The sequence below is a fragment of the Arthrobacter sp. BE255 genome (assembly GCF_031457335.1).
In the GTDB taxonomy this organism is placed as follows: Bacteria; Actinomycetota; Actinomycetes; order Actinomycetales; family Micrococcaceae; genus Arthrobacter.
The window spans coordinates 56,183-113,853 of sequence record NZ_JAVDWK010000010.1 but is presented as its reverse complement, the minus strand read 5'-3'; the positions used below and the strand labels follow the sequence as shown (position 1 = coordinate 113,853).

The 57,671-nt window shown below is 66.0% G+C and carries 51 protein-coding genes (2 of these 51 running past the window's edge); 33 read left to right on the top strand and 18 right to left on the bottom strand.

From position 1 onward, the window contains the following. From J2X42_RS16700 to J2X42_RS16640, 13 genes are all read left to right on the top strand, one after another. Positions 1–516: the end of a CoA-acylating methylmalonate-semialdehyde dehydrogenase gene (locus J2X42_RS16700; protein WP_310166941.1), read on the top strand. Its footprint begins 999 nt before the window's first position; 516 of the gene's 1,515 nt are visible here — the last part of the coding sequence; the start codon falls outside the window, past its left edge; its stop codon occupies positions 514–516. Positions 517–552: 36 nt separating this feature from the next. After that, positions 553–1,464, top strand: a complete 912-nt coding sequence (locus J2X42_RS16695; RefSeq protein WP_310166940.1) for a sugar phosphate isomerase/epimerase — start codon at positions 553–555, stop codon at positions 1,462–1,464. 37 nt (positions 1,465–1,501) lie between these two features. Next, positions 1,502–2,515: a Gfo/Idh/MocA family oxidoreductase gene (locus tag J2X42_RS16690; RefSeq protein ID WP_310166939.1), complete on the top strand. Its 1,014-nt coding sequence runs from the start codon at positions 1,502–1,504 to the stop codon at positions 2,513–2,515. Between the two features lie 85 nt (positions 2,516–2,600). Then, positions 2,601–3,476, top strand: a complete 876-nt coding sequence (locus J2X42_RS16685; protein ID WP_310166938.1) for a sugar phosphate isomerase/epimerase — start codon at positions 2,601–2,603, stop codon at positions 3,474–3,476. Beyond that, complete coding sequence (locus J2X42_RS16680) at positions 3,473–4,912, top strand: sugar porter family MFS transporter (RefSeq protein ID WP_310166937.1); 1,440 nt, start codon at positions 3,473–3,475, stop codon at positions 4,910–4,912. The genes J2X42_RS16685 and J2X42_RS16680 overlap by 4 nt, the downstream gene beginning before the upstream one ends. A 301-nt stretch (positions 4,913–5,213) precedes the next feature. Continuing rightward, a complete protein-coding gene (locus tag J2X42_RS16675; RefSeq protein WP_310166936.1) occupies positions 5,214–6,215 on the top strand; it encodes a substrate-binding domain-containing protein in 1,002 nt (333 codons plus the stop codon). Positions 6,216–6,279: 64 nt separating this feature from the next. Continuing rightward, positions 6,280–7,329, top strand: a complete 1,050-nt coding sequence (locus tag J2X42_RS16670) for an ABC transporter permease (RefSeq protein ID WP_310166935.1) — start codon at positions 6,280–6,282, stop codon at positions 7,327–7,329. Between the two features lie 12 nt (positions 7,330–7,341). Further along, positions 7,342–8,268 carry an ATP-binding cassette domain-containing protein gene (locus tag J2X42_RS16665; RefSeq protein ID WP_310166934.1) on the top strand — a complete coding sequence of 309 codons (927 nt, stop codon included), beginning with the start codon at positions 7,342–7,344 and terminating at the stop codon, positions 8,266–8,268. Between the two features lie 108 nt (positions 8,269–8,376). Further along, positions 8,377–9,375 (top strand): Gfo/Idh/MocA family oxidoreductase, encoded by a 999-nt coding sequence (locus tag J2X42_RS16660; RefSeq protein WP_310166932.1) that lies wholly within the window; start codon positions 8,377–8,379, stop codon positions 9,373–9,375. Beyond that, a complete protein-coding gene (locus J2X42_RS16655) occupies positions 9,372–10,433 on the top strand; it encodes a Gfo/Idh/MocA family oxidoreductase (RefSeq protein WP_310166930.1) in 1,062 nt (353 codons plus the stop codon). Before J2X42_RS16660 ends, J2X42_RS16655 begins: the two co-directional genes overlap by 4 nt. Before the next feature lie 34 nt (positions 10,434–10,467). After that, the gene (locus J2X42_RS16650) at positions 10,468–11,556 is read left to right on the top strand and encodes a Gfo/Idh/MocA family oxidoreductase (RefSeq protein ID WP_310166928.1); all 1,089 of its coding nucleotides are present in this window, start codon (positions 10,468–10,470) and stop codon (positions 11,554–11,556) included. Further along, positions 11,556–12,341, top strand: coding sequence for a TIM barrel protein (locus J2X42_RS16645; protein WP_310166927.1), 786 nt, complete (start codon positions 11,556–11,558; stop codon positions 12,339–12,341). Before J2X42_RS16650 ends, J2X42_RS16645 begins: the two co-directional genes overlap by 1 nt. Further along, positions 12,338–13,372 carry a Gfo/Idh/MocA family oxidoreductase gene (locus tag J2X42_RS16640; RefSeq protein WP_310166926.1) on the top strand — a complete coding sequence of 345 codons (1,035 nt, stop codon included), beginning with the start codon at positions 12,338–12,340 and terminating at the stop codon, positions 13,370–13,372. The genes J2X42_RS16645 and J2X42_RS16640 overlap by 4 nt, the downstream gene beginning before the upstream one ends. Positions 13,373–13,442: 70 nt before the next feature. On the opposite strand, the gene iolB is transcribed toward J2X42_RS16640, so the two are convergent. Both iolB and J2X42_RS16630 read right to left on the bottom strand, forming a co-directional pair. After that, positions 13,443–14,348, bottom strand: a complete 906-nt coding sequence (gene iolB, locus J2X42_RS16635) for a 5-deoxy-glucuronate isomerase (protein ID WP_310166924.1) — start codon at positions 14,346–14,348, stop codon at positions 13,443–13,445. 94 nt (positions 14,349–14,442) lie between these two features. Continuing rightward, complete coding sequence (locus J2X42_RS16630; protein WP_310166922.1) at positions 14,443–15,183, bottom strand: GntR family transcriptional regulator; 741 nt, start codon at positions 15,181–15,183, stop codon at positions 14,443–14,445. 236 nt (positions 15,184–15,419) lie between these two features. On the opposite strand from J2X42_RS16630, the gene J2X42_RS16625 reads away from it, so the two are divergent. Beyond that, complete coding sequence (locus J2X42_RS16625) at positions 15,420–16,553, top strand: Rossmann fold nucleotide-binding protein (protein ID WP_310166920.1); 1,134 nt, start codon at positions 15,420–15,422, stop codon at positions 16,551–16,553. A 27-nt stretch (positions 16,554–16,580) separates the two neighbouring features. Here the strand turns inward: J2X42_RS16625 and J2X42_RS16620 are convergent, their stop codons facing one another. Together J2X42_RS16620 and J2X42_RS16615 are read right to left on the bottom strand one after the other, a co-directional pair. Continuing rightward, positions 16,581–17,477, bottom strand: coding sequence for a matrixin family metalloprotease (locus J2X42_RS16620; protein WP_310166919.1), 897 nt, complete (start codon positions 17,475–17,477; stop codon positions 16,581–16,583). Then, a complete protein-coding gene (locus J2X42_RS16615; RefSeq protein WP_310166918.1) occupies positions 17,477–18,634 on the bottom strand; it encodes a VIT1/CCC1 transporter family protein in 1,158 nt (385 codons plus the stop codon). Before J2X42_RS16615 ends, J2X42_RS16620 begins: the two co-directional genes overlap by 1 nt. Before the next feature lie 257 nt (positions 18,635–18,891). Between J2X42_RS16615 and J2X42_RS16610 the strand changes: the two genes are divergently transcribed. Beyond that, on the top strand, positions 18,892–19,116 hold the full coding sequence (locus tag J2X42_RS16610; RefSeq protein WP_310166916.1) for a hypothetical protein: 225 nt from the start codon (positions 18,892–18,894) through the stop codon (positions 19,114–19,116). A gap of 87 nt (positions 19,117–19,203) precedes the next feature. On the opposite strand, the gene J2X42_RS16605 is transcribed toward J2X42_RS16610, so the two are convergent. Beyond that, complete coding sequence (locus J2X42_RS16605; RefSeq protein ID WP_310166914.1) at positions 19,204–20,721, bottom strand: sodium:solute symporter; 1,518 nt, start codon at positions 20,719–20,721, stop codon at positions 19,204–19,206. A 296-nt stretch (positions 20,722–21,017) separates the two neighbouring features. On the opposite strand from J2X42_RS16605, the gene J2X42_RS16600 reads away from it, so the two are divergent. Then, entirely contained in the window at positions 21,018–21,593 is a 576-nt protein-coding gene (locus J2X42_RS16600; RefSeq protein ID WP_310166912.1) for a cupin domain-containing protein, read from the top strand. Between the two features lie 141 nt (positions 21,594–21,734). Here J2X42_RS16600 and J2X42_RS16595 read toward each other — a convergent pair whose 3' ends face one another. After that, positions 21,735–22,562, bottom strand: coding sequence for a type IV toxin-antitoxin system AbiEi family antitoxin domain-containing protein (locus tag J2X42_RS16595; protein WP_310166910.1), 828 nt, complete (start codon positions 22,560–22,562; stop codon positions 21,735–21,737). A 329-nt stretch (positions 22,563–22,891) separates the two neighbouring features. Here J2X42_RS16595 and speB point away from each other — a divergent pair, with 329 nt between their 5' ends. The 10 genes from speB to J2X42_RS16545 all read left to right on the top strand — a co-directional run bounded on the left by speB (position 22,892) and on the right by J2X42_RS16545 (position 36,843). Further along, on the top strand, positions 22,892–23,956 hold the full coding sequence (gene speB / locus J2X42_RS16590) for an agmatinase (protein WP_310166908.1): 1,065 nt from the start codon (positions 22,892–22,894) through the stop codon (positions 23,954–23,956). Between the two features lie 5 nt (positions 23,957–23,961). After that, the gene (locus tag J2X42_RS16585; RefSeq protein WP_310166907.1) at positions 23,962–25,653 is read left to right on the top strand and encodes a thiamine pyrophosphate-binding protein; all 1,692 of its coding nucleotides are present in this window, start codon (positions 23,962–23,964) and stop codon (positions 25,651–25,653) included. Positions 25,654–25,824: 171 nt separating this feature from the next. Then, positions 25,825–26,298, top strand: a complete 474-nt coding sequence (locus tag J2X42_RS16580) for a MarR family transcriptional regulator (RefSeq protein ID WP_310166906.1) — start codon at positions 25,825–25,827, stop codon at positions 26,296–26,298. Between the two features lie 118 nt (positions 26,299–26,416). Next, positions 26,417–28,366 (top strand): MDR family MFS transporter, encoded by a 1,950-nt coding sequence (locus J2X42_RS16575; RefSeq protein WP_310167044.1) that lies wholly within the window; start codon positions 26,417–26,419, stop codon positions 28,364–28,366. Positions 28,367–28,622: 256 nt separating this feature from the next. Further along, a complete protein-coding gene (locus tag J2X42_RS16570; protein WP_310166905.1) occupies positions 28,623–30,356 on the top strand; it encodes an ABC transporter ATP-binding protein in 1,734 nt (577 codons plus the stop codon). Beyond that, entirely contained in the window at positions 30,353–32,413 is a 2,061-nt protein-coding gene (locus J2X42_RS16565; protein ID WP_310166903.1) for an ABC transporter ATP-binding protein, read from the top strand. Before J2X42_RS16570 ends, J2X42_RS16565 begins: the two co-directional genes overlap by 4 nt. A 137-nt stretch (positions 32,414–32,550) precedes the next feature. Further along, positions 32,551–32,967 (top strand): thioesterase family protein, encoded by a 417-nt coding sequence (locus J2X42_RS16560; RefSeq protein ID WP_310167043.1) that lies wholly within the window; start codon positions 32,551–32,553, stop codon positions 32,965–32,967. Positions 32,968–33,043: 76 nt separating this feature from the next. Further along, complete coding sequence (locus J2X42_RS16555) at positions 33,044–33,283, top strand: PLD nuclease N-terminal domain-containing protein (RefSeq protein WP_310166902.1); 240 nt, start codon at positions 33,044–33,046, stop codon at positions 33,281–33,283. A 70-nt stretch (positions 33,284–33,353) separates the two neighbouring features. Then, the gene (locus J2X42_RS16550) at positions 33,354–35,579 is read left to right on the top strand and encodes an AAA family ATPase (protein WP_310166900.1); all 2,226 of its coding nucleotides are present in this window, start codon (positions 33,354–33,356) and stop codon (positions 35,577–35,579) included. A 67-nt stretch (positions 35,580–35,646) separates the two neighbouring features. Further along, complete coding sequence (locus J2X42_RS16545; RefSeq protein ID WP_310167042.1) at positions 35,647–36,843, top strand: 5-methylcytosine restriction system specificity protein McrC; 1,197 nt, start codon at positions 35,647–35,649, stop codon at positions 36,841–36,843. On the opposite strand, the gene J2X42_RS16540 is transcribed toward J2X42_RS16545, so the two are convergent. Beyond that, positions 36,840–38,495: an ATP-binding protein gene (locus J2X42_RS16540; protein ID WP_310166899.1), complete on the bottom strand. Its 1,656-nt coding sequence runs from the start codon at positions 38,493–38,495 to the stop codon at positions 36,840–36,842. The genes J2X42_RS16545 and J2X42_RS16540 overlap by 4 nt on opposite strands. Before the next feature lie 102 nt (positions 38,496–38,597). Here J2X42_RS16540 and J2X42_RS16535 point away from each other — a divergent pair, with 102 nt between their 5' ends. Next, complete coding sequence (locus J2X42_RS16535) at positions 38,598–39,371, top strand: response regulator transcription factor (protein WP_310166898.1); 774 nt, start codon at positions 38,598–38,600, stop codon at positions 39,369–39,371. Here J2X42_RS16535 and J2X42_RS16530 read toward each other — a convergent pair. Then, on the bottom strand, positions 39,344–39,754 hold the full coding sequence (locus J2X42_RS16530) for an Hpt domain-containing protein (RefSeq protein WP_310166896.1): 411 nt from the start codon (positions 39,752–39,754) through the stop codon (positions 39,344–39,346). The genes J2X42_RS16535 and J2X42_RS16530 overlap by 28 nt on opposite strands. A 223-nt stretch (positions 39,755–39,977) precedes the next feature. On the opposite strand from J2X42_RS16530, the gene J2X42_RS16525 reads away from it, so the two are divergent. After that, a complete protein-coding gene (locus J2X42_RS16525) occupies positions 39,978–41,207 on the top strand; it encodes a glycoside hydrolase family 26 protein (protein ID WP_396134095.1) in 1,230 nt (409 codons plus the stop codon). A gap of 160 nt (positions 41,208–41,367) precedes the next feature. On the opposite strand, the gene J2X42_RS16520 is transcribed toward J2X42_RS16525, so the two are convergent. Beyond that, positions 41,368–41,847 (bottom strand): very short patch repair endonuclease, encoded by a 480-nt coding sequence (locus J2X42_RS16520; RefSeq protein ID WP_310166892.1) that lies wholly within the window; start codon positions 41,845–41,847, stop codon positions 41,368–41,370. Positions 41,848–41,867: 20 nt separating this feature from the next. Beyond that, the gene (locus J2X42_RS16515) at positions 41,868–42,302 is read right to left on the bottom strand and encodes a pyridoxamine 5'-phosphate oxidase family protein (protein ID WP_310166890.1); all 435 of its coding nucleotides are present in this window, start codon (positions 42,300–42,302) and stop codon (positions 41,868–41,870) included. A gap of 180 nt (positions 42,303–42,482) precedes the next feature. On the opposite strand from J2X42_RS16515, the gene J2X42_RS16510 reads away from it, so the two are divergent. Then, positions 42,483–44,210, top strand: a complete 1,728-nt coding sequence (locus tag J2X42_RS16510; protein ID WP_310166887.1) for a hypothetical protein — start codon at positions 42,483–42,485, stop codon at positions 44,208–44,210. Here J2X42_RS16510 and J2X42_RS16505 read toward each other — a convergent pair. Continuing rightward, positions 44,207–45,520, bottom strand: a complete 1,314-nt coding sequence (locus J2X42_RS16505; protein WP_310166885.1) for an aspartate aminotransferase family protein — start codon at positions 45,518–45,520, stop codon at positions 44,207–44,209. The genes J2X42_RS16510 and J2X42_RS16505 overlap by 4 nt on opposite strands. Before the next feature lie 210 nt (positions 45,521–45,730). Here J2X42_RS16505 and J2X42_RS16500 point away from each other — a divergent pair, with 210 nt between their 5' ends. Next, complete coding sequence (locus J2X42_RS16500) at positions 45,731–46,801, top strand: alkene reductase (protein WP_310166883.1); 1,071 nt, start codon at positions 45,731–45,733, stop codon at positions 46,799–46,801. A 251-nt stretch (positions 46,802–47,052) separates the two neighbouring features. Further along, a complete protein-coding gene (locus J2X42_RS16495) occupies positions 47,053–47,487 on the top strand; it encodes a nucleoside deaminase (protein ID WP_310166881.1) in 435 nt (144 codons plus the stop codon). Between the two features lie 4 nt (positions 47,488–47,491). On the opposite strand, the gene J2X42_RS16490 is transcribed toward J2X42_RS16495, so the two are convergent. Further along, entirely contained in the window at positions 47,492–47,809 is a 318-nt protein-coding gene (locus J2X42_RS16490) for a hypothetical protein (protein WP_310167041.1), read from the bottom strand. A gap of 119 nt (positions 47,810–47,928) precedes the next feature. Here J2X42_RS16490 and J2X42_RS16485 point away from each other — a divergent pair, with 119 nt between their 5' ends. Next, positions 47,929–50,451: a Tex family protein gene (locus J2X42_RS16485; RefSeq protein ID WP_310166879.1), complete on the top strand. Its 2,523-nt coding sequence runs from the start codon at positions 47,929–47,931 to the stop codon at positions 50,449–50,451. A gap of 68 nt (positions 50,452–50,519) precedes the next feature. Here the strand turns inward: J2X42_RS16485 and J2X42_RS16480 are convergent, their stop codons facing one another. The 4 genes from J2X42_RS16480 to J2X42_RS16465 form a co-directional block, all read right to left on the bottom strand. Next, positions 50,520–52,178 carry a DUF222 domain-containing protein gene (locus J2X42_RS16480; RefSeq protein WP_310166877.1) on the bottom strand — a complete coding sequence of 553 codons (1,659 nt, stop codon included), beginning with the start codon at positions 52,176–52,178 and terminating at the stop codon, positions 50,520–50,522. A gap of 108 nt (positions 52,179–52,286) precedes the next feature. Further along, complete coding sequence (locus tag J2X42_RS16475; RefSeq protein ID WP_310166876.1) at positions 52,287–52,694, bottom strand: DUF1622 domain-containing protein; 408 nt, start codon at positions 52,692–52,694, stop codon at positions 52,287–52,289. 170 nt (positions 52,695–52,864) lie between these two features. Next, positions 52,865–53,725, bottom strand: a complete 861-nt coding sequence (locus J2X42_RS16470) for an NAD-dependent epimerase/dehydratase family protein (protein WP_310166875.1) — start codon at positions 53,723–53,725, stop codon at positions 52,865–52,867. Between the two features lie 4 nt (positions 53,726–53,729). Then, a complete protein-coding gene (locus J2X42_RS16465) occupies positions 53,730–54,635 on the bottom strand; it encodes an MSMEG_6728 family protein (RefSeq protein ID WP_310166874.1) in 906 nt (301 codons plus the stop codon). 156 nt (positions 54,636–54,791) lie between these two features. On the opposite strand from J2X42_RS16465, the gene J2X42_RS16460 reads away from it, so the two are divergent. Next, positions 54,792–55,382, top strand: coding sequence for a hypothetical protein (locus tag J2X42_RS16460; protein ID WP_310166869.1), 591 nt, complete (start codon positions 54,792–54,794; stop codon positions 55,380–55,382). Between the two features lie 98 nt (positions 55,383–55,480). Here the strand turns inward: J2X42_RS16460 and J2X42_RS16455 are convergent, their stop codons facing one another. Then, positions 55,481–56,146, bottom strand: a complete 666-nt coding sequence (locus J2X42_RS16455; RefSeq protein ID WP_310166867.1) for a transglycosylase family protein — start codon at positions 56,144–56,146, stop codon at positions 55,481–55,483. A gap of 191 nt (positions 56,147–56,337) precedes the next feature. Then, positions 56,338–57,671, bottom strand: the 3' portion of a protein-coding gene (locus tag J2X42_RS16450) for an excinuclease ABC subunit UvrA (RefSeq protein WP_310166865.1). Its footprint extends 1,243 nt past the window's final position; only the last 1,334 of its 2,577 coding nucleotides appear in the window; its start codon lies off the right edge, out of view; it ends in the stop codon at positions 56,338–56,340.

Below are 57,671 nucleotides of genomic sequence, written 5' to 3'. Positions count from 1 at the left end.
GCGTCCAAGGAACGCATCGTCAGGATCGTCACCGAAGCCGAAACCGCCGGCGCGGCCATGGTGGTGGATGGCCGCGACCTCGTGGTCCCCGGCCACGAGGACGGCTTCTGGGTGGGCCCCACGGTCATCGACCACGTCAAGACCGAAATGACCGCCTACACGGAGGAAATCTTCGGACCGGTCCTCGTCGTGGTCCGTGTTGAGGACCTGGACGCCGGGATCAGCCTGATCAACGCCAACCCTTACGGCAACGGCACCGCGATCTTCACCTCCTCCGGCGCGAACGCCCGGAAGTTCCAGCGCTCCGTGACCGTGGGAATGATCGGCATCAACGTGCCGCTGCCCGTCCCGGTGGCCTACCACTCCTTCGGCGGCTGGAAAGCATCCCTGTTCGGCGACAAACACATCTACGGCCCGGAAGGCGTGTCCTTCTACACCCGCGGCAAGGTCGTCACGTCCCGCTGGCCCGAACCCACCCACGCCTCCGGCGCCTCCTACAACTTCCCCTCCAACTAGATCCCCACCGGTTCCTAAAAGAAAGACAACGCTGTCATGACTGAGAACAAGCTGATCATCGGCACCGCACCGGACTCCTGGGGTGTCTGGTTCGCGGATGACCCCCAGCAGACGCCGTGGGAGCGGTTCCTCGACGAAGTGGCCGAATCCGGCTACAAGTGGATCGAGCTGGGTCCCTACGGCTACCTGCCGAACGATCCCGCCCGCCTGGCCGAGGAGCTCAAGGCTCGCGACCTGAAGGTCACGGCCGGCACGGTCTTCACCGCGTTCCACCGCGGACTGGACCAATGGGAGACCGCGTGGGAGCCGGCACGCAGGGTTGCGGAGCTCACCGCAGCCATGGGCGGCGAGCACATCGTGGTCATCCCGGCCATGTGGCGCGATGACGTCACCGGCGAAGCTGTTGAAAGCGGCCAGCTCACTGAGAAGGCCTGGAGCGACCTCTTCTCCGGCCACAACCGCCTCGGGAAGACGCTGCTGGAGGACTTCGGTCTCAAGCAGCAGTTCCACTCCCATGCCGATTCCCATGTGGGCGCGCAGGAGGACATCGAACATCTGCTCGCCGCGACGGATTCCGAATACCTGAACCTGTGCCTGGACACCGGGCACGCCGAATACTGCGGGGCCTCCAGTCTCGAACTGATCAAGAACTACCCGGACCGGATCGGCTACCTGCACCTGAAGCAGATCAACCCGGACATCCTGAAGAAGGTCAATGAGGAAAATATGACCTGGGCAGCGGCCAACCTCGCCGGTGTGATGACCGAGCCGCCGAACGGGCTTCCGGACCTGCGCGCCGTCATCGAAGCGGTGGAAGCACTGAACCGCCCCATCTTCGGCATCGTGGAGCAGGATATGTATCCCGTGGCCTTCGACGTCCCCATGCCGATCGCCAAGCGCACCCGCAACTACCTGTTGTCCTGCGGTTCCCGCACGGCAGTCAACTGACGCCCCGCCAGGCACCCGAAACGTAAGGAAAGAACAAATGACTGAAACCCTTCGCGTCGCCGTCATCGGCGCCGGCCGTATGGGCGCGGACCACATCCAGCGCCTCCACCAGCGCATCAACGGCGCGGAAGTCGCCGCCGTCGTCGACGTTGATCTTGCCCGTGCCCAGGCCGCCATTGAAGGCATTCCGGGCGCGGTGGCCCTGGCCGACGCCGACGAGGCGCTGAACAACGGGGACGTCAACGCCGTCCTCATCGCCACACCGGGCTTCCTGCATGAGGACATCCTTTACAAGGCCCTGGCGAAGGATTTCCCGATCCTGTGCGAAAAGCCTCTCACCCCCGACGCCGAGTCCGCTTGGAAGATCGTCGAGGCGGAGGAAAAGCTGGGCCGCAAGCGCATCCAGGTTGGGTTCATGCGCCGTTTCGATGCCGAGTACGCCGCTCTGGGCGGTATCATCCGCAACGGGGAACTTGGCGAGCTGCTGATGCTCCACCACCAGCACCGCAATCCCACCACCCCCGCCGGCTTCACCAATGAGATGCTGATCAACGACTCGGTGGTGCACGAGTTCGACGCCATTCGCTTCTTCACCGGTGAGGAAATCACGTCCGTCCAGGTCCGCCTGGGCAAAGCCACGAAGAACGCACCGGCCGGCCAGCACGATCCCCAGCATGTCCTGGTCGAAACCGAGTCCGGCGTCCTGGCCGACGTCGAAATCTACGTCAACGCCAAGTTCGGCTATGAAGTGGCCACCCAGGCCTCCCTTGAAGATGGCATCGTGAACATCGGCGGCGACAAGGGCCCGTACACGCGCAGCGCCGGCCGCTGGGGCGGCAATGTCACCCCCGGCTTCGAAGAGCGTTTCGGCGCGGCGTACGACGTCGAAATCCAGTCCTGGGTTGACGCTGCGGTCCGCGGCGAAATCGGCGGCCCCACCGCCTGGGACGGTTACGCCACCGCGGCGTGCTGCGAAGCCGGCGTCGAGGCGCAGAAGAACGGCGAGAAGGTCGCCGTGAAGCTGAACGCCAAGCCCGCACTCTACAGCTAGGAAGTATGGGAGGGGGCCTTTGGGCCCCCTCCCGTTCTGTCCCGTCCCACGCACAACCTGACTGATCCACAATGGAGTGTTCCTCGTGAAAATCGCGCTTGATCCCACGCCGTTCCACCACTCGCATAGCCTGCTCGAATTTCCCCGGGTGGTTGCGGACCTCGGCTACAAGTACATGCAGATGACCCCGCACGCCGACTTCATCCCGTTCTACAACCACCCGAAGGCCGACGACGAACTGGTGGGCCAGCTCAACAAGGCCTGCAGGGACGCCGGAATCGAGATCGCCTCGGTCCTTCCGGTGCTCCGTTGGTCCGGCCCGGACGAGGATGCGCGCGAAGCAGCCGTCCGCTACTGGAAGCGCGCCATCCAGATCACCGTCGACCTGGGCGTCAGCACCATGAATACCGAATTCAGCGGACGCCCGGAGCAGTCCGAAGAGTCGGAGCGTGCCTTCTACCGCTCCATGGAGGAGCTGCTGCCCATCATCGAACGGGAAGGCATCGACCTGCTGATCGATCCGCATCCGGACGACTTTGTGGAGGAGGGCCTGGCTGCCATCCGGGTGATCCGCGGCCTGAACTCCAAGAACGTGGGCCTGGTCTATGTGGCCTCGCACAGCTTCCACATGAAGAACGCGCCCTTGGACATCATGCGCGCCGCGGGGGACAAGCTCCGCCTGGTCCACGTCGCAGACACCATGGACCACCACGCATCGCACGGCCTGCGCTACATCACCAACCCCCCAGGCAACCCGGTGCGCGTGCACCAGCACCTGAAGATCGGCGACGGCGACGTCAACTGGGACGAGTTCTTCGGTGGGCTGAAGGAAATAGGCTTCCTCGACCGCAACGATACGGTGATGGTTTCCAGTGTTTTCGCCGAGGACGACAACGCTGCGGACGTCTCCCGCTACCAGCTGGAGGCCATGAAGCAGTACATCCAGAAGGTGAGCGTATGACGGCGCCGGGTGCCTCACCGGCCGTGGGCCGGAAACCGCCCGCCAACCATAAACGCGCATTGCGGACCGTCACCATCATTTCGACATTCGGCGGGCTGCTGTTCGGCTACGACACCGGTGTCATCAACGGTGCGCTGCCCTACATGCAGGAAGATCTGGGGCTGACGCCGCTGACCGAAGGCCTGGTCACGTCCTCGCTCCTGTTCGGTGCCGCCTTTGGAGCCCTGTTCGGCGGCCGACTCGCAGACCGCAACGGGCGGCGCAAGATGATCATGGTTCTGGCCATCATCTTCCTGATCGGGACGCTTGCCTGCACCTTCGCGCCAAGCACCGGGGTCATGATTGCCGCACGCTTCCTTTTGGGTCTGGCCGTCGGCGGCGCGTCCGTGACTGTCCCTGTGTACCTCGCGGAAGTTTCACCCAGCGCTCGGCGCGGGCGCATCGTCACTCAGAACGAGTTGATGATCGTCACCGGGCAGTTGATGGCCTTCATCTTCAATGCCTATCTCGGCAACACCTTCGGGGAGGCAGGAGGAATCTGGCGGTGGATGCTCGTCATCGCCACCTTGCCCGCGATCGCGCTGTGGGTCGGCATGAACTTCATGCCGGAGAGCCCGCGCTGGCTGGCTTCCATGGGGAGCTTTGGCGAAACACTCAGCGTGCTGCAGCGGATTCGGTCCCAGTCGGAGGCCCGTGCCGAGTTCGAAGAAGTCAAAGCGATGGCTGTTGAGGACTACAAGGCCAAGATGGGTTCCTGGAGGGACCTTGGAATTCCTTGGCTCCGCCGGATTTTCATCGTGGGCATCGGGTTGGCCGTCATCCAGCAGATCACGGGTGTCAACTCGATCATGTACTACGGGACACAGATTTTGGCCGAGTCCGGTTTTGGCCGTGAAGCTGCATTGACCGCCAACATCGCCAACGGCGTCATTTCCGTGCTGGCAACTTTCGTGGGGATCTGGCTGCTTGGCAAGGTGGGTCGTCGAAAGATGCTTATCACAGGCCAGATCGGTACGACGGCCGCCCTGCTGCTGATCGGATTCTTCTCGCTGGTCCTGCCCGAAGGAACAGGCCGTGGCTTCGTTATCCTGGCCTTAACCGTCACCTTCCTGGCCTTCCAACAGGGTGCCATCTCGCCGGTCACCTGGCTCATGCTTTCCGAAATTTTCCCGTTGAAGATCCGTGGTCTCGGGATGGGAGCGTCGGCATTCATACTGTGGATCGTGAACTTCATGGTGGGCTTCGGTTTTCCGCAGCTGCTCGCCGCTATCGGCCTCTCCAGCACATTCTTCGTGTTCGCGGTGCTGGGCGTTGGCGCCATCGCGTTTGCTTTCAAGTACGTCCCGGAAACCAAGGACAAGAGTTTGGAAGACGTGGAGCACTACTTCAAGCACATGGCCGGCACCAAAGCCGTGGCTGTCAGCCCCGCCCCCTGACCTGTCACCCCTGACGTCGCAAAGCCCCTTTGAGCCGCTCGAAGGGGCTTTTGCGTGCCCGGCGTAAGGCGGGAGATCCCCCTGACTTACCCCGCCAACTCCCGCAATGAGTGCTGGGACGGTGGTGGAAATGGCGGTCAGCGCCTCGATCCAAGGTCGAAACACTCGCCGCTTTACGTTAAAACATCCTAATGTCAGGACAAACTATTGACATCTGTGGGGCAAGTCACCATCATCGATATAGGCGCATTCCCGTGGCTGCAATGTAGCGGCCCGGAGCTGAAATCAAAGGAGATTCATCGTGGTAAAACTTTCCTGGCGCAAGGCGGCCCTGATAGCGGCGGTTGTGCCGATGCTGGCGCTGAGTGCCTGTTCAAGTACCGGCGGTAAGTCCGCAGACTCCGGCAACGCGGCCGGCGGTGGCCAGGTGGCCACGACGGAACGTATCAAGATCGCCCTGGTCACACACGCCGCTCCCGGCGACACGTTCTGGGATATTCTTCGCAAGGGCGCCGAAGAGGCGGCCGCGAAGGACAACGTCGAACTGCTCTACACATCAGATCCCGAAGGCGGACGGCAGGCCCAGCTTATCCAGCAGGCGATTGACCAGAAGGTTGGGGGCATCGCCGTTACACTGGCCAAGCCCGACGCGCTCAAGGACGTCCTGAAAAAAGCCACTGACGCCGGTATCCCTGTCGTCAGCCTTAACTCCGGTGCGGATGTGTGGCGGCAAGTAGGTGCCTTCACGCACTTCGGCTCTGATGAAAACCTGGCTGGCGCCGCCGTCGGAACCAAGCTCTCTTCGTTGGGGGCCAAGCACCCGATCTGCGTGATTATGGAACAAGGCAACGTCGCGCTGGATTCCCGGTGCGCCGGTGTCAAGTCGAAGATCCCGGGTACCGAGAACCTGTTTGTCCAGGGAACCGATATGACCCAGGTTTCCTCCACCGTGACCGCAAAGCTCCAGGCCACCCCTGATGCGGACGCCATCATCGGCCTCGGCGCGCCATTCACCTTGACCATAAACAAAGCAGTGGAAGCCTTGGGGCTGCAGAGCAAAGTAAAGGTTGCCTCCTTCGACATGAACGGCGACCTGGCCCAAGCCATCATCGACGGCAAGGTAGCCTTCACGGTTGACCAGCAGCCGTGGCTGCAGGGTTACGGCGCCATCGATGCGCTGTGGCAGGTCAAGCGTGGCGGCTACCACGTTGGCGGAGGATTGCCGGTTCTTACCGGCCCCTCAATCATCGATCAGGCAGCAGCTCCTGACGTCCTCAAATTCGCCAAGGAAGGCATCCGCTAAGGATGCTCGGAGCCGGGTTCCGGGGCCTCAGTGGCTCCGGAACCCGCCCTAGCAGGAGAACCCCATGACCCAGACTCTATCCAAGTCCATCCTCCCTGTGACCGACGAACGTATCGGTAAACGTAATCCGCTCCAGAAACTACTCGGCCGCCCCGAGGTCGGCGCCCTTGTGGGCGCAATCGTCCTTTTCATCTTCTTCTCGGTGGTATCCCAGACGTTTCTGCAGCCGGCGTCCTTCGCGACCGTGCTGTACGGCAGTTCCACAATTGGAATCATGGCCGTCGGGGTGTCGCTGCTCATGATCGGCGGTGAGTTCGACCTCTCCACCGGTGTCGCCGTGATCAGTTCGGCGCTGACGGCGTCGATGTTCAGCTGGTACTTCAGCACCAATGTCTGGGTGGGTGTGGCCTTGGCCTTGTTGGTATCCCTGGCTATCGGTTACATCAATGGGTGGATTCTGATGAAGACCAAGCTGCCCAGCTTCATTGTTACCCTTGCCACCTTCCTGATGTTGACCGGCCTGAACCTGGGCCTCACCCGCATGATCGGCGGCGGCGTCTCATCCCCGTCAATTTCGGACATGGATGGCTTCGAGTCCGCCCGGGCAGTTTTTGCCTCCTCCGTCACCATCGGCGGCATCGACGTCAAAATCACGGTCTTCATCTGGATCGCCCTCGTCGCCGCGGCAACCTGGGTGCTCATGCGGACCCGGGTGGGCAACTGGATCTTCGCCGTCGGCGGGGACGAGAACGCTGCCCGCGCCGTCGGCGTCCCGGTCAAAGCCACCAAGATCGGGCTCTTCATGGGGGTGGGTTTCTGCGGCTGGATCCTGGGCATGCACAACCTCTTCGCCTTCGACACCGTGCAGTCCGGTGAAGGTGTGGGCAACGAGTTCCTCTATATCATCGCCGCGGTCATTGGCGGCTGCCTCCTGACAGGCGGCTACGGATCGGCCATCGGCGGCGCGATCGGCGCGTTCATCTTCGGCATGGCCAACAAGGGCATCGTCTACGCGCAGTGGAACCCGGACTGGTTCAAGTTCTTCCTGGGCCTGATGCTGCTGCTGGCCACCATCGTCAACCTCATCGTCAAACGCCGCGCGGAACTCAAGTAAGGGGCCGGAGAAATGAATGCCAAGGAAATCGACCAGCAAACGCTGCTCCAGAATGAAAAAGATCCCCTCACCCACACCCCCGTCCACCTGCTCTCCCTCGACGGAGTAGGCAAGCATTACGGCAACATCATTGCGCTGAGCGATGTCACCATGGCCGTGGACAACGGCCGCGTCACCTGCGTCCTGGGCGACAACGGCGCCGGCAAGTCCACGCTGATCAAGATCATCGCCGGCCTGCACCAGCACGACGCCGGTGTCCTGAACATCATGGGTGAAGAACGGAAATTCAGTTCCCCCCGCGACGCCCTCGACGCCGGCATCGCCACGGTCTACCAGGACCTCGCCGTGGTGCCGCTGATGCCGATCTGGCGCAACTTCTTCCTCGGCTCTGAACTGACCAGCGGCTTTGGCCCGTTCAAAAGCATGGACGTCGAGAAGATGAAAGCCATCACGCTCAAGGAACTCGCCGAGATGGGCATCGACCTGCGCGACGTGGAGCAGCCCATCGGCCAGCTCTCCGGCGGTGAGCGCCAGTGTGTGGCGATCGCCCGCGCCGTGTACTTCGGCGCCAAGGTCCTGATCCTTGACGAGCCGACGGCGGCGCTTGGCGTAAAGCAGTCAGGCGTGGTCCTGCGGTACATCCTGCAGGCCCGTGACCGCGGCCTCGGCGTCATTTTCATCACCCACAACCCGCACCACGCCTTCCCGGTCGGGGACCGGTTCCTGCTGCTCAAGCGCGGCAAGTCGATCGGCTACTACGACAAGAAGGACATCACCCTCGACGAGCTCACCGCCCAGATGGCCGGCGGCGCCGAACTCGCCGAACTGGCGCACGAACTCGAACAACTCGGCGGCCACAGCGAAGCCCTCAAGGAAGTCAAAGCCGAAGTGGCCGACGTCGCTGACGCCGTCCAGGCAGGCGCCCCCAGACACGCCTAGCGGCAGCACCCGGCGGGGTGCTCCGGATCTCCTCCGGAGCACCCCGCCATGCCCGTGCGCACCGTCCGGGGAACCACGCACACACGAACGCATACGAAGGGAACACCCATGCCGATCCGGGTAGGCGTCATCGGCGCCGGAATAATGGGCGCGGACCACATTAGGAACCTCTCCACCACCGTCGGCGGTGCCGAAGTCACCTTCGTGGCAGACCTCGACGCCGGCCGTGCCGCGGCCGCTGCACCTCCGGCCGCCCGCATCACCACCGATCCCACCGAGCTGATCAACTCCAAGGAGGTGGACGCCGTCGTCGTTGCCTCGCACGACTCCACACACGCTGGCCTGGTCCTGGAGTGCTTTGAGGCGATGACGCCGGTCCTGTGCGAAAAGCCGCTGGCACCCACGGTTTTGGAAAGCCTGGAGGTTGTGGCCGCCGACGCGGACATGGTGGCTGCAACCGGTGCATCCCTGCTCTCACTGGGCTTCATGCGGCGCTTCGATCCGGGCTACGTAGCACTGCGGCAGGCTGTGCAGGACCGGGTGCAGGGCGAGCCCCTGATGGTCCACTGCACCAGCCGCAACGCCGCTGCGGGCCCGGGCACCACCTCGGAATCGGCCATCACCAATTCAGCCATCCATGAACTGGACATCATTCCCTGGCTGCTGGACTCTCCCATCACGGAAGTGTCATGGCAGGCCGGGAAAAGTACGCGGAACGCCGGGGCCGGACTGCGGGATCCCGCGTTTATGACGCTCCGAACCGCCGACGGGACCCTCACCACACTGGAGCTGTTCCTGAATGCCCAGTACGGCTACACCACGCGCTGTGAGGTTGTCTCGGAACGCGGCACCACCGGCCTGAATGATTCCGCACTGCTGGGCGCCCAACAGGCGGGCCTTAGCCAGGCGGCGATACCCGCAGACTGGCGCCCACGCTTTGCCGACGCGTACCGGCTGCAGCTGCAGGCCTGGATCTCGGCGTTGGCCCGGGGGGACCAGCCACCCCTGGCCGGGGCGCAGGATGGGCTCAACGCTTCGCTCGTGGCCCAAGCCATGATCCAGTCCCTCCACAGCGACGGCGCATCCACGAAAGTGAGCTACGCATGACCGCTACAACCCTTCCGCAGTCCCGAGTGCCCGGATCCCGGGATGCCCCCATGCTGCGGTGGGGCATCATGGGACCGGGCTGGATCGCCGAACGCTTCACCGAGTCCATCCAGGCGCACACGGGGCAGGTGATCGCCGCCGTCGGGTCCCGTTCGCTCAGCCGGTCCAAGGCATTCGCGGACGCATTCGACGTGCCCGCGGCCTACGGCAGCTACGAGGAGCTGGCCGCCGCCCCGGACGTCGACATCGTCTACGTCTGCACGCCGCACAACTTCCACCACCAGGCCGCAGTGCTCGCCCTGGACGCCGGCAAACACGTTCTGGTCGAGAAGCCCATCGGCCTCAACGCGGCGCAGGCCCGGGACATCGCCAAACAGGCCGAGGCCGCGGGGGTGTTCGCCGCCGAGGCCATGTGGAGTTTCTTCCTGCCCAAGTTCGACGTGATCCGGCAGATCCTCGACGCCGGGACCCTGGGCACCGTGACCACGGTTTTTGCCGAATACGGCGAACACTTCGAACGCGGCCACAGGATATTCGATCCCGCGCTGGCCGGCGGCCCACTACTGGACCTGGGCACCTACCCGTTGGCCCTTGTAACCGAAGTCCTGGGCCTGCCGGAAGAGCTGCACGCCATCGGCCAACCCCACGAATCCGGGGTCAACGCCCAGCTGTCCGCCATCATGCGGTTCGCCGGCGGCGCGCAGGCCGTGGTGAACACCCACCTGCACAACTTCACGCCCACTTCGGCAACGATCGTCGGTTCCAAGGCCACGCTGACCATCGACGGTCCCTTCAACATGCCCGGTGGCTTCGAGGTCCGCTTCCCTGACGGAACACGCCTGCGCCATGACGAACCGGCCGGCGGCCACTTCAAGGGACTTCACTACGAAGCGGCCGCCGTTGCCCGTGCCGTGGCAGCCGGGCAGACGCAGGCCGGCCAACGGACTCTGGCAGCGTCCATCCGTACCTTGGACGTGGCCGACGAGATCCGCCGCCGGCTGGGAGTCGCGTTCCCGGGCGAACCTGCTTTCCCCGGTGAGGAAGCCGCCCGCCCCTGATTCATTTTGTTTTGACAATCGAAAGGACCGGCCAATGGCCTACATCGAACAGCACTCCGCAGGACTCTCCGCACCCGTGAAAGTCGGGCTCATCGGCTCCGGCTGGATGGGGGCGTTCCATGCCGAAAGCATCGCCCGCCGCGTCCCCGGCGCTATCCTGGCGGCCATCGCCGACCCCAATGTGGAATCCGCCCAGGCCCTTGCCCAATCGCTGGGCACCGCAAAGGTCACGGCCGACGCCGCGGACATCCTGGCCGATCCCGAAATCGACGCCGTCATCATCGCCAGCCCGGCACGGTTCCATTCGTCGCTGATCGCCGAGGCTGCTGCCGCGGGCAAGCATGTCTTCTGCGAGAAGCCCGCCGGGCAGGGGCTCGACGAACTCGACGCCGCCCTCGCCGCGGTGGAAGAGGCCGGCGTGCATTTCCAGGTCGGCTTCAACAGGCGGTACGCCGACGACTTCCAGGCCGCCAAGAAGGACCTCGCCGCAGGCATCGCCGGGACACCGCAACTCCTGCGCTCCCTGACCCGCGACCCCGGGACCGGAAGCCTCCCGAACGCGGCCAGGGTCCCGGCGTGGACCATCTTCCTGGAGACACTGATCCACGACTTCGACACCCTCAACTGGTTCAACGAAGGCGCCGAGCCCGTGGAGGTCTACGCCGTGGCGGACGCGCTTGTGGAGCCCTCCCTGCGTGACGCGGGGTTCCTGGACACCGCAGTGGTAACCATCCGCTACAGCAACGGCGCAGTGGCCGTGGCGGAGGCAAACTTCAGCGCCCTGTACGGGTATGACATCCGCGGCGAAGTCTTCGGCTCCAAAGGCATGGTCCAGGCCGGCCGCGCCACGGAAACGGCCGCGCGCCGCTATACGGCCGATGGACTGTCCGCCGACACCCCGCGGCTCAACGTTGAACTGTTCCGCCAGGCCTACACGGACGAACTCGCCGACTTCGCCGGTTCGGTGCGTGCGCGGCGCGACGGCATGCCGCCGTCGTCGTCCGGCTTTACCACCACCCCCGGTGCCGCCGATGCCCGCCGTGCGCTGGCCATGGCACTGGCGTGCATCGAATCTGTCCAGCGCGGCGCCCCGGTTGCGGTCAACGAGACGGCAGCCGTCTGATGCGCCTGGCAGTCTGCGCGGAGATGGTCTTCACGGACCTTCCGTTTGTGGAACGGGTGCGCCGGATCCACGAGTCCGGCTTCGACGTCGAGCTCTGGGACTCGCGGACCAAGGACATCGGTGCGCTCAAGGCCACAGGGGCGGTGTTTTCCTCCATGACGGGCTACACCTCAGGCAGCCTGGTGGACCCCGAAACCGCCGATGATGTGGTGCGCACCGCCGAAACGCTGATCCCCACCGCACTGGAACTCGGGGTCAGCCGCATGGTGGTGCACCCGGCCGAACTGATCGACGGCCACGCAGCACGCCCCGTGTACCGCACCACCGGCCGCATGTGGAGCACGGGTGCACGGACCCTGGAACGGCTCGGCAAGCTGGGCGAAAAACACGGCGTCACGTTCTGCCTGGAGAACCTCAACACTGTCCTTGACCACCCCGGCATCCCGCTGGCACGCGCCAAGGACACGCTGGCCCTGGTGGAGGCCGCGGGCCATCCCCACGCCAAGCTGATGCTGGACTTGTACCACGCGCAGTTGGGGGAGGGTAACCTCATTGAGCTGGTGCGGACGGCCCTGCCCTACATCGGGGAGATCCAGGTGGCCGACGTCCCGGGCCGGTGCGAACCGGGGACCGGGGAAATCAACTACGCGGCCGTCGCCAAGGCGCTCGCGGAGGCCGGGTACGAGGGAACCGTGGGCATGGAAGCCTGGGCCAGCGACGACAGCGACGCAGCCCTGGACGCCTTCCGCGCGGCCTTCACCGTCTATGCGGAGGAGAAACGATGAAGGACGTCATCCTGGGGCTCGTGGGGGTGGGGCGGATCGGAGTGATGCACGCCAACAACATCGCCGCCCTCAACGGGATACTCAACGCGGAAGGCATCAACGTCCGGCTCCGGCTGACCGACGTCGCCGAAGAGCACGCCAGGAACGTCGCGGCCGGCCTGGGGGCGGAATTCATTCCGTCGGTGGAAGCCCTGCTGGCCTCCGGGCTGGACGGGCTGGTGATTGCGACCGGCACGGGCACGCACCCTGAGCTGATCAAGGCAGGCGTCGACGCCGGAATCCCGGTCTTCTGCGAAAAGCCGGTGGCTTTGGACGTGGCGGACGCCCTGCCGGTGCTGGAGTACATCCGGGACCGTCAGGGCGTGGTGCAGATCGGCCACCAGCGCCGCTTCGACGCCGGCTACCTGGAGGCCCGGCGGGCCTACCAGGCCGGGGAGCTCGGCTGGATCCACTCGCTGCGCGCGGTCACGTGCGACATGGCGCCGCCGCCGGTGGAGTTCCTGGCCAGCTCCGGCGGCCTGTTCCGGGACTGCTCCGTCCACGATTTCGACATCCTCCGCTGGCTGACCGGCCGGGAGATCGTCGAGGTGTACGCGAAGGGCTCCAACAACGGGGACCCGGCCATCGGTGCGGCAGGGGACGTGGATACCGCCCTGGCGCTGGTGACGTTCGACGACGGGACTGTCGGTACTGTCTCCGCGACCCGTTACAACGGGGCAGGCCACGACGTCCGCCTGGAAATCCAGGGGTCCCGCCGGTCGCTGATGGTGGGGCTGGACGACAAAACCGCCGTGGCCTCGGCCGAAGCCGGCATCGGGTTCCCCTCGGGGGAGCCGCACCTGACCTTCGCCGAAAGGTTCGATGCTGCGTACCGCTCCGAGATGGAAGCCTTCGTGGAGTTGATCCTGGGCCGGCGCGGGAATCCGTGCACACCGGAGGACGCGGTAGCGGCGTCCCGGGTGGCGGACGCCGCCCAGGAGTCCCTTGCCACGGGCGTCCCGGTCCGCGTGGCCCTGAAAGTGGCGAGCTAGCGAGGTTTCCTTGCTGCCACAGACACAGCGAAGCCCCTCACCGCATGCGGTGAGGGGCTTCGCTGTTTGCCTAGGCTCCGAACGGTAGCCGCGGGTCCACGTCCTGGCCGTCCCAGGTCTGCCGGATCCAGCCGTGGTGCGGGTCATCGCTGATGAGCCAGTCGCGGACCGGGCCGGGGCCGGCCATGACGTTCAGGTAGTAGAGGTCATAGCCCGGGGCGGCCATCGCGGGCCCGTGCCAGCCGTACGGGACCAGGACAACGTCGCCCGTGCGGACCTCCGCAGAGACATCGATGGGCCGCTCATCCGAGGCGTAGACGCGCTGGTAGCCGATGGCGTCGCCGCGCACGCCTGCGCCTTCTGCAACCGGTACGCCGGGCGCAACCCGGGTCTCGAAGTAGTAGATCTCCTCGAGGCTGGTCTCGCCGTCCTTCTCCTCATCGTGCTTGTGCGGCGGGTAGGAGGACCAGTTGCCAGCCGGTGTGATGACCTCGCAGACGATGAAGCGGTCTGCCTCCAGGGCGGCAGGGGTGCCGAAGTTGTGCACCTGGCGGGAGCAGTTGCCGGCCCCGCGGAGCTCCACCGGGGTTTCCGCGGCGGTCACCAGCCGGGTGGGGTAGGAAGTCTTCGCTGGGGCGGTCGCAATGGCGACCCTGCCGCCGTCGGCCGAGCTGATGGTGAGGCTTTTTCCCGTTCCCGTGTAGAGCACGTCGCTGGGCCCGTTGAAGACGCTGGCCCTGCCGGCGAGCCGGAAGGCCTCACCGTCGACGGCGGCAGTGAAGGATCCGCTCAGCGGAACCACAATGCGCTCCTCGCCCGCGGCGGGAAGTTCGACGGCGGCACCGGCCTCGAGCGTCGCGACCTTCAGCCCTGTGTGGGCCCAGCCGTCCACAGTCAGTGCCGAGTCGGACGTTCCCAGGGACACGTCCCAGCTGCCGTCGGCGGCGGAACCCAGCGGATATACCCAGTTGGCCATGGATTTTGCACTTTCTTTTAAGGGCACAGCAGTGGCGTGATTGCAGCATCCAGCGCTGGCAGGGTGGTAGCGCGAAGCGCTGTTGGGTCCGGCGTTATCGCTGGACGAGGGTCATTTCGAAACTGTAGGAGTCGGCGCGGTAGACGTGGTGCCCGGTTTCCACGTTGCGGCCGGTGTCGTCCACGGCGGTACGTTCCATGGTCACCAGCGCCGAACCTGGTTCGGTCTCCAGCAGCGGAGCCTGGTAGTCGTTGGCCACCATGGCCCCGATGCGCTGCGAGGCAAGCCGGAAGTTCACGCCGCCGTTGCGCAGGATGCCGTACAGGCCCTGCGCGCTGAGCTGGGCTTCGTCGATGGAGGTGATGTCGTCGCGCACCCAGTTCTCCATCAGGGCCAGCGGCTTGCCGCCCACCTTGCGCAGCCGGGTGAAGTGGTACACCTTGGCGCCTGCGGGCAGCTGGAGAGCTTCGCGGGTGGCCTCGTCGGCTTCGATGTGGGAGAAACTGAGGACATCGGTGGTGGGCTTGCTTCCGTTGTTGCTGAGGTCATCGAACAGGCTGGAGAGTTCCAGCGGCCTGCGTACCTGGCTGGAAACCACCTGGGTTCCCACGCCGCGCTTGCGCACCAGCAGGCCGGAGCGCACCAGCTCATCCATCGCCTTGCGCATGGTGGGCCGGGACAGGTTGAGCTGGGCGGCCAGGTCGATCTCGTTATCCAGCCGGCTGCCGGGAGGGAGGAGCCCGGTGTGGATGGCCGACTCAATGCCCTGCACCACCTGGTGGTAGAGGGGCACCGGCGAAGATCGGTCGATGCTGAGGTTTAGTTGATTCGCCATTGAGCGCTCCCTTGTGGTCCGCGGATGCCGGTTCTGCCGGAACCGCGAATGTCAGCCTATGTTCGCTTGATAGGACATACTGCCTTTGTGACGATAATAGCAGGCCGTTTTCGGGCCGCCAAGGACCTGCGGTCCGGCCAACGCCCGGCCAACGCCCGGCCTATGCCAGGCGGCGGCAGTAGGCTGGGCCGATGAATAACCGATACCTGGTGTGCCGTGAGCGCTAGGGACACGGCGTGAACCCCTCCGGCGGTGTCCGCCCCAGCCCGCGGACCCTTGAAGTCGAGAGCCTGGCCAGTTTCGACAGGCTGGTGGCGGCCGGCGCCGTGGCCATGCACGGGTGGCACGCCCAGTCACTGGATCTGCGCGGCCGGACCGCAGCGCTGGAGAGCCTCGACGTTGAAGGTGCCATCTTCCTCGGCTGCACGTTCGACCCTGGTGTTGAAGACGGCCTGCGGCGCCGCGGCGCGCTGATCTTCCCCAAGCTTGAAGGTGTGCCCTTCGATCCCTACCGGGCCAGGCTGTATACGCCGCAGGAGCTTTACGCCGGCCTGGACCATTCCCCATACGAGGAACTGCCTGATGCCCTCGTTTACCAGTGGAGCATCCGCCCCGGGCAACGGCACCGGCTGGACGCCACGCTTGCCTCGGCCCTGCATGACCACGCCATCGGAGACGCCCTGGACGAACTGGTCCGCTCCGACGCCGGCGCGGGACCCACAGTGGTGGGCGTGATGGGAGGGCACAACGCCCAGCGCGGCACGCCGGAGTTCGCCCAGGCTGCTGCGTTGGGCCGCGTGCTGGCCGGCAGCGGGCGGATGGTGGCCACCGGCGGAGGTCCCGGTGCCATGGAGGCCGCCAACCTCGGTGCCTACCTCAGCCGCGTTCCCGAGCTGGACTTCCAGGCCGTGCTGGCTTCACTGGGGGCCGTCCCCGGCTTCCGCCCCTCCGTGTCCGCGTGGGCGCGGGCGGCGGCCGCCGTCGTCGACCTTTTTCCCGACGGAACGCCGTCGCTGGGAATCCCCACCTGGTTCTATGGGCACGAGCCGCCGAACTACTTTGCCACGCACATCGCCAAATACTTTGCCAACGCAGTACGCGAGGCGATCCTGCTGGAAGTCTGCAACGGCGGCATTCTCTTCCTGCCGGGGGCGGCCGGGACAGTGCAGGAGATGTTCCAGGACGCGTGCGAAAACTATTACAGCGCCCGCGAAGCGGTCACTCCGATGGTCCTGGTGGGCAGCCGGTACTGGCAGCAGGAGTATCCGGCCTGGCCCATGCTCCAGCGGCTCGCGGCGGGACGGCCGATGGAGGACAGGATCTTCCTGGTGGACACCGTTGAGGAGGCGCTCGCCGTGATCGGCGGGTAGCTCAAGCCCAACTGCTGTTGCGGTCGCCTACAGGTCCTTCCGGCACAGTGCGCCGGCCAGTTCGTAGAGGCCGTTGAGGTCGCCGGCCGCGAGGCCTTCCGGGGTGCCGATCTCCGGATACATCAGCTGCCGGTGGTCATCCACGTGTTCGAGCCCCATCACGTGGCCAAGTTCGTGCAGGATGACGGCCGTGGCGTACAGTTTGCCGTCCGGCTGCTCCAGTTCTTCGGCGATCTGAGGGGAGTCCAGCTCAAGGCTGCCGGTGACGAAGGTCTTGGGACCGGCGTCGTAGCTGAAGTGCGTGCTTCCGCCGGTGCCGATCACCTTGCCCTTGAGCTGCGGGGCCACCTCGGGAGTGGTCCAGGAGACCAGCAGCGGCGCCCAGCGGTCGCCGTACGAATCCGGCTGGTAGGGAGCACGCTGAGCGGAGGGCTGTTCGGCGGTGGCGCCGTCGTAAATGAACCGGATCCCGGTGGCCTGGGAGATGGTGTCGATCGCCTCGGGGATGAGGTCCTGCGCGCCGGCGGGGACCAGGTCCGCGTTCACGACGTAGTGCAGCGGGCGGCAGGGGGAATACCCAACAGGCGTGCCGTCGTCGTTTGTGGCCAGGAACCGGTAGGAATCGCTGGCGTACTGCGGCGCCTCCGGCGTCCCCAGGGGCTCGTCGGCCTCCTCGAGACCGGGCGGCGGGGCCGAGGGCCGGCCCTCGGCGGCAGGCCGGACGCCTCCGGTTTCCCCGGGTTGGACGGCCCCGGGACCGAGGCGGATATCCAGCAGTTCCCCAAAGCGCGAGCCGCCGTAAAGCACGCCGCCGACCACAAGCACGGTAGTGCCGGCGGTAATCCCCAGCAGGATGTTCCGCAGGGAACGCCCCGCAGAACGCCGTCCGCTGCCTGGCGGGCGGTCCCGGGGAAGGTTGTCCACTAACCCACCACGGTGCCGAAGGCCAGGCCCAGCACATACGTCACGGCCGCGGCGCCCAGCCCGATGGCCAGCTGGCGCAGGCCCCGCGTCAGCGGCGAGGTGCCGGACAGCAGGCCAACGACGCCGCCTGTCATCAGCAGGGCCAGACCCACCAGGACGCCGGCCACCACCAGCGCGGCCACGCCAGTCATGCCGAACAGGAAGGGAAGGATGGGCACGATCGCGCCGGAGGCAAAGAAGCAGAAGCTGGACAGTGAAGCGCCCCAGGCCGTCCCCACAGCTTCGTGCTGGTCCTCCGCTTCGGGGAGTTCGGGCTGCAGGGAAAGGCTGGGATCGCAGTCGCAGGAGAGCAGGCCCATGCGTTCTGCCACACGGTGCTCGGCAGCTTCGTGGGACATGCCCCGCGCCAGGTACACGAGCAGCAGCTCATTGTGTTCGATATCCAGCTTGGGCGCGGCAGCAAGGGTGACCTGGGTGGGCCTTGTGGCCGCGAGGAGTTCACGCTGCGAGCGGACGGAGACGAACTCACCGGCACCCATGGACAGCGCACCGGCCAGGAGGCCTGCAATGCCGCTCAGGAGGACCACGCTGCTGGCCACGCCGGACGCTGCCATGCCCATGACCAGCGACAGGTTGCTGACCAGGCCGTCGTTGGCCCCGAACACGGCGGCACGGAATGTTCCGGCCAGCCGGTTCCGGCCCCGGGTCGCCAGGCCGCGGACAACTTCCTCATGGATCTGTTCGTCAGCGGCCATTGCCGGCGTGGCGGAAGGGTCCTTGGCATAGGGGGAGCGGCCCTCGGCGCGCTGGGCCAGGGCAAGGACAAAGACGGAGCCGAAGTGGCGGGCCAGGAAGCCCAGCAGCTGGCTGCGCAGCGACGCCTGGCGGGATTTGTCGGCGTGCTCACCCAGGAGGCGGAGCCAGTGGGCCTCGTGCCGTCCCTCCGCTTCAGCCAGGGCCAACAGGATCTCGCGTTCTTCGCCTTGCCGGCTCTGTGCGAGGTCCCGGTAGACGGCGGCCTCGGCGCGTTCGTCGGCCAGGTACTGGCGCCAGCGGCGGATATCCGCGGACGTGGGCTCGGGGTTGGGCGGCTGGAGTGCGGGGTTGGATTCTGACCGGGCGGCGCGGTGCTGGCCGGGACTGGCGTGCTGAGACACGGAGGCTCCTGAGCTTGATAGGGCATGGTTCGGCCCCATTGCAACGACCAGCTTACCGCGGAATCCCGCGGATTTTCGGCTGGCAAACCTCACTGCAGAGTTTCGGGTTCCCTTAATATTGCCGGTTCCGGACGCCCCCTGCGGGCCGGCCCGCGGACCCTTGACCCCGACTCCCGGCGGTGCTGTGATGAAAGTGTGGCGTCCGCCAGCGCCCAGCCGAAAGAGCACGTCAGTGGCAAACAATCGGAGGTTGCACAATGAACACCACCGGACAGCACCCGGACATGCCGCACCTTGATGCCGTAGAAGCCGATCCCGCCTACGACTACGCCGAGGATGCCCCGGTTGACGAAAACGACTGGGATGCCGAGGACGAGTTCCTGGACGCTGAAGAAGCGGTAGTCCCGCCGGTTCGCGCAGTGGTCGACGCCGAGGAGCGCGTAGTGCCGCTGGATCCCGACGAATTCCGCGAAACGGAGTAGGACGGACGACGGCGGCACCTCCGGTTCGCTGATGGGCGAAAGGAGGTGCCGCCGTCGTGATTTACGGTGATCCGTGCCTGCCGGGATCTACTGCGCGGTGGCGCCCACCGGAGCTTCCTCGTTGTCCTGGCCGGCTACGCGCCGCACCCAGTTCCGCATGACCTGCGGATCCGTGGGCCTGGTGAGCAGCGAGACGGCCACGTACACCACTGCTGAGGTGATGAGGCCGTAGTAGATCGGCTCGTTGGCGAAGACGCCGTCCAGCGGGGCCTTGGCGTTGATTTCCAGCACGATCATGGTGCCGAGGGTGACCACCGAGCCCACTGCCATGGAGGCTGCGGCTGCGATGCCGGTGCCGCGCTTCCACACCAGGCCGCCGAGGATGGCGACCAGGAGTCCGCCCACGAGGATGTCGTAGGCGATGGTGAGGGCTGCCACGACGTCCTTGGTGATGATCGCGATCAGGATGGCCACGATGCCGAGGGCCAGGACCCACATGCGGTTGGCCTTGACGTCGTGCTCGGGGTTGTCGGTGTCGTCGGTGTTGATGTCCTTTCCGAACCAGCTGGCGACAAACGGCAGGACGTCGGCGCGGGCCACGGTGGCTGCGGCGATCAGGGCGCCGGATGCAGTGGACATCATGGCGGCGACGGCTGCGGCGAGCACCAGGCCGCCGATGCCCACCGGGAGGATCGTCTGGGCAACCTCGGCGTAGACGTCGTCCTTGGCCGCGATGTCGATGCCGGACAGGGCCACGCTGGCGGCCATGCCGATCAGGGCGCCGGCCACGCCGTAGAGGATGCAGTAGACGCCTGCGGTGGCGCCGCCCCAGCGTGCGACGCCGGGGGTCTTGGCGGTGAAAACGCGCTGCCAGATGTCCTGGCCGATGAGCAGGCCCAGGGTGTAGACCACGAAGTAGGTGATGATGGTCTGCACGCCGATGCCGTCCATCTGGAAGAAGCTCTCATCAACCCTGCTGCGGATGCCGTCGAGGCCGCCTGCCGCGTTGAGCGTGAAGGGAAGCATCAGGGCGAAGATGCCCACGGTCTTGATGACGAACTGCACCTGGTCCGCGAGGGTGATGGACCACATGCCGCCGATGGTGGAGTAGACCAGGACGATGGCTCCGCCGATGGCGATGGCGAGCCAGCGGTCCCAGCCGAACAGGACCACGAAGATGGTGGCGTAGGCGCTGGTGGACGTCGCGCACAGCATCAGGGTGTACGCGAGCATGACGATGCCCGAGGTCTGCGTAGCCTTGCTGCCATAGCGAAGGGTGAGCATCTGGGAGACCGTGTAGATCTTCAGCTTCTGGATGGTGCCGGCGAAGAGGAGGCTCAGCAGCAGCACGCCGGCGCCGATGGCCACCACCAGCCACATGCCGGAGATGCCGAACTTGTAGCCGAGGCCAACGCCGCCGACGGTGGAGGCACCGCCCAGGACGACGGCGGCCATGGTGCCTGTGTAGAGGAAGGGGCCCAGGCGGCGTCCGGCCACGAGGAAATCGCTGTTGTTCTTGGTGCGGGACTTGCCCCACCAGCCGAAAGCAAGCATTGCGATGAGGTACACCACCACAATGGCGATGTTGACGAAGTTAGCGTCCATGTTGGGGCTCCTTGGAGCTGAGGTGCAGCGTTGCTGGAACCCGGAGGTTGCTGGGGAGCCGGTGTTCCGCTGCTCTTACGAGGTGGGGATGAGGAGAATCCTCGGATACTGCCTTCCCGGATATTGCATGGGAGGCAACACTTGTTGCCTAAAAGCGTATGCTGTGACCGTGGTAACAGTCAAGGGCCCGCCGCCACGTCCGTCCCGCTGCTGCCGCGGCGGCGTCACATGGGGGAGTGGCCATTAGTATTGCTCCAGAGATGGGGCCGGGTTGCCGGCCATGAAAGGTCTGCACAATGAAGGCACTGCCAGTAGAGCCGAGCAACGTTCCGGTTGCCATCGGATCCCGAATCCGTGCCGCCCGGCAGTCCCAGCGGCTCACCATCGAGCAGGTTGCCGACGCCACGGGGCTGACCAAGGGATTCCTCAGCCGCGTGGAGCGGGACCTGACGTCGCCTTCCGTCGCTTCGCTGGTGACCCTGTGCCAGGTCCTGTCCATTTCCATCGGAGACCTGTTCGCAGCTCCGGAAACGCACCTGACCAAGCGCAATGACGGGCCCCGGATCTCGCTGGGCGGCGAAGGGATCGTGGAGCGGCTGCTGACTGCGCGCTCGGAACGCCGGATCCAGATCATCCAGGCCGTCATCGAACCCCATGGCCGCGGCGAGTCCGAGCTCTACGCCGTGGACTGCGACGTCGATGTGCTGCACGTTATCAAGGGCAGCATCCGGCTGATCCTCACCAATGAGGAATACGAGCTCAACACCGGGGACACTGTCACGTTCCCCGGCCGCGAACCCCACACCTGGGTCAACCCCACCGATAAGGCCGTCGAGGTCCTCTGGGTGCTGGTCCCCGCCGCCAGCCGGTAGGCCTTTCTTCCTTCTGCGTTTGTTGCGTGTGCGTTCCTGCCCGGTTTGTGGCTCGGCCCCCTGTGGCGTCCCTTGAATTGCCGCGGCCTGCCGCCGATTCGGGGAGGATTGGGCCGCAGTAACCGGGCAGGAACGCACGCGTTACCCGGCCGAGCCGGCCCTGGCCGCGAGCACGGCCCTGATTTCCGCCAACACCTGCTCCGGGTTGAACCAGATGTGCTCGGGCATATAGCGGAGGACGGCGTAGCCGTTGACCGTCGAGGCGTTGTTCCGCTGCCTGTCCTTGAGCATGTCTGCGCGCTTTGAGTGGAATGCGAACCCGTCGATTTCCACGATCAGGAAACCCGCCAGCAGGAAATCCACCCGGCCGATTCCGGGCAGGAGCACTTGCGCCTCGAACCCGATGCCGTTGCTTCGGAAGAGATGCTGCGCATCGACTTCCACGATCGATTCCGCCCGAAGGTCAAGCTCCTGCAGCGCCCGCCGAACGGGACCGGACCGGTCCCCGTGCAGCTCTGCCCGAAGCAGTTCCAGCGGAACGCCGTACAGCCGGATCGCCGATGTCGCGATGGCCGTGGACGACGGCGGCTCAAGGCACCCGAGTGCGTGCAGGGCCACGTCTTCAACGGCGGCCAGCGGCAGTTCCGGGTGACCCTCGAAGCGCAGGGTCCGGTGCCGGATGAAACCGTCGCCATGACCGTGGTTGCAGGCCAGGTGCAGCCGGGTCGGCGGGTCCCGGAGCCATAGGCCGTAGCGGGCAGCGGCGCTGGCGCAGGTCAGCCGGCCGTTGTGGTGGATGGCCGCGGCGAGGTCCCTGTCGCCACCAGGTGCGAGGAAGACTCCCCGCCGGGGTTGTGTGGCCCCGAGTTCCGTCAGGCGCCGAATGTCCCTTCTGGAGTAGCCTGCACCGCGGAGCTGGGCGGTCCGGGCAGCTCCGCCGGCCCGCACAAGGTGTTCGAAGATATCCATGGAGCCCATTGCAGGCTGTAAGTGCCGGATCCGGAAGGGGAAATAAGCCCTATGTGTGCAGCGCACGGCATTTGCCGTGCGTTCCTGCCCGGTTTGTGGCCCGGCTCCCTGTGGCGTCCCTTGAATTGCCGCGGCCTGCCGCCGATTCGGGGGGGGGGGGGGGGGGATTGGGCCGCAGTAACCGGGCGGGAGCGTTCGCGCCAGCTGGCCGAGCGCTCGGCAGCGCTGGCGCGCGCGGAGCTGCTTGTAAACACTTGATGCGCATTAGGAAACTTCGGGGTATGATGGCTGTCACACCCGCCGATCAATCCTCGAAGGAGAGGCTCACTGTGAAAGAGCTGCGCATCGAAGCCAACGGCAACCTTGGCCCCATCGATTCATCCCGCATCCCGCGTTACGCGGGCGCCGCCACCTATGCCCGCCTGCCGCGCCTGGACCAGGTGGCCAAGGCTGACGTGACCGTGGTGGGCGTGCCCTTCGACTCCGGCGTGTCCTACCGCCCGGGTGCCCGTTTCGGCTCCAACCACATCCGCGAGGCCAGCCGCCTGCTCCGCCCGTACAACCCGGCCTGGGACGTCAGCCCGTTCGAAAACATCCAGGTCGCTGATGCCGGGGACATGGCGGTCAACCCGTTCAACATCAATGAAGCCATCGAAACCATCCAGCAGAACGCCCTGGACCTGACCTCGGCCGGCAGCAAACTGGTGACCCTCGGCGGCGACCACACCATCGCCCTGCCACTGCTGCGCGCCGCGGCCGAACGCGCCGGCGGCCCCATCGCCATGCTGCACTTCGACGCCCACCTGGACACCTGGGACACCTACTTCGGCGCCGAGTACACGCACGGCACCCCGTTCCGCCGGGCTGTTGAAGAAGGCATCCTGGACACCGAGGCGATCAGCCACATCGGCACCCGCGGCCCGCTCTACGGCAAAAAGGACCTCGACGACGACCACCGCTTCGGGTTCGGCATTGTCACCTCCGCCGACGTCTACTACCAGGGCGTCCTGGAAACCGTGGCCAAGGTCCGCGACCGGATCGGCAACCGGCCGCTGTACATCTCCGTGGACATCGACGTCCTGGACCCCGCGCACGCCCCGGGAACCGGAACCCCCGAGGCCGGCGGCATCACCAGCCGCGAGCTCCTGGAGATCATCCGTGGCTTCCGCGGCATGAACCTGGTGGGCGCCGACATCGTGGAGGTCGCCCCCGCCTACGACCACGCCGAAATCACCGGCGTGGCCGCCAGCCACGTGGCCTATGAACTGGTCACACTGATGGCGGACAATGCAGTTGAGGGTGACCGCTTCGGGGCAGCCAACGGTTACGCCGCCCAGGCCCTCGGCCAGGAAGTCCGCCAGCCCGCCGGTTTCGCAGCCGGAATCAAGGAGTAGTCACAGTGATCGATTTCGATCCCGGCACAGCAGCCCCGACGAAGGGCACTGACGTGCGCAACGGCGGGGACCTCGTCGTCGAGACCCTCGAGGCGTTGGGCGCCAAAACGGTCTTTGGCATCCCCGGCCAGCACGCGCTGGGCCTGTTTGATGCCATGGGCCGGGGCAACCTGCACTTCGTCTCCTCCCGCGTGGAGAACAACAGCGCCTTCGCCGCGGACGGGTATTCACGTGCCACCGGCGAAGTGGGTGTGCTGTTCCTGTCCACCGGGCCGGGCGCGCTGACGTCGCTCGCCGGGCTGCAGGAGGCGTACGCCACGGGTGTGCCCATGGTGGTGGTGGCCAGCCAGATCCCGCTCGAGGGACTCGGTGCCCGCCGCAAGGGCATGCTCCACCAGCTCGATGACCAGAAGGCCTCGGCCGCGAACGTCACCAAGAGCCAGCGCCTGATCCAGCACGCCTCCGGCATCCCTTCCGCCATCCAGGACGCCTGGACCGAGGCCATCTCGTCCCCGCAAGGGCCGGTCTGGCTCGAAATCCCGCAGAACGTCCTGCTCGATCCCATCATGGTCCCCCCGGTGGAGGACGCACTCGCCGAGGCGGCGGACAACCCGCCCCGCGTGGAACTCGTCCGGGAAGCGGTGAAGTGGCTGTCGACGGCGGAACGTCCCGCCATCATCGCCGGCGGCGGTACCCGCCGGGGCCGGGCCGAGAAGTCCCTGCTTTCCATTGCCGAGAAGCTGCGGGCGCCGGTGATCTGCACACCGGGCGGCAACGGAGCCTTCCCCTGGAACCATGAGCTGTCGCTGCAGTCGTGGATCGAGGACCGCCACATGACCGACGTCCTGGAGGACGCGGACGTCCTGATCGTCATCGGCTCGTCCCTCGGCGAAGTCACGTCCAACTACTTCACCTTCGAACCCCGCGGCCGGATCATCCAGATCGACGCCGAACCGCGCGTGCTCGAATCCAACCGCCCCGGCCTGGGCATCCGCGCCGACGCCGGCCAGGCGCTCGCAGCCCTCGACGAAGCCCTGGTGGTGGAGCCTGGCGAAACCAGTTGGCACGGTGTCAGCCCCGAGGCCGTGGTGAAGGAAGCCCTCGCCAAGGTCAGGGCCCGGCTCGAATCCCAGGACCTGGCCAAGGAACTGAAGTTCATGGCCGACATCCGCGAAGCCGTCCCGGCCGACATGCAGACCTTCTGGGACATGACCATCTCCGCCTACTGGGGCTGGAGCTGCTGGGACGCGCGGCAGGGCCAGTTCCACTCCGCCCAGGGCGCCGGCGGCCTCGGCTACGGCTTCCCCGCTGCGATCGGCGGCGCCGTCGGGCTGGAAACAGTGGGCAAGCCCGGCCGCGTGCTCGCCGTGTCCGGTGACGGTTCGTCCATGTACTCCATCTCCGAACTCGCCACGGCCAAGCAGCACAACATTCCGGTCACCTGGCTGATTGTGGACGACGGCGGCTACGGCATCCTGCGCGAATACATGGTCGGCGCCTTCGGCAAGGCCACCGCCACCGAGCTCGCCCGCCCGGACTTCGTCAAACTCGCCGAAGCCTTCGGTGTGCCGGCCACCCGGGTGGCCCCCGAGGACGTCGGGGACGCGCTCAAGGCGGGCTTCGCCGCCGACGGCCCCAACGTCGTCGTCGTCGAAACCCTGCTCAAGATGTTCGGCCCCACCCACCTGGACGACTGACCACCCGCTCGGCGCGAACGTACAGTTGAGGCCCCATTTCCGCGAGGATCTGGGGCCTCATCTGTACGTTCGCGCTTTGTGGGTTAAGGCACCTTCGCGATATTAGTTTCCCAAAGCAACCTTTTAGGTATATAGTTGCTTCAGGCAAACAATCAAGGAGCGTCCAGAGCCATGTCAGTTGCGCCGGATACGGCGGCAGACCTCGTCTACCAGATCTTCGACCTCCAGCGCGCGGTGCGATGCGTCGCGGCAGCCAGCCTTCGCGGACAGGAAACAGGGGTTGCGCTGCAGGGCGTGCTCCGGTTCGTGGGGGAGGGGGAAACCCGCGCCACGCGGCTCGCCGAACGGCTCGGCGTCAGCGCCCCGGTCCTCAGCCGCCACATCGCGGAACTGGAGGAGCAGGGGTACGTCACCCGGCGGCAGGATCCCGACGACGGCCGCGCCCAGTTGGTTGCGCTGACGGCCGAAGGCGCGGAGAAGCTCCGCCACATCGAGGAACAGCGCACGGCGGCGCTGCAGGACTACCTCCGTGAATGGAGCCAGGAGGATGCCGAGGACACGGCAAAGACCCTACGGAAACTCACCGAATCCCTGAAACATTCAGCCCGGGCAAAGGCGGCCGGACCCACCACAACGAACCCTTAGGAGCAGATCTATGGCCAGCCACGCCGCCGCCCCCGCATCATTATCCAGCCAGCCGGAACAGCCGCCCAGCCCGCCGGTGCTGCCACGTTCCGGATCAGCCCCGGAACCGCAGCCCGCGATGTCGCACCGCCAGATCATGGAAGCGCTGACCGGACTCCTGGCCGCTTTCTTCACCGCCATCCTGAGCAGCACCATCGTGGCGAACGCGCTTCCCACCATCATGTCCGAGCTCAAGGGCACCCAGACGGACTTTGCCTGGGTGATCACGGCGGCCCTGCTGGCCAACGCCGCCACCACCCCGATCTGGGGCAAACTCGCTGACCTGTTCGACAAAAAGCTGCTGGTCCAGCTCAGCATTGTGGTGTTTGTTGCCGGCTCCGTCATGGCCGGCCTGTCCGAGACCATCCCGCTGCTGCTGACCGCCCGCGTGATCCAGGGCGTGGCCATGGGCGGCCTGACCGCGCTGGCGCAGGCCATCATCGGCTCCATGATCCCGCCCCGGGACCGCGGCAAGTACTCGGGCTACATGGGCGGCGTGATGGCCGTGGGCACCGCCGGCGGCCCCTTGCTGGGCGGCTTCATCGTGGACAGCCCGCTCGGCTGGCGCTGGACGTTCTTCGTCTGCGTGCCGCTCGCCGTCGTCGCACTTATCCTGCTCCAGATCACGCTCAAGATCCCGCACGTCAAACGCCCGGCCAAGATCGACTGGCTCGGCTCCATCCTCCTGACCTCCGGCGTCAGCCTGCTCCTGATCTGGGTGTCCTTCGCGGGCAACCCGGACTACTACGACTGGTGGTCCTGGCAGTCAGGCCTGATGGTGGGCGGCGGCATCCTGCTGCTGGCACTTCTCGTGCTGGTGGAGTCCAAGGTGGAGCAGCCCATCATTCCGCTGAAGATCATCTCCGAGCGGACCACCGCGCTGGCCATCCTGGCGTCGGTGGCGGTGGGCGTAGCAATGTTCGGCTCGTCGACCTTCCTGGGCCAGTACTTCCAGGTGGCCCGCGGCGCCACCCCAACGGAAGCCGGCCTGCTGACCCTGCCCATGATCGCCGGCAACCTCGTCGGCTCCGTCGTGTCAGGCCAGCTGATCAGCCGCACCGGGAAATGGAAGCGCTACCTCGTGGGCGGCTCCATCCTGCTGATCGCCGGCCTCGGCCTCGCCGGGACCGTGGACCACACCACCGAGCTGTGGCTGACCGGCGTCTACACCGCGATCCTCGGCCTCGGCCTGGGCATGGTGATGCAGAACCTGGTCCTCGCCGTCCAGAACACGGTCAAGGCCACGGACATCGGCACCGCCAGCGCCTCGGTTGCGTTCTTCCGCTCCGTCGGCGGCGCCATCGGCGTGTCGGTCCTCGGCGCCGTGCTGGGCTCCCGGGTCACGCAGCTCGCCAACGAAGGGCTGGCCGCCGCCAACATTCCCGTGCAGGGCGACGGCGCCGGAGCCAGCATGGACCTGGTGGACCTGCCCGAACCCATCCGCGACATCATGCGGGCGGCCTATGGCGACGCCACGGCCCAGATCTTCCTGATTTCCGCCATCATCGGCGTGGTCGCCCTCGTGTCCGTCCTGTTCATCAAGGAGAAGCCGCTCCGCCGCACGGTGGACATCCGTCCGGAAACGGAGAGCGGGGATGCCGGCGCGGCACCGTCGGTAACGGCACATGCGACGCCGGAACGCACGACGCCGGAACGCACGACGTCGGCACCCGGGCCGGGTGCCGACGTCGACGACATAGACCGGGAGTTCGTTGAGGTACTGAGGCGGCAGCGCAGCAGTGAAAGCGGCACCGGCCGCGGTCCGGAAGCCACTTCGGCGGAGGTGGTGCCGCTGATCCTGGAGACCCAGCAGCTGCTCGCCAAGCAGCAGGTGCAGCTCTCCGAGGCGATGTCGGCCGTCCACCGGCAGGCAGCGGTCCAGCAGGAAATTGCGGCCGAGCAGGCGAAGGCCGCGTCCATGCTGAAGGCGGTCGCCAAGGAACTCGGCAAGGAACGGAAACTGCAGAAGGCGGCTGCGTATTATCTGGCGGCCGGCAGCAAGCAGCCGGGCCCGGAAACCGGCTCCTAGGGAACCTGAAAACAGCAAAGCCCGCACCACCACAGCGCGAACGTACACTTGAGGCCCCTGGCCGGGGCCACAAGTGTACGTTCGCGCCTGATTGTGGCGGGGATCGCCATCTGCGGTACGCCGATCGGATGATCTTTTCGCGAAGATGTTTCGCACGGGCAACGGATTTCGTAGAGTGGGAAGGCTAATAATGTCAGCCCCCGCTGCTAGAACTTATTCACACCATTTCGCGCTCTCTTCCTAAGGATCCGTGGGCATGCTCCTCACCCTCATACGGCGCTATTCCAAGCCGTATACGCCATACATTGTTGCCGTCATCGCGTTCCAGCTGGCGTCCACGATCGCGGCGCTTTACCTTCCCAGCCTCAACGCCCAGATCATCGACGAAGGCGTTTCCCGCGGGGACACGGACTTCATCTGGCGCACCGGCGGAGTGATGCTCCTCGTCGCCTTTGTCCAGGTCGGAACCGCGATCGCCGGTGTGTACTACGGCTCCAAGACCGCGATGGCTGTGGGACGCGACCTCCGCCGCGGCGTGTTCCGGAAGGTCACCAGTTTCTCCGCCAAGGACGTGAACACCTTCGGCGCGCCCACGCTCATCACACGCGGCACCAACGACGTCCAGCAGGTCCAGATGCTGGTGCTGATGGGGCTGAACTTCATGGTGGCCACCCCCATCATGTGCATCGGCGGCATCATCATGGCGCTGCGCGAGGACCTCAGCCTGTCCTGGCTGGTCTGGGTCTCCGTGCCTGTGCTGCTTGTCGTTGTGGGGTACCTCGTGGTCCGGCTGATGCCGCTGTTCCGGACCATGCAGAAGAAAATCGACCGCATCAACGCCGTCCTCCGCGAGCAGATCATCGGCATCCGGGTGGTCCGCGCCTTTGTCCGCGAACCTTATGAGACCGGCCGGTTCGGCGAGGCAAACAAGGAACTGACGGACGTCTCGCTGAAGATCGGTTCGCTCTTTGTCCTGATGTTCCCGGTCATCGGCATGATCCTGCACCTTTCCACGGCCGCCGTACTGTGGTTCGGCGGGCAGCGGGTCGACTCCGGAGAGATGCAGGTGGGTTCACTGACGGCATTCCTGCAGTACCTGCTGCAGATCCTCATGGCCGTCATGATGGGCACGTTTATGGCCATGATGATCCCGCGCGCCTCGGTGTGTGCGGACCGCATCGGTGAGGTGCTCGACGTCGAACCCTCCATCCATGACCCGGAGCGGCCGGAAACCCCCGCCGCCCTTGCCGGCGTGGTGGAATACCGTAACGTCACCTTTGCCTACCCCGGCGCCGAGTCGCCGGTGCTGAGCAACATCAGCTTCACCGCGAAGCCGGGCGAGACCGTGGCGATCATCGGGTCCACCGGCGCAGGGAAAACCTCGCTGCTGTCCCTGTTGCCGAGGCTCTACGACATCGCCGAGGGCGAGGTGCTCCTCGACGGCGTGTCGGTCAGCAACCTGGACCGGGCCGAGATCACCAAGCGGGTGGCCCTCGTTCCGCAGCGGCCGTACCTTTTCTCCGGCACCATCGAGCACAACCTGCGCTTTGGCAAGACCGAAGCCACCGACCAGGAACTCTGGGACGCGCTGCACGTGGCCCAGGGCGAGGACTTTGTCCGCGAGAAGAAGAACGGCCTGAACGCCCGCATCGCCCAGGGCGGCACCAACGTCTCCGGCGGTCAAAGGCAACGCCTCTGCATTGCCCGTGCCCTGGTCACCAAGCCCAGGGTGTACCTCTTTGACGACTCCTTCTCAGCCCTGGACGTGGCCACCGACGCGAGGCTCCGTGCAGCGCTGAAGCGGACCACCGCGGACGCCACCGTCATCATTGTTGCCCAGCGCATCTCCACCATCACGGAAGCGGACCAGATCCTGGTCCTGGACAACGGACGGATCGTGGACCGGGGCACGCACGAGGAACTCCTGGAAACCTCGCCCACGTACCAGGAAATTGTTGAATCGCAGCTGAGCGTGGAGGAAATGGCATGACCGGCCCCAAGAAGGACCCAACAGGCCCGACCGCCGAAACGACGGATTCCGCGGCAACGCCCGATGTCCTGGAAGACGACGACTTCTTCGAGGAGGAGTACAAGCCTTCGGAGGCCGACGGCGACATGTTCGGCGGCATGCCTGCCAAGAAGGCCGAACACTTCTGGCCGTCCGCCAAGCGGCTGATGGGGCTGCTGAAGCCCGAAGCCGCCGGCATCTGGGCTGTAGTTGGCCTGGTAGTGGTCGCGGTGGTCCTGAACGTCATCGCCCCCAAGATCCTGGGCCAGGCCATGGACGTGATCTTCGGCGGCGTCGTCGGCAAACAGCTCCCCGCAGGCGCGAGCAAGGAAGAATTCGTCGAAGGACTGCGCCAACAGGGGCAGGACAACTTCGCGGACATGATCTCCAAGATGGAACTGGTGCCCGGAAGCGGCATCGACTTCCAGAAGCTGTCCGTCCTCATCGCCATTGTGCTGCTGATGTACTTTGTGGCCAACATCTTCCTGTGGCTGCAGGGCTACGTGCTGAACCGAATCGTCATGAAGGTCATCCGGCAGCTCCGCGACGACACCGAAAAGAAGCTGAACCGGCTGCCGCTGAACTACTTCGACACCCGCCAGCGCGGCGATGTCCTCTCCCGGGTGACGAACGACGTCGACAACATCCAGCAGGCACTGCAGCAGGCGTTCGCCCAGCTGATCAACTCGCTGCTGACGGTCATCGGCATTGTGGTCATGATGTTCATCGTCTCCTGGCAGCTGGCCCTGATCGCCCTGATCGCCCTTCCGCTGTCCGGCGTCGCCGCCGGCATCATCGGATCGCGCAGCCAGAAGCTCTTTGCCGCGCAGTGGAAGAACACCGGCTCGCTGAACGGACAGATCGAGGAGTCCTTCTCCGGCCACGACCTGGTGCGCGTCTTTGGCCGCGACGCCGACATGCTGGAGCGCTTCGAGGAACGCAACGAGGCGCTGTACAAGGCCAGCTTCGGCGCCCAGTTCGTCTCCGGCATCATCTTCCCGGTGATGCAGTTTGTTTCCTACCTCAGCTACGTCGGCATCGCCGTGGTGGGCGGCCTCCGCGTCGCCTCCGGCTCCATGTCCCTGGGCGACGCCACGGCCTTCATCCAGTACTCCCGCGAATTCACCCAGCCGTTGGGACAGATGGCCGGCATGGCCAACATGCTGCAGTCCGGCGTGGCCTCCTCGGAGCGGGTCTTCGAATTCCTCGACGCCGACGAACAGGACGCCGAAACAGCCACCGACCACCTGCCGGCCAAGACCGACGGGCATGTGGAGTTCCGGGACGTCACGTTCAGTTACACCGAGGACAAACCGCTGATCGAAAACCTGTCCTTTACCGCAGAACCAGGGCACACGGTGGCCATCGTCGGTCCGACGGGCGCCGGTAAAACCACCCTGGTGAACCTGGTGATGCGCTTCTACGAGCTCAACTCCGGGTCCATCACGCTGGACGGCGTGGACGTCACCAAACTGAGCCGGTCCGAACTTCGGTCCAAGGTGGGCATGGTGCTCCAGGATGCCTGGCTGTTCGGCGGCTCCATCTACGACAACATCCGGTACGGCAACCTCGACGCCACCGAGGAACAGGTCATGGCGGCAGCCAAGGCCACTTTCGTGGACCGCTTTGTCCGCGCCCTGCCGGATGGCTACAACACGGTGATCGATGAGGAAGGCAACAACGTCAGCGCCGGTGAAAAGCAGCTCATCACCATCGCCCGGGCGTTTGTGGCCAACCCCTCGCTGCTTATCCTGGACGAAGCCACCAGCTCCGTGGACACCCGCACCGAAGTGCTGGTGCAGAAGGCCATGGCGGCGCTGCGGACGGACCGCACCAGCTTTGTTATCGCGCACCGGCTTTCCACCATCCGCGACGCCGACACCATCCTGGTGATGGAGAACGGCAAGATCGTGGAACAGGGCAACCACAAGACGCTGCTGGCGGCCGAAGGCGCGTACTACCGGCTCTACATCTCCCAGTTCGCGGGATCCGACGCGGAGGAAACATCCGTGGATGACTCGACGGCGGTGCACAGCTGACCGCGCAGCAGGCCGCGCGGGAGGCCGCGCAGCAGGCCGCGCGGGAGGCCGGCGGAGGAGTGACAACCGAGGACGTGACAACAACCGGGGGCGCGGCAGAGGCGGCGGAGCCCAGGCGCATACAGGTGCTGGTACCCATGCGCTGGGGAGACATGGACGCCTACGGACACATCAACAACGTCCAGATCGTCAGGATGCTGGAGGAAGCACGGATTGGTGCCTTCGGCCCGCCGCGTGGAGCCGGGATGCCGGGGATCGAGCCTGAGGTGTCCCTCTTCAACGATGTCCCCGAGGGCATCCTGGCGCTGGTGGTGGACCACCGGATCCGCTACGTCAGGACACTGGAGTACCGCAATATCCCGGCCGTGGTCCAGGTGTGGATCGGTGCCGTGAAGGGTGCCAGCTTCGACGTCCACTACCTGGTCCAGGATCCTGTGACAGGGGAGGACTGCGTCCGGGCCAGCAGCCATCTGGCTTTTGTTGACGAGGCCACCGGCCGCGTGGTCCGGCTGACGCAGGAGCAAAAGGACCGGATCGCGCCGTTCGCCGTCTAAGCCGTTGCGTTGGCCGTGTCCACGCCGGACACTGAAGACCTGGGCTACTGAACGCCCTGACTAAGGAGCTTTGATCATGGCCAAGATGAAAAAGAAGACCTGGAAAGAAATGCCCCCGGCAGCACGGGTGGGAACGGTGCTCGTCGGGATCGCCCAGATGGCGCTGATGGTTGCTGCGCAGCGGGACATCTCGAAGCGGCCGGCAGAACTGATCAACGGGCCCAAGGCGGCCTGGCGGATGGCCGCGATGCTCAACTTCGTCGGCCCCATGGGGTATTTCATTTTCGGCCGGAAGCGGGCAGTGGCGGCGAAATAGGCACGCCCGGGTGCATCCCTGTCAGGGGCCTTGGAGCGGACGCCCAGCTTAAGCCTGTAAATTTGAACGCATGACCCCGACCCCCAAAACTGCCATGCCCCGCGCCCTTGGTATCTCCCAGGAGATCGAAGACGCGGCCTGGTTTGTGCTGGGGCCCGGCATGCAGGGCAAGCCGTCCGCACTGGACGGCAGCACCCTGACCTGGACGTCCGAGGCTGCGGCCGAGCTGCACGACCGCCTGGAGCGGGGTGTCCCGGATCCCAAGGCGCCCATGATGACCAACCTGCGCCAGAACCTGCAGGACGCGTCCCGCGCGGCCAAGCAGCTGGCGGTGGAACTGCTGTTCCTGCAGTCCCTGCCGCTGGCACACGAGGTCAAGTCGCTTAAGGTCAAGCGCGCCCGCGTGGCCGAGGCCGCGTCCTGGCTGGAACCGCCGCTGGAACTGCCCGAGGAGCTCTACAAGGGCATGACGGACCACGGCGTGATCAGGGACCGCACCGCAGAATTCAACTGGACCATCTGGGACCACCTCAAATGGCTCTGCCGCTTTGTGCAGCACGTGGACCAGCAGATTCCGGCCGCCATCTCCAAGGCCCTGAAGGATCCGCTGAAGTTCCATGATCTCGCCGCCGGAACGCCCGGGGACCAGCCCGCCATCCGCCGCAGCATCGAATACCTTGCCTGGCCCAGCTACTTCGAGCCCGTGGTGGCGGACGTGGAGCGGCAGGAAATCCGGGACGCCTTCGCCTCCCTCGTGGGCGGCGCGAAGGGCGACACGGACGAAGACATCACCGCGGACATCCAACGCATCCGGCTGCACCTGGACGAGCAGGCCGGGCAGCGCATCGACTGGTACGCCCGCCAGCTCGTCAGCCAGTGGCGCAAAGTGGGCGACCCCGGCCGCCGGGCATGGCTGCTGCGCACCCACAGCGACAACGCCGAGCTGCTCAGCGCCTGGCAGTCCGAGGAGAAGGTGACGCTCGACGTCGAACACCTCCGCCTCCTGGACGCCGGCGTGACCGCCGGGCTGGTGCAGCATGCCGTCGACGAGGACTACAAGCACCTGGGCTACGTGGAACGCGAGGACACCAAGACGGCGGTGTTTGCGATCCTCAGCGTGATGAAGCCGGGCGACCTCGTCCTGTACCAGAACGCCGGGACGGTGCGGGTCGGTGTTGTGCTGGGGGAGCCCGAGCACAACGAGGACAACCGCCGGATCCGCCGCAAGGTCCGCTGGTTCGACGAAGCCCACACCACCACCGACCTGCCCCGGCACGTGCAGCGCCAGCTCGCCACACCGGGGATCATCGTGGACGTCACCCGGGTGGTGCAGGCCCTGCAGGCGCTGCTGCCCGCCGAAGCGGAACCGGAAGACGACGACGCCGGTGCTGCCGCCGTCGTGCCCCTCCAGGAAGGCTTCCGCCCGCTCACCCGTGAGTTCGCCGATTCGCTGCACATGGACCTGGAGCCCCTGCAGGAGATCGCGGAACTGCTGGAAGAAAACCGCCAGCTGGTGCTGTACGGCCCGCCCGGCACCGGCAAGACGTACCTGGCCAAGCACCTCGCCGCGGAACTCGCTGACGACAGCACTGATGAGCGCGTCAAGCTGGTGCAGTTCCACCCGTCGTACGCCTATGAGGACTTTTTCGAGGGTTACCGGCCGGACAAGACTGACGAAGGCCAAGTGTCCTTCAAGCTCGTGGCCGGGCCGCTGCGCAGGCTGGCCGAGGAAGCCGCCAAGCCCGGGAACGAAAAGAAGCCCCACTTCCTGATCATCGACGAGATGAACCGGGCCAACCTGGCCAAGGTGTTCGGCGAGCTGTACTTCCTGCTGGAATACCGCGACGACAGGATCTACCTGCAGTACAGCCCCAACGAGCCGTTCACGCTGCCGGACAACCTCTACATCATCGGCACCATGAACACCGCCGACCGGTCCATCGCGATGATGGACGCCGCCATCCGCCGCCGCTTCGCCTTCATCGAGCTGCACCCGCAGACCGAGCCGGTAAAAGGCTCGCTGCTGCGCTTCCTGCAGGCCCGGCAGCTGGACGCCACGCCGGCGCTGCTGCTGGACGCGATGAACGCCGCCATTGACGAGTGGGACCGGGACCTGATGATCGGGCCGTCGTACTTCATGAAGCCCGCCGCCCAGACCCCCGCCGGGCTGCGCAGGATCTGGAAGTACGAGCTGATGCCGCTCCTGGAGGAGCACTACCACGGCCAGCTGACCCGGGCGCAGCTCGAGGAGCGCTTCGGGCTGGACCAGCTGCTGGGCCGCCTTGCTGCCAGCTAGGCCGGCCCAGGCCCCCGCGTCGGGCGCGGCACCGCGCGGCCCCGGCCAACCGCCCCGGCACCTGGTCCTGGACGAACTTTCCGGCGGCATCGTTGACCGGCTGGATGCTGCCAGCGCGGCGTTCCTGAACGCGAGCGGCCTGGCCAAGGCGTCGCCGATGGGCATGGGCCTTTACCGGATCGAACCCGTGGGAAGGGTGGGTTCGGTCCGGACCTCCACAGTTCAGCTGGACGTCCGTCCCAAGGACCGGCTCGGCCTGAGCCGGCTCCTGTTCCTGCTCAGCTACGCGGGCAACCAGGGCTTCCGGAACGACTCCGTCGCCGCCGCGGAGGACCGCGACCTGTGGAGCGCGCTGGCAGAGTCGCTGGCCCAGCTCACCGAACGGGCCCTGGGCCGCGGTGTGCTGCAGGGCTACCTCACGGTGGACGAATCCCTCCGGACGGTGAAGGGCAGGATCCGGATTTCAGACCAGATCTCCCGGCGCCCCGGCATGCTGGTGCCGCTTGAGGTCTCGTACGACGAGTTCACCGAGGACATCGCCGAAAACCGTATCCTCCGGGCTGCGCTGGACCGCATGGGCAAGGTCCCCGGGGTCCGTCCTGAGGTCCTGAGCCGGCTGCGGCAGCTCAAGGGAAAGCTCGACGCCGTCACCCGCCTTCCGTCCGGCGCGCCGCTGCCGCCGTGGTCGCCCACCCGGATGAACGTCCGCTACCACGCGGTGCTGCGGCTCGCGGAACTGATCCTGCGGAACGCGTCCGCGGAAGCGGGGGAAGGGAAGCAGCAAACGGCGTCCTTTGTGGTGGACATGGCGCAGGTGTTTGGGGACTTCGTGGGGGCAGCCCTCCGCCAGGCCATGGCGGCTTACCCGGGGGAACTGCGGCTGCGGTACAACGCGCTCCTCAGCGAGGCAGTGCACGACGCCGACCGGCTCTCCGTGCGCCCGGATGCGGTGCACCTGCTGGGCGGACGCCCGGTGGTGGTCTACGACGCCAAGTACAAGGCTGCCACGGACGCGGGTGCGTCACTGTCCTCGGACCATTACCAGATGCTCGCCTACTGCACGGCCCTGAAGGTGCCCACTGCGTGGCTCGTGTACGCCGGCTCGGGTGAGGTCAAACTCCGGCGGATCCTCAACACAGACATCGATGTGGTGGAGTTCCCGCTGGACCTTTCCCGGCCGCCGTCGGAGATCCTGGCAGCGGTGGCTGACCTCGCGCGCCAGTCCTGGGGCGAAGTTGTCCGGACTACGCGGGCTGGAGATTAGACCGGCAGCCGGAACGTGAAAGTCGTGCCCTTTCCCAGCGCGGATTCAACGTCGATGGTGCCGCCGTGGGCTTCCACAATGGCCTTGCTGATGGGAAGTCCCAGGCCCACGCCGGGGATGGCGGTCCGGCGCACGTTGTTGGTGCGGAAGAACTTGGCGAAGACCTCTGCCTGGTCGTCAGCGCTCATGCCCATCCCGGTGTCGCTGACCCGGCAGGACAGCTGGCCGTCCTCCTGCTCCAGGGACACCACCACGTTGCCGCCGTCCGGCGAGTACTTGATGGCGTTCGACACAAGGTTGTCCAGCACCTGGGAGATCCGCGGGCCGTCGACATGGGCATCAAGCCGCGCCGGGGTGTCGGCTTTCAACACCACCCGTGAGTCGGCAGCCTTGGGCTGGGCCGCAGACACGCTGGCGCGGACCAGTTCCGCGACGTCCACGGTGTGTGGCGTCACGATCAGCTGCCCGTGCCTGCTGACGAGCAGGTCTGATACCAGGGTGAGCAAGCGTTCAGAATTGCGCCTGATGATCTCCAGCGGTTCCAGCTGGTCATCCGCGGGGCCGTCCTCCAGCAGGATCTCCACGTAGCCCAGGATGGAGGTCAGCGGCGTCCTGAATTCATGCGACACGCTGGAGACGAATTCGTCCTTGGCAGCCAGGGCATTCACCAAATCGGTCACGTCGCTGAAGACGATCACCGAACCCGCGAACGCTCCGTCGGCATCCCTCATGGCCCGGGCGCTGGTGCTGATGGCCCGCTGCTCCTTGCCGGAGCCCAGCCAGACCAGGTAGTCGGTGAACGTCTCTCCGAGGACGGCGCGGCGCACGGGCCGGTCCTCCACCGGCACAGGGGTGGTGCGGTCCGCCGCGAACACCAGCAGCTGCGACTCGTTGGGATCGTCGATGTCCTTCGGCCGGGCCAGTTCGTGGTTGCCCCGCTGTTTGCGGTTCATCAGGATGTCGTGGCCGTCCGCGTCGACAGCCAGGACCCCCATGTGCACGGTTTCAAGGACGGTGTTGAGCAGCGACTCCTGGTGCCTGGTACTTTTCAGGTTGGCCTGGAGCTGTTCGTCCTTTTCTTCCAGGGTGCGCTGCTGCCGCATCATGCTCAAGGTCAGGACACTGACAGACACTCCGATGCCCAGCATCATGATGGGCAGCAGCAGGGATCTGGACAAACTGGGGCCCGACACGTCCCCATGGATCAGCAGCGGAACCCAGATGATGGCCAAGGGAGCGAAGAACGACAACCACAGGGACGCCCGCGGGTAATAACCCGACGCGCACAGCCAGATGACCGGAAACACCGCCAGAAGGCTGATGCCGGTCAGGCTTTCCTGGCCGCCTTCCCTGCCGATGGCGATGGAGATGAAATCCAGGAGCGGAATGACCAGGAAGCTGGTGTACGGCAGGCGGTCCCACGGCACCAGGTAGCACAGGGCCATCAGGGCCAGTTGCGAGACCAGGAACGCCACAAAGAGCGGGTTGTCCATGGTCCCAGGGAAGAACGCCCACATGAGGAACGCCGTGAAGAGCGTGGTGATGAACAGCGGCATCTGGCTCAGGGCAACCCTGTCCGTCAGCCGGTACTCGTGGAAGGGCCGGCGGAAGAATCTCAGCCGGCCACTTGCCCACGCAACAGGCTCACTCATGGTCAGGTGCCGAAAGTTCTGTTAAGTCAAGACGCATGACAGCAGGATATCGGCAGCCAGCTATATACTTCAGACGGTGTCAAGCATGCTGAGGGGGCTGTAATGAGTGATCCACGTGTGGGCCTGGTTATTGAAGACGACCAGGATATCCGGGAACTGGTGCGTACAGTGCTGACGCAGGCAGGCTTTGACGTGACCGTGGCCGGCAGCGGAGCCGAAGGTGTTCTGGCGGCCAAGACGCTGAATCCTGACGTCATCACGCTGGACTTGGGGCTGCCGGACATCGACGGGTTTGAAGTCTCACGCCAGATCCGCGAATTCTCCGACGCGTACATTGTGATGCTTACGGCCCGGACTGATGAGCTGGACACCCTGATCGGCCTAGAATCCGGTGCCGACGATTACCTCACCAAACCGTTCCGTCCCCGGGAGTTGCGGGCCCGTGTGGCCGCGATGATGCGGCGCCCGCGTGCCGCGGCGGAGCCTGCGGATGCGGCCGGCGCCACGGACGCGGTGAACGGTGCCGAGCCGGCGGCAAATGGCCGCGGCAACTTCACCCACAACGGGCTGGACCTGAGCTACGCGTCCCGTTCCGTGACGGTGGATGGTGCCGAACTGAACCTGACGCGCACCGAGTTTGAACTCCTGTACGCCCTCCTGGAGGCGGGCCGGACTGTCCGGACCAAATCAGATCTGGTGCGGCGCCTGCGCGACGAGGATTACGACGTCGGAAGTTACATCAGCGAGGCCGACGAACGTTCGGTGGAAGTCCACATGGGAAACCTGCGGAAGAAGCTGGGCGATTCGCCGCAGCGGCCGCGCTGGCTCCAGACGGTGCGCGGCGTTGGCTACCGGCTGGCGCCGGTTGAGCGCTGAGCCTGGAGGCGGTGCAGGGTCTGCCGGCTGCACTGGTTGATCGGTTTGAGGTACGCCGCCGCGAGCCGGGGCAGCTCCACTGCCACGTCGCCGTGGGCTGAATCGCTGCGAATCGCACTCTCCAAGTCGAGGGCCAGGCCGGCGAGGCGTTCCGCCCCCACCATCTGGCTGGACGTCTTGAGGCTGAGGATGGCGTCCACTGCGCCGTCGAGGTCGCCCGTGGTCAGGGCCAGGCGGAGCCGGCCGATCCGGCGCGGAAGGTAGTCGATAAAGTTCCCCACAAAGACCGTGCAGTAGCCTTCATCCTCATCCAGTTCCTCGCGCAACCTGTCCAGGACGGATTGGTCCACCAGCGGCCGTCCGGCATCATCAGATTGCGTCATGACGGTCCTTTCCGCTGGGGCCTCCCGCTCCGGAAATGCGGCGGTGACTCGAGGCATCTTTCTTCCTTCAGGTTAGGTCTGTTCCCCTGCCCCGTAAGGGTTTTGGAAAAGAATTGTGGCTTTCTTGATGAGACTGCGGGTTTTGCATCTAGGATCAGAGCCAGTGCGCCCAGCACTGCTTGAAGGTGGCCCAGGCCACGGCCCGATTGGGGGATTGATTGCGTTGTTCCGTACGTTGAAAACCGTGATTCTCGCGCTTGGCGTGGGCGCCGCTTTGGCCGTGGCAGGCATCCAACCGGCCCAGGCGGCGCCGGCTGCAGCAGCGCAGATCACCCTGAATCCCGCACAGGGTCCTGCAGGCACTTCGGTGACAGTTTCCGGGTCCGGCTTCAAGGCCTCCACCACTGGCACCGTCATCGCGGGGTCCACCACCTTTTCCTTCCAGACGACGGCGTCCGGGGCCTTCAGCACCGGCATCACCATTCCGGCCATCGCTCCCGGAAACCTGACGATCACGGCCAAGACCTCTTCCATCAAGGCTTCGGCCACGTTCGCAGTTGCGGCTACCCCAGCGCCTCAACCGCCCGTGGTGAGCACGGATCCGTTCCGCTTCGGCGTGGCCACCCCCGGCGGGCCGCTGGCCGCCGCAGAACTTGACGAAGTTTCCCAGCTCGCCGGCGAGAGCCCCTCGATGGTGCTCTTCTACAAGGACTTCCTCCAGGCTCCGCCCATTGCAGAGCTGAACGCCGTCCGCGCCCGCGGCGCTGTCCCGCTTCTCACCTGGGAACCATGGGCGTGGGGCGGCGGGCTGGAGCAGCCCGCCTACTCGCTGGACCGCATCACAGCCGGAGATTTCGACGCGCGGATCCTCGAGTGGGGGCAGGCCCTGACCGCCTGGGGCCAGCCCGTCATGCTGCGCTTCGCCCACGAAATGAACGGCAACTGGTACCCCTGGGCCGAAGGGGTCAACGGAAACCAGGCGGGCGACTACGTGCAGGCCTGGCGCCACGTCCATGATGTGGTGGCCTCGACGGGCGCCTCCAACGTCCAGTGGGTGTGGTCGCCCAACGTACCTTACTGGGGTTCCACGGACCTGGCCGGCCTTTATCCCGGCGCCGGCTATGTGGATATTGTGGCCTTGGATGGCTACAACTGGGGGACGTCCGCCGCGTGGAGCAGCTGGGTCTCGCCGCAGGACCTGTTTGCTCCCGGCATCGCCCAGCTCCGTGGCATTGCCCCGGGAAAGCCCATCCTTATTGCCGAAACCGCGTCCAGCGAAGCCGGCGGTTCGAAGGCCACCTGGAACACGGACCTGGTGTCCTACCTGGCAGCCCAGCCGGATGTGATGGGCTTTGTGTGGTTCCACTTCCAGAAGGAGACTGACTGGCGCATCAACAGCAGCGCTTCCTCCGCATCCGCCCTCAGCTCCGCATTGCTGGCCAGGCGAAGTTAGCCGGGTCTTCGCTGCCGGGCGGGTTTTTGCGGCAAGCCGGGGCGGGGAGGGCATCCGTTCCTCCCCGATAGCTGATCCGTTGGCCGCGCGATCGTGGCCTACGGTTTCCATCCTTGCCGGGGGTACTCAATATGGGCGACGGCAAAGGATCAAGATCGGCTCAAGTTCCGTGGGAGCCGTGGTGGGGACGGAGGGTGGAGTCGTTGCGGTGAACGGCGACGTCGCCGAGGAACTGCACCAGCTGGTTCTCCAGGGCGGAGCCGTCCTTCAGCTCGCATTCCCACACGGTCAGGACTTCCCAGCCCGCCTCTTCAAGCTGCCGGCACTGATCGGCGTCGCGGTTCCTGGTGCGGGTGCGCTTGGCTTCCCAGAAGGTGGCGTTGGCTTTGGGCGCGTGCTGGCCCACCCTGCAGTCGTGGAAATGCCAGAAGCAGCCGTTGACGAAGATGACTTTCCGGCGTCCCGCAAAGACCAGGTCCGGGTTGCCCGGCAGCCGGCTCTTGCCCGCCCCGCCATGCAGGCGGTAGCGGTAGCCTTTGGCATGGAGCAGGCGGCGGACCAGGAGCTCGGGCTTGGTGTTTTTGCCCCTGATCCGGGACATGTTCCAGCTCCGCTTTTCGGGAGTCAGCCTGTCCGCCATAATTCCAGTCTAGGCAGGTCCTAGATGTCGCGCTCCGGCTGCTCTCCCAGCTGGAAATGGCGGCCGCTGACGGACGTGGGCACGATTTCCACGTAGAAATCCTTGAGCGTGGGGACCCACGTCTTGAGCCCCAGGTCCTCCACAGCGGCGAGTTCCGCCGAGTTGGTCAGGACCCGGGCCGTTCCCCGCACCACCACGGACCACGCTTCGTCGGACAGGATGCCGTCAGTTTCGAAGAGGACCCTGGAGTTGATGGTGAGTTGGGCAAGCTTGTTTCCGGGGGCTGTCCGAAGGTAGACCTTCCGGTCCGAGGTCAGGTAGTTGACGGGAAAAATGTCCGGCTCGCCCGCCACGGAGACCACCAGCCGGCCATGCTTTGTAGCGTCGATGAGCTTCCAGGACTGCTCTTCGTCGAGTTCCAGGACAGGGTTGCCGTCGGTATGAGTAAACATCATGGCCCCATTCTTCTACGTTCCGTAGAAAATGACCAGAGGTTTCTGGACTCGAATGCTCCGGAAGTTTATTGACACCTCCTGTCAACGCTTAACGCGGTGGAAACAAAGCTGTGACCGATCCGTCGTTCCTGATGGCTACGGTCGCAGGAGACAACTTGGTTCCCGCACGGAGAGGCATTCATGAGCAACGACCTGGAGAGCACCCAGTTACTGGAGCCGGCGGCGGCGGGCGGTGCCGCCGTCGTCAGCGGTACAGGGCAACCCACGACGGCGGGCAACGCCGCCGCCCTCAGCGCCACCAAAGAGAGCCTGGAGGATTACACCCTCCGGTTCGCACCGCGTTCGTACCGGAAGTGGAGCGCGGGCGTGGTGGCCACCAGTGCGCTGGGCGGCATCGCCTACCTGGCCGACTTCTCGATCGGTGCCAACATCGGCATCGCCTACGGCACCACAAACGCGATCTTCGGCATCCTGGTGGCAGCGGTCATCATCTTTGCCACCGGCTTTCCGCTGGCCTACTACGCGGCACGGTACAACATCGACCTGGACCTGATCACCCGCGGATCCGGCTTTGGCTACTACGGATCCGTGGTCACCAACGTCATCTTTGCCACGTTCACGTTCATCTTCTTTGCGCTGGAAGGTTCCATCATGGCGCAGGGGCTGGAGCTGGGCCTTGGCATCCCGCAGTGGCTCGGGTATGCCGCGTCCACGGTGATCATCATTCCGCTGGTCATCTACGGCATGAACACGCTGGCCAAGCTGCAGGTGTGGACCACCCCGCTGTGGCTGCTGCTGATGGTGGTTCCGGTGGGATACCTGGTGATCTCCCACCCGGAGAGCATCGACAGTTTCTTCGCCTACGCTGGTGAATCCGGTGGTGAAGGACCTAACCTGGCGTCGGTAATGCTGGCGGCTGGCGTCTGCCTGTCGCTGATGGCGCAGATCGCCGAGCAGATCGACTACCTGCGGTTTATGCCGCCGCGCACCGAGGCCAATAAAGGCGCATGGTGGCGGGCAGTGATCCTCGCCGGGCCTGGCTGGGTGATCTTCGGCGCGATCAAGCAGGTTGTGGGCATGTTCATCGCCATCTACCTGATTGCCACGCTCGATCCCGCCGCGTCGGTGCACGCCAATGAGCCGGTCCACCAGTTCCTGGGCGTATACCAGGAGATGATGCCGGCCTGGCTGGCCATGACGCTTGCCGTGGTGCTGGTGGTCATTTCGCAGATCAAGATCAACGTCACCAACGCCTACTCGGGGTCGCTGGCGTGGACCAACAGCTTCACGCGCATCACCAAGACGTACCCGGGCCGCATGGTGTTTGTGGTGGTCAACCTGGTGATCGCGCTGATCCTGATGGAAGCCAACATGTTCGAGTTCCTCAACACCATCCTGGGCTTCTACGCCAACTGCGCCATGGCCTGGGTGGTCACCGTGGCATCCGACATCGCCATCAACAAGTACGTGCTCAAGATTTCACCCAAGACGGCGGAGTTCCGCCGCGGCATGCTGTACGCGGTCAACCCCGTGGGGTTCGTGTCCATGCTCGTCTCTGCGGGGATCTCCATCGCCGTGTTCTTCGGCGCCTTTGGTGCCGGCATCCAGCCGTTCTCGCCGATCTTCGCCGTGGGCCTGGCGCTGGTGCTGCCACCGGTCCTGGCGCTGGCGACCCGCGGAAAGTACTACCTCCGGCGGACGGACGACGGCATTGACCTGCCGATGTTTGACGCCGACGGCAACCCGAGCGACCACAAGCTCCTCTGCCACGTCACCGGGCTGGAGTTTGAACGCCCGGACATGATCCGCTCGGCCCAGGACGGGCCCGACGGCGAGCCTCAGTATGTGTCGTCCCTGGCTCTTTCCACGGACAAGACGGGCAAGTTGGTGCTGCCGGCGCAGTTCTAGGCCATGTAAGTATCGGCTTCAGCCAGGGCGTCATCCAGGATGGCCAGGCCCGTGGCGGCGTCGGAGTCGTTCACGTTGAGGGGAGGGGCGACATTGACCCGGTTGCCCATGACCAATGGCAACAGGCCGCGGTCCCGGCACGCCTTGGCGAAGGAGGCCATCGGAGCGTTCGCCGTGCCAGTGGCTCCCACCGGCACGAGCGGCTCTTTGGATAGCCGGTCGCGGACCAGTTCGAGGGTCCAGAGGCCGCCGATCCCGCGGACGTCCCCCACGGACGGATGTTTCCCGGCAAGTTCCCGGAGTCCTGGACCCAGGATGCTTGTGCCGAGGCGCGCGGCGGCCGCGACGGTGTCCTCCTCGTGCATGGCGGTGATTGCGCCGACGGCTGCTGCGCAGGCGAGGGGGTGGCCGCTGTACGTCATGCCCGCCGGGTAGGGACGCTTGGTGAACATGTCGTAGATCGCGTCGCCGACCAGCACACCGCCCAGCGGCACATACCCGGAGTTCACGCCTTTGGCGAACGCCATCAGGTCGGGTGCTACGCCATCGTGGTCGACGCCGAACCAGGCTCCGGTGCGACCGAAGCCGACCATCACCTCGTCGGCAATGTATACGATGCCGTGGCGGTCGCACAGGTCACGGACTCCGCGCAGGTAGCCGGGTGGCGGCACGATGACACCCGAACTGCCGATGACCGACTCCAGGACCAGCCCGGCGATCGTCGACGGGCCTTCCAGCAGGATCACCTGCTCAAGGTGGGCCAGCGCCCGGTCGCATTCTTCCTCCGGGCTGTCCGACCCAAATGCCGACCGGTACAGGAAGGGACCGAAGAAGTGGACGGCGCCCGCCGCCCCGGTGTCAGAGGCCCAGCGGCGGGGGTCGCCGGTGAGGTGGATCGATGTCGTTGTTGAGCCGTGGTACGAGCGGTAGGCGGCGAGGACCTTCGGCCGGCCGGTGTAGAGGCGAGCCATCCGAACCGCATGCTCGATGGCCTCCGTTCCGCCGGTGGTAAACAGCACGTGCCCGAGGTGCTCGGGAGCGACCTCCACAATGAGCCGCGCCGCTTCGCTCCGGACATCGGACGCGTGGGCCGGTGCGAGCGTGCACAGACGGTCAGCCTGCTCCTTGATCGCAGCGACGATGCGCGGATGCTGGTGACCAAGGTTGGTGAACACCAGCTGCGAGCTGAAGTCGAGGTAGCGCCTTCCGTTGACGTCGGTGAGGTAGCTCCCGGAGCCACCGACAAAAGTGGGCACGTCGCGCGGCCCCTGCATAGCCCAGGGGTGGAAGACCAGGTCGTCGGGAATCATGACATCCTCCGTTGCTTCAGGGCCGTACTGTTCACTCCTACTGCTTCACCTTGGCACCGTCCTGCGGCAGGGTCCATAGCACCAGCGCCCACGGCGACGGACTCCATGCACCCGCGCCAAGCCTGCGTGTTCCCCCTCACATCCGGAATAGTTGCAGACGCCAGTCAGTTGGGCAGAGCAGTACCACTTCATTTCTGAAAGGAACTGCGCATGCTGTTTTCCCCGTTGACCCTCGGCGAGCTCGAACTTCCCAACCGCCTGGTGATGGCGCCGCTCACCCGCCTCCGCTCCGGCGAGGAAGGTGTGCCCGGCCCGCTCGTCGTCGAGCACTACCGCCAGCGCGCCTCCCTGGGCCTCATCGTCAGCGAGGGCACATACCCGAGCCCCGCAGGCCGCTCCTACCCGGGACAGCCCGGGCTGGTCACCGAGCAGCAGATCGCCGCCTGGAAAAAGGTCACCGACGCCGTGCACGCCGAAGGCGGCAGGATCTTTGCGCAGGTCATGCACGGCGGACGCGTGTCCCACGAGGACATCACGGGTGGCCACCGCATCGTGGGCCCGAGCGCCGTCGCCATTGACGGCGAAGTCCGCACGCCTGCGGGCAAGAAGCCGTACCCTGTGCCGCACGCGCTCACGTCAGACGAACTTCCCGTCGTTCTGGGGGAAATCGTCACCGCTGCCCGGAACGCGATCGAGGCCGGCTTCGACGGCGTGGAGCTGCACTCGGCCAACGGTTACCTGCTGCACGAATTCCTGGCGCCCAACGCCAACGTCCGCGATGACAGCTACGGCGGTTCCCCGGAAAACCGGGCACGCTTTGTCATCGAGACGGTCAACGCCGTCGTCGCAGCCTTGGGCGCCAACCGGGTGGGCATCCGGATCTCGCCGGAGCACAATGTCCAGGGCATCGCCGAAACCGACCTGGCCGATGTCCGTGCCACCTACGAAGTGCTCGTGGACAGCATCGCTCCGCTGAACCTCGCCTACCTGAGCATCCTCCACCACGAGCCCACCGGCGAGCTGGTCCAGGACCTCCGCGCGCGCTTCGACGGGACGTTCCTGGTGAACACCGGCTTCGGTGTTATCACTACCCGCGACGAGGCAGTGGCACTCGTGGCCGACGGCCACGCCGACGCAGTGGTGGTGGGCCGACCGGCCATCGCCAACCCGGACCTGGCCCGCCGCTGGAAGGAAAGCCTCCCACTCAACGAGCCGGACGCGTCCACGTTCTACGGTGAGGGTGCCAAGGGATACACCGACTACCCCGCGTACCAGGGCTAATCGGCACTTAACGACGACGGCGGCACCCGCGCGGGTGCCGCCGTCGCTGGCTGCTCGGTGTGCTGTCCCGGCAGCGCGCGCCAAAAAGCCATCCGACGGCTTTTTTGGCTCATTTGTAAGAGTGGCCCGCCTGGATCCTGGAGGTCCCGGGCGGTAAGAACCAGAATACTCCACCGAATGGAGTATTGCCAGAGTCTCTTCTGTACCCGCTAACATCAGGGACCTTCGGATCGGACGATAGGCTGGGCCGCATGACTGACCCCGCATTCGAAGCAGCGTTCCAGGCCGCGCAAAAGAGCCTCGGTGAAGGCGGCATCCCGATCGGGGCCGCGCTGGCCCGCGATGGCGAAATCGTCGCCGCCGGCCACAACGAGCGTGTCCAGCATGGCGATCCCATTGCCCACGGCGAGATGTCCGCCCTGAGGGCCGCCGGCCGCCAGCGCAGCTACCGCGACACGGTTCTCTACACAACGCTGGCGCCCTGCGCCATGTGCACCGGGACCATCATCCAGTTCAAGATCCCCAAGGTAGTGGTGGGCGAAGCGCGGACCTTTCCGGGCGAGTTTGATCTCCTCAGGTCCCGCGGCGTGGAGGTAGTGGTCCTGGATGACCAGCGCTGCGTTGACATGATGCAGGCCTTCCAGCGCGACAACGCCGAACTGTGGGCCGAGGATATCGCCGAATAGCCCGCTAGAGGAATGCCTCGCGGCCCGTTCCCTCGCGCATCACCAGCTTGCCGTCCTCGATCGAAACCAGCACGCTCTTGGGCTTCCCGCTGACTTTGAGGATGGCCTTCAACCCCCTGTTGGTGACTTCGACGCCTACTTGCGCACCCTTTGCGGGCAACTCCACCGATGCTTCGAAGGCTTCCCCCAGGAGGGGATTGGTGGAAACTCCGACGTCGCGGCGTACCTCCTTGCCGTTGACCATGACGGTGATGTTGGCCTCGTCGAATCCTTCCTGGAAGACGATGAGCAGTTCCCGCATGGTGGCCTCTTCCTCGAGAATGAATACCGGTGACGGCAACTCCACTACAGCACTTCGCGGCCCATAGCGGAATACCCGGCCCGGTGCGATCCTTGGGCCCTTTGCTGGAGACGGTCAGGGCCGTAGGGCAAAATGTTCTGGTGACCCAACTCCCGCACGCCCCGTCCGCCCCCGCATCCGCCCAGACACCGGACAGCGCCATCCACGCCCAGATCGCCGCCGAGCTCGGTGTGAAGACCTGGCAGGTCAAGGCCGCCGTGGAACTGCTCGACGGCGGGTCCACCGTCCCGTTCATCGCCCGGTACCGCAAGGAAGCCACCGGGACGCTGGATGACACGCAGCTTCGCGACCTCGACGAACGGCTCCGCTACCTGCGCGAACTGGAGGACCGCCGTCGTACCGTCCTTGAGGCGATTGCCGCGCAGGGCCAGCTGACGCCCGAACTGCAGGCGGCGATCCTGGCCGCGGACACCAAGTCCCGGCTGGAGGATATCTACCTTCCGTTCAAGTCCAAGCGCCGCACCAAGGCCCAGATCGCCCGTGAAGCCGGGCTGGAGCCGCTCGCCGACGCCCTGCTGAAGCGGCCGGAGCTGGATCCCGAGCGCGAGGCTGCCAAGTACCTGAACGCTGAGCATTCCATTGATGACCCGGCCGCGGCGCTCGCCGGCGCCCGCTCCATCCTGGTGGAGCGCGTGGCCCAGGACCCTGACCTTGCCTTGACCCTGCGGGACAGGCTGTGGACACAGGGCCGGATGGTGTCGCGCGTGAAGAAGGGCAAGGAGGCCGAAGGGCAGAAGTTCGCCGACTACTTCGAGTTCGCCCAGGCGCCGTCGGGGATGCCATCTCACCGTGTGCTGGCCCTGCTGCGCGGCGAGAAGGACGGCGTGCTGGAACTGGATCTCGCCGAGGCAGATCCCGCCAACGACGACGCCCTGGCCGCCGCCCGCGCCCGCTACGAGGGTGCGGTGGCCAGGTGCCTCGGCGTGGCCGAACGTGGCCGTCCCGCCGACGCATGGCTGATGCAGACCGCCCAGCTGGCCTGGCGCACCCGGGTGCTCGCCCGGCTGACGGCCGACCTTCGCGGCCGGATGTTCACCGCCGCCGAGGACGAGGCTGTGCGCGTGTTCGCCGCCAACCTGCGCGACGTCCTGCTGGCCGCACCTGCGGGAAACCGCGCCACCCTGGGCTTGGATCCGGGGCTGCGGACCGGCGTCAAGGTTGCCGTGGTGGACGGCACGGGCAAGGTGGTTGCCACCGATACCGTGTACCCGCACGCGCCGGCGCGGAAGTGGGACGAGGCCCTGGCCACCCTGGTCCGGCTGGCGCAGAAACACAACGTTGAGCTTGTGGCCATCGGCAACGGCACGGCCTCCCGCGAAACCGACAAGCTGGCCGCCGAACTGATCAAACTGCTGCCTGCCGCGGAAAGCAAGCCGCAGAAGCTGGTGGTCTCCGAAGCGGGGGCATCCGTGTATTCGGCGTCCGCGCTGGCAGCCGCGGAACTGCCCGGCATGGACGTGTCCCTGCGCGGCGCCGTCTCCATCGCCCGCCGGTTGCAGGATCCCCTGGCCGAATTGGTGAAGATCGATCCGAAGTCCATTGGCGTGGGGCAGTACCAGCACGATGTCACGGCAGCGAAGCTGGACCGCAGCCTGGACGCGGTGGTGGAGGACTGCGTAAACGCGGTGGGCGTGGACGTGAACACGGCGTCGCCCGCGCTGCTGAGCCGCGTAGCCGGCGTGGGGCCATTGCTGAGCGAAAACATCGTGGTGTACCGGAACGAACACGGCCCGTTCGCCAAGCGCAGTGACTTGAAGAAGGTGCCTCGGCTCGGGGCGAAGGCGTTTGAGCAGTGTGCGGGCTTCCTCCGGATCACCGGGGGAGCCGAACCCCTGGATGCGTCCAGCGTGCACCCGGAGGCCTACTCGGTGGCGCGGAAGATCCTGGTGGCAGCCGGGTCGTCGCCGGCGTCGTCGCTTGACCCCCGGGTGTTTGTGGACGGGACATTCGGTTTGCCCACTGTGCAGGACATCCTGGCAGAACTGGACAAGCCCGGCCGGGATCCGCGCCCTGCGTTTGCCGCGGCGACGTTCTCGGAAGGGATCGAGAAGATTTCAGACCTTGTGCCCGGAATGGTGCTCGAGGGGACGGTCACCAATGTGGCCGCGTTCGGCGCCTTCGTGGACGTTGGGGTGCATCAGGACGGGCTGGTCCATGTGTCTGCCCTGGCCAACCGCTTTGTTTCCGATCCGCGCGAGGTGGTGAAGTCCGGCCAGGTGGTGCGGGTCAAGGTCCTCGAGGCTGATCCGGAGCGGAAGCGGATCTCGCTGACATTGAGGCTCGACGACGAGCCGTCACCGTCCGGGGGCCGTGGTGCCGGTGGTGGCGGTGGGCGTCCGGAGGCTGGCCGCAGTGGCGGTGCTGGCGTTCGTTCGGAAGGGGGCCGGGGTGGCGGTGGACGGCCGGAGGCTGGCCGCCAGGATCGCGGGCGGCAGGAAAGTAGCCGTGGTGCCGGTGGGCGTCCGGAAGCTGGCCGCCAGGATCGCGGGAAGACCCAGCAGCCAGCCAACGGCAGGCCTGCCGCGCCTAAGTCAGGCCCGAAGCCGGCGCCGGTGAACACAGCCATGGCGGAGGCGCTTCGTAAGGCCGGCCTCGGCAAGTAAGGCGCTAGGCAGGCCAACCTGCGCTTAGTGCTCGCGACTGGTTGGTCGTCGGGCCACTGCGGCCGGGCTTAGTGCTGCCTGACCCACTCCGGCAGAAGATCTTTGGGCACCGCATCTTCAGACAGCGGGCCTGCAGGCAATAGACATTCGGACTGAATGTCTTCGGACATGACTGGGCCACGTTCCCCGTGTCTTAGCTGATCCAGAATTTGTGGTGGCCATTGGGGTGGTTCCCAGTCCTGGTGTTCGCTTCGGTAGTGGCGGCCGTTGGGTGAAATCCAGCCGGGCGGTTTGTCGATGCTGGCGCCGGTGGGTGTCCAGCCGGTGGTGTGTCTCAGCCTATGGTGCTTGGGGCAGGGCTGGCCGAGGTTGCTGATGCCGGTGGTGCCGCCGTCGGCCCACGCGAGGATATGGTCCGCTTCGTTGTCCAGGGACTGGTTGGAGCAGCCGGGGAAGGGGCATTTGCCGTCCCGGAGCCGGAGCCATAGGCGTTGGGCTTTGGTGACCCGGTAGCTTTCCCGTCCGATCTCCAGCGGTGCCCCGTCTCTTGGGTCGGTGAGGACGCGGTGGAACGAGGATGCCCCATCCTCGACCAGCTCCCGGGCCATCGATGCGGGGATCGGTCCGTAGCCGTCGAGTAGGGCAGGTTCGTCCGTGAGGCCCATCAGAGCGAACACCGGCACGGTCACCAGGACCTGCGCCGCCGGTGTGGGCACGCGGCCGGCATCGACCCCCTCCGGGACCCTAAGGCGGCCCGCCACGCCATCATGGCTGGTGCTGGTGCTGGTGCTGGTGCTGGTGCTGGCGGTGCCAGCGCTGGCGCTGCTGCCGCTGGTTTGGTCTGCGCTGCCGTTCATCGAACTGCTGGTGGCGAAGCCGGCGCTGAGTAGCAGTTTCGCGGCGACGTCGGCGCGCATTTGGGTGATCGTGCGGGTCTCGGTGGGGCCTTGGAGGGCCCGGGCAGCGGCGGTCATGCGGTTCCAGATCCCGGCGGCCTGGTCGGCGGGGAGGTAGGCCGAAAGCCAGGCCATGCCGTCCCGGTCCGGGGCGTACTCCAGCCGACGGTCCAGGACACTCTTCGCATGGCGCTTTTCGATGCTGACCGGGTGATGCCGTTCCCTCCAGATCCTGACCTTGTGCCGGAACCGGGACGGGACCATCTCACCGGCCGGGCAGCCTTGAGCGGGGTTGGGGGCGTCCGGGTCCAGGAAATGGGCTTCCAACGCTGCGGCCACGCCGGGATCGAGGTTGGCCGCTTCGTCGACCATGACCCGGGCGTGCTGCCACGAAATCGACCCCTCCTGCAACGCCTCATACGTTATCGGCAGGGTGGTGGTGAGTTCGCGGGACTGGGCCAGTAACGCTGACGCCGAGCGTTCGCTGACCGTCAGCACACAGGCGACCTCCGAGACGACGCCCATCTCCTGGGCAGTGTGTTCCCCCGGAGTCCTGGCCGGGGCGGCCAAGGCCATTGACTTATCGGCGAATCCGGCGGCGAGGCGCACCCTCAAGCCGGCCAGCATGGCATCGACCCGTGCCGATACGGCGAGTCCGTCCAGGCACGCATCCGCCTGCCCCCGAAGAGGATCCGGACCCCCAGAGCCATGAAGCCCAGAGCCCTGAACCCAAGAGCCGGCACTGCCTACCCCGCGGCGCACACAGTCAGCCAACGCCGCAGCGGAGGCCATAAAGGCCTCCACCGCCTCGTCCGCTGACATGTTTTCCATACCCAAATCATCCCGCGAGGGTCAGACAAAAACGGTGAACCAGGAGGCCTATGTGGATAACTCCGCAGGGCGCGGACCTGGTTGTGCGGGGATGGGAGATCAGGACTTTTAGGCGTCCGCAGGTGCCGCCTCGGAGGAGTGCTTGGCGGACGGCTCGGACGGTTCCTTCTGCCACGGCCAGCGTCCGGTGATTTCCAGCTCCAGCGAGAAGCTCAGGAATGTTCGGATCAGCACGATGATCGCCAGCACGCCCACGCTCTCGAAGGTTGGTGTCACGGCCACCGTGCGGATGATGTCGGCGGCCACCAGGAGTTCAAGCCCCAGCAGGATGGACCGCCCCAACAGCTGCCGATATGACCGGTACACGGTCAGCTTTTCAGATCCTGCGGGGAGCTTCCGTGGCTGGTAGCCGCGGAGGGCCATAGGAATCGATACAACCGCGCCGATGACCATCACGGCCACTCCGGCGAAGTCCATGAACCTGCCGACGGCCTCGATGATGTGCTGGAAGTCCACGGTGCTCCTCGATGACGACGCGTTCAATTTCAGGTCGACCCCGGCAAGGCCTGCGTCGACGGTCCGGCCCCAAGTGTACGTTCGCGCTGGTGGGTGGGGGCGTAAGTGTACGTTCGAGCACGTGGGTGGGGCCGTAAGTGTACGTTCGCGCCAAGCCTGAGGGGCGTGGCTTACGGGTGACGGACCCCTTTGCCGGCCAGGATGGCGCGGTAGCCCTCACGGAACGACGGGTAGGCGAACTCGAATCCCGTACTCCTTAGCAGCGCGTTGCTGCAGCGCTTGTTCCCGCCCCGGGCTTCGCCTGCGGGGCCAATGGGCGGTTCCGGATAGCCCATCTCGGCGGCCAGGAAACGCAGAACGTCCCCAAGCTCGGCGGGAGAATTGTCCACACCGACATATACCGGAGCGGGCATAGAAGCCATGCACGCGAGGCGGACGATGGCCGCTGCTGCATCGTCCCGGTGGATCCGGTTCGTGTAGCGCGGCTCATCAGGGATGACTGCCTGCCCACTGCGGACCTGGTCAATCAGCCGAGTCCGCCCCGGCCCGTAAATCCCGCCCAGCCGCAGCACAACCGGCGCAGTACCGGTGCCGCGCAGCCGCGAAACCAGGAGTTCCTCAGCCTCGCGGATGATGCGCCCGGAGAAACCGCCAGGTGCCGGCGTCGTGCGCTCATCCACCCAGCCGCCACCGGCGTCCCCGTAAACCGCCGTGGAGGACACAAACAGCACCCGCCGCGGCGTCACGCCGTCACGTTCCAAGGCGTCCAGGACGTGCGCCAGCCCGTCCACGTAGGCGGCACGGTAGGCCGCCTCGGTAGGGGATTCTGCGGCGACGGCTACGACGACGGCGGTGGTGTCCGCCGGGATGGCCGGCAGGTCGGCGGCGGTCAGGTCAGCCGCGACGCCTTTGATCGCCGGAGGCAGCTTTTCCGGCGACCGGCGCCAGCCCACCACCCGGTCCCCGGCCGCGGCGAAGCGCAGGCCCGCTTCCGTGCCCAGGTCGCCGCAGCCGGCCATGAGGATGGTCATGCGGTCAGGGGGCAGGGACCGGGAAGAACACCCGGGGGTCCTGCAGCAGCGCCGGGTAGTCGAACGCGGACCGGTCGATCACTTCGGTGACGCTGAAGTTGCGGCCGAAGCGGCCGTCTTCGAGCGTGATGGGCCGGCCCAGCACCTGGCCTACGGCGAATTTGGCGCCGTCCTCGAACGAAACCGCCACAGCGGTCTTGCCCGGGAGCGTGGCAAACGCTTCCTCCTGGGCCTGGCGCTTCCTCGTGGGCTTCTTGATCTTTGCTTTCGGCGGAAGCTTCCGGGGCTGCTTGGAGGGGCGGCGGGATCCGTCGTCCGCGTAGACGGGGGAGTAGTCGTCCTGTTCGGCTGCCGCCGCATTGCGGCGGACCGGCGGCAGGGCAACGGTGTTCAGCGTCTCCGGGCTGAATTCCTCGTGCGGGGAGCGCAGGATCCACAGGATGTCATCCTCGGGGTCCGCGGGCAGGAACTCATGCTTGGGCTCGGGCCAGATGTAGTCGATGTCCGGCACGGCGTCAGGAAAGACCGTTTTGTAGAACTTCGGTTCCTTGCGCAGCAGCTTGGACCGGTGGCTCAGGTGGAAATCAGAGTTCCCCAACCATGGCGGCATGGGGATCTTGGCCGCGTAGTCCGGGTGGGCTGCCTGCGGTGCGAACTCCATGATGTTGGCGCGGGTGTTGTCCGGGTGGCCACGTTCGGTCCACTCGTCCACCATGGCCAGGCCGTACATGGTCAGGGCAGGAACGTAGCCCATCCACATGCGGACGGCAGGGTGGGTCTGCCAGCCGTACTCGGGAATGACCAGCGCCCGAAGCGTCTGCAGCGCCTCAACGCGCTGCTTGCCAAGCCTGGCAGTGTCCAGTGCTGCGGCGCTCTGCCGGAAATCGGGGTACGGGAGGAAGGTTTGCATCCCTTCAGTCTGACGGCATGCGGCTCAAGTGCCAATTGCAGTGCCGGCCGCCACAGGAGCGGCACGGCGAATGTTCACATAGTGGACCGATGCATACAGTGGATAGGCCCAACCACTAAGATCACCGAAACACCCCAGCGTCCCGGAAGCCCCTACATGACAACTACACCTGAAATGACCGCCGGTACTGCCCAGCCTTTCACGCCCAAGTTCGGGCAGATGCTGAGCCCGGAGGCCAAGGGCATCCTGGTCCTTGACGAATTCACGATCGACCCCGCCACGGCCCGCAAGGACCAGCACGGCTTCCGCGCCGCCCTGGCCGCCGTGGCACTGACCCTCCGCAAGATCGCCGCCCTGCGCGTCATCATTGCGATTGTGGCCATCGCAAACCTGCCCCTGTTCCTCCTGACCAGCGGCTGGTGGATCTACGCCGTATCACTGGCCCTGGTGGTCGGCGTGCACGCGGCTGTGTCCTGGCTCAACAAGCACGAACCCAAAGTCCGCCAGCGCCAGTCCCTTGAACTGCACCTGCACCGCGAACGCAGCGCCAACTACCGCAAGGTCCGCGACGCCGTGAAGTACATGATCGACACGCCCAGCCGCATGAACGAGCACCTCTACCTCGAACTGCTGGCAGCCAAGCGCGTGGCCCTGAATGTCGCGCACGGCACTGTGGCCCTCCTGGACACCAGTGACGACGCCGCCTGGAAGGTTCGCATCGTCCGCGAAATCCCGGCCGCCGCGTAACTTCGGCAGCCAACCACAAACTCAAGACACAACAACGACGCCGGAGCTCCCCGCTGGGGGGACGCTCCGGCGTCGTTGTTAATGGTCAGTCCGGGCCGTTAGGCGGGAAGCTGCAGTACCTGCCCCGCGAACACCAGATCGGGATCGGCGATGGTGTCCAGGTTTGCGTCGGCCAGGCTCTGCCAGCCGCCCTCGATGCCAAGCTTATCGGCGGCCGTGCTGAGGGTGTCGCCCGCCTCGAGTGTGTAGGTCTCCCCACTCAGGGCAACGGGCGCGGCATGCTGCGAAGCCGCCACCGCATCCGTGGGCGCCTGGACGGCCGGCGCCTGGACGGCCGGCGCGCTCTGGACCGGCACGCTCTGGGCCGGCACGCTCTGGACCGGGACGCTTTGTGGAGCAACCGCCGTCGCGCCGCCACCGCCGCTCAGGCCCAGCTGGGACGCGCAGGAGGGCCATGCTCCCCAACCCTGCGAGGCCTGGACCTGTTCGGCCACGGCGATCTGCTGTTCGCGGGTGGCGTTGGCCGCGGAGCCGGTGCCGCCGTAGGCAGCCCACGTGCTGTCGCTGAACTGCAGGCCGCCCGTGTAGCCGTTGCCGGTGTTGGTGGACCAGTTGCCGCCGCTTTCACACTGGGCGAGGGCGTCCCACGTTGAGGTGCTGGTGGCCGCGTTGGCGGCGGTTGCGGAGAGTGCAAGCCCTGCAGCTGAGACGGCGGCAAGGGTTACTCCACGGCGTGCGGCAGTACGGAAAGTGGTGTTTTTCATGTGGTGATGCTCCTGAAGGCCACCTGCGCTCGATCCGTCCCCGGAGGTCGTCGCGCCACTGCCCGCCCCTGACGATTAGAGGTCATGTTCGGTGTCTGCCGGCCGGGCAGTTCTGGTGGAGGCAGCACCGGGCATTCATGTCGCCCGAATTACGGGCTTGTATTTCACGCTAGGACATCACGGTGCCGTTATCAAACCGAGATGGTTTCTGGGCGTTGGCTGGTGGCCGGCTGGGGAAGTGCCGCCGCCAGGTAGGGCGCGGTGCGGCTGTGAGGTGAACGCGCGACGTCGGACGCGGTTCCGGTGGCGACGATCCGGCCGCCGGCGTCCCCGCCCGAGGGGCCCAGGTCAATGACCCAGTCCGCCGCCGCCACAACGGCCATCTCGTGTTCCACGACCACTACTGTGTTGCCGCTGTCCACCAGTCCGTGGAGCTGGGCCATGAGCAGTTGGACGTCGGCGGGGTGGAGCCCGGTGGTTGGCTCGTCCAGCAGGTAAAGGGTGTGGCCTCGCTGGGTACGCTGCAGTTCGGTGGCCAGCTTGATGCGCTGGGCCTCGCCGCCGGACAGCTCGGTGGCGGGCTGGCCCAGCCGGAGGTAGCCCAGGCCCACGTCCCGGAGGCTCTTCAGGCTGCGGGCAGCGGCGGGAATGTCGGACAGGAATCCGGCGGCCGCGTCCACCGTCAGGCGCAGCACCTCAGCCACGTTCTTGCCCTGGTAGGTGACCTCCAGGGTTTCGGGGTTGTACCGGGAACCGCCGCACTCCGGGCACGGGCCGTAACTGCCCGGGAGGAAGAGCAGCTCCACGGCTACGAACCCCTCGCCCTGGCACGTTTCGCAGCGGCCCCCGGCGACGTTGAAGGAGAATCTCCCTGCGCCGAAACCGCGGGCCCGGGCCTGCTCCGTCGCGGCGAATTCCTTGCGCACAGCGTCGAAGAGCCCCGTGTAGGTGGCCAGGTTGGAGCGCGGCGTGCGGCCAATAGGCTTCTGGTCCACCGTGACCAGCCTGTCGATCCGTTCCGCGCCGCTGACCGGCCCAACCGACAGGGGCGTAGCCGGGCCTGCGTCGTCAGGTTCCGCCGGGTTCGCCGGCTGGTGGGTTTTCAGGCCGGAGCCCACCACCTCCCCGAGGACATGGCTGACCAGGGTGGATTTGCCGGAGCCGGACACTCCGGTGACTGCCGTCAGAACGCCCAAAGGAAACCGCGCGTCAAGGTCTTTGAGGTTGTGCCGGCTGATGCCGGCCAGCTCCAGCCAGCCATCAGGCTCCCGGGCACCGGCACGCGGTGAGGCGCCGCCGTCGGACGTCCCGCCGCCGTCGAACAGGAATGGACGGGTGACCGACTCCGCGATGGCCGCCAGCCCGGCGACCGGGCCGCTGTAGAGCACCTCACCGCCGCCTTCACCGGCGCGGGGGCCAACGTCCACCAGCCAGTCTGCGCGGCGGACCACGTCCATGTTGTGTTCCACCACGAAGACCGAGTTGCCCGAGGCCTTGAGCTGGTCCAGCACCGCCAGGAGCGGCT

Excerpts from the sequence above, each read along its gene's own strand:
- J2X42_RS16695 (WP_310166940.1), top strand. The coding sequence starts at position 553 with ATGACTGAGAACAAGCTGATCATCGGCACCGCACCGGACTCCTGGGGT.
- J2X42_RS16690 (WP_310166939.1), top strand. The coding sequence starts at position 1,502 with ATGACTGAAACCCTTCGCGTCGCCGTCATCGGCGCCGGCCGTATGGGC.
- J2X42_RS16680 (WP_310166937.1), top strand. The coding sequence starts at position 3,473 with ATGACGGCGCCGGGTGCCTCACCGGCCGTGGGCCGGAAACCGCCCGCC.
- J2X42_RS16670 (WP_310166935.1), top strand. The coding sequence starts at position 6,280 with ATGACCCAGACTCTATCCAAGTCCATCCTCCCTGTGACCGACGAACGT.
- J2X42_RS16665 (WP_310166934.1), top strand. The coding sequence starts at position 7,342 with ATGAATGCCAAGGAAATCGACCAGCAAACGCTGCTCCAGAATGAAAAA.
- J2X42_RS16660 (WP_310166932.1), top strand. The coding sequence starts at position 8,377 with ATGCCGATCCGGGTAGGCGTCATCGGCGCCGGAATAATGGGCGCGGAC.
- J2X42_RS16655 (WP_310166930.1), top strand. The coding sequence starts at position 9,372 with ATGACCGCTACAACCCTTCCGCAGTCCCGAGTGCCCGGATCCCGGGAT.
- J2X42_RS16650 (WP_310166928.1), top strand. The coding sequence starts at position 10,468 with ATGGCCTACATCGAACAGCACTCCGCAGGACTCTCCGCACCCGTGAAA.
- J2X42_RS16645 (WP_310166927.1), top strand. The coding sequence starts at position 11,556 with ATGCGCCTGGCAGTCTGCGCGGAGATGGTCTTCACGGACCTTCCGTTT.
- J2X42_RS16640 (WP_310166926.1), top strand. The coding sequence starts at position 12,338 with ATGAAGGACGTCATCCTGGGGCTCGTGGGGGTGGGGCGGATCGGAGTG.
- iolB (WP_310166924.1), bottom strand. The coding sequence starts at position 14,348 with ATGGCCAACTGGGTATATCCGCTGGGTTCCGCCGCCGACGGCAGCTGG.
- J2X42_RS16630 (WP_310166922.1), bottom strand. The coding sequence starts at position 15,183 with ATGGCGAATCAACTAAACCTCAGCATCGACCGATCTTCGCCGGTGCCC.
- J2X42_RS16610 (WP_310166916.1), top strand. The coding sequence starts at position 18,892 with ATGAACACCACCGGACAGCACCCGGACATGCCGCACCTTGATGCCGTA.
- J2X42_RS16605 (WP_310166914.1), bottom strand. The coding sequence starts at position 20,721 with ATGGACGCTAACTTCGTCAACATCGCCATTGTGGTGGTGTACCTCATC.
- J2X42_RS16600 (WP_310166912.1), top strand. The coding sequence starts at position 21,018 with ATGAAGGCACTGCCAGTAGAGCCGAGCAACGTTCCGGTTGCCATCGGA.
- J2X42_RS16595 (WP_310166910.1), bottom strand. The coding sequence starts at position 22,562 with ATGGATATCTTCGAACACCTTGTGCGGGCCGGCGGAGCTGCCCGGACC.
- J2X42_RS16580 (WP_310166906.1), top strand. The coding sequence starts at position 25,825 with ATGTCAGTTGCGCCGGATACGGCGGCAGACCTCGTCTACCAGATCTTC.
- J2X42_RS16575 (WP_310167044.1), top strand. The coding sequence starts at position 26,417 with ATGTCGCACCGCCAGATCATGGAAGCGCTGACCGGACTCCTGGCCGCT.
- J2X42_RS16570 (WP_310166905.1), top strand. The coding sequence starts at position 28,623 with ATGCTCCTCACCCTCATACGGCGCTATTCCAAGCCGTATACGCCATAC.
- J2X42_RS16565 (WP_310166903.1), top strand. The coding sequence starts at position 30,353 with ATGACCGGCCCCAAGAAGGACCCAACAGGCCCGACCGCCGAAACGACG.
- J2X42_RS16560 (WP_310167043.1), top strand. The coding sequence starts at position 32,551 with ATGCGCTGGGGAGACATGGACGCCTACGGACACATCAACAACGTCCAG.
- J2X42_RS16555 (WP_310166902.1), top strand. The coding sequence starts at position 33,044 with ATGGCCAAGATGAAAAAGAAGACCTGGAAAGAAATGCCCCCGGCAGCA.
- J2X42_RS16550 (WP_310166900.1), top strand. The coding sequence starts at position 33,354 with ATGACCCCGACCCCCAAAACTGCCATGCCCCGCGCCCTTGGTATCTCC.
- J2X42_RS16540 (WP_310166899.1), bottom strand. The coding sequence starts at position 38,495 with ATGAGTGAGCCTGTTGCGTGGGCAAGTGGCCGGCTGAGATTCTTCCGC.
- J2X42_RS16535 (WP_310166898.1), top strand. The coding sequence starts at position 38,598 with ATGAGTGATCCACGTGTGGGCCTGGTTATTGAAGACGACCAGGATATC.
- J2X42_RS16530 (WP_310166896.1), bottom strand. The coding sequence starts at position 39,754 with ATGACGCAATCTGATGATGCCGGACGGCCGCTGGTGGACCAATCCGTC.
- J2X42_RS16520 (WP_310166892.1), bottom strand. The coding sequence starts at position 41,847 with ATGGCGGACAGGCTGACTCCCGAAAAGCGGAGCTGGAACATGTCCCGG.
- J2X42_RS16515 (WP_310166890.1), bottom strand. The coding sequence starts at position 42,302 with ATGATGTTTACTCATACCGACGGCAACCCTGTCCTGGAACTCGACGAA.
- J2X42_RS16510 (WP_310166887.1), top strand. The coding sequence starts at position 42,483 with ATGAGCAACGACCTGGAGAGCACCCAGTTACTGGAGCCGGCGGCGGCG.
- J2X42_RS16505 (WP_310166885.1), bottom strand. The coding sequence starts at position 45,520 with ATGATTCCCGACGACCTGGTCTTCCACCCCTGGGCTATGCAGGGGCCG.
- J2X42_RS16500 (WP_310166883.1), top strand. The coding sequence starts at position 45,731 with ATGCTGTTTTCCCCGTTGACCCTCGGCGAGCTCGAACTTCCCAACCGC.
- J2X42_RS16495 (WP_310166881.1), top strand. The coding sequence starts at position 47,053 with ATGACTGACCCCGCATTCGAAGCAGCGTTCCAGGCCGCGCAAAAGAGC.
- J2X42_RS16480 (WP_310166877.1), bottom strand. The coding sequence starts at position 52,178 with ATGGAAAACATGTCAGCGGACGAGGCGGTGGAGGCCTTTATGGCCTCC.
- J2X42_RS16470 (WP_310166875.1), bottom strand. The coding sequence starts at position 53,725 with ATGACCATCCTCATGGCCGGCTGCGGCGACCTGGGCACGGAAGCGGGC.
- J2X42_RS16465 (WP_310166874.1), bottom strand. The coding sequence starts at position 54,635 with ATGCAAACCTTCCTCCCGTACCCCGATTTCCGGCAGAGCGCCGCAGCA.
- J2X42_RS16460 (WP_310166869.1), top strand. The coding sequence starts at position 54,792 with ATGACAACTACACCTGAAATGACCGCCGGTACTGCCCAGCCTTTCACG.
- J2X42_RS16455 (WP_310166867.1), bottom strand. The coding sequence starts at position 56,146 with ATGAAAAACACCACTTTCCGTACTGCCGCACGCCGTGGAGTAACCCTT.